Source organism: Streptomyces sp. NPDC039423, from assembly GCF_055598725.1.
This window is the reverse complement of the sequence record NZ_JBVKAH010000003.1, coordinates 618405-676075: the sequence shown is the minus strand read 5'-3', so window position 1 is coordinate 676075 and position 57671 is coordinate 618405. Positions and strand designations below refer to the sequence as shown.

At 75.1% G+C, this 57671-nt stretch carries 40 protein-coding genes (2 of these 40 cut by a window edge); 27 read left to right on the top strand and 13 right to left on the bottom strand.

The genetic code is table 11. The features are described 5' to 3' along the window. From ACZ7LK_RS13660 to ACZ7LK_RS13645, 4 genes are all read right to left on the bottom strand, one after another. A protein-coding gene (locus ACZ7LK_RS13660; RefSeq protein WP_469461883.1) for a TetR/AcrR family transcriptional regulator crosses the window boundary here: on the bottom strand, positions 1-466 show its 5' portion. Its footprint begins 128 nt before the window's first position; the window shows 466 of its 594 coding nt (coding positions 1-466); it begins with the start codon at positions 464-466; its stop codon lies beyond the left edge, outside the window. A gap of 74 nt (positions 467-540) precedes the next feature. Continuing rightward, complete coding sequence (locus ACZ7LK_RS13655; RefSeq protein WP_471140463.1) at positions 541-2163, bottom strand: DHA2 family efflux MFS transporter permease subunit; 1623 nt, start codon at positions 2161-2163, stop codon at positions 541-543. 148 nt (positions 2164-2311) lie between these two features. Further along, positions 2312-3655 carry a salicylate synthase gene (locus ACZ7LK_RS13650; protein ID WP_392272701.1) on the bottom strand — a complete coding sequence of 448 codons (1344 nt, stop codon included), beginning with the start codon at positions 3653-3655 and terminating at the stop codon, positions 2312-2314. 67 nt (positions 3656-3722) lie between these two features. Continuing rightward, positions 3723-5354 carry a (2,3-dihydroxybenzoyl)adenylate synthase gene (locus tag ACZ7LK_RS13645; protein ID WP_471140460.1) on the bottom strand — a complete coding sequence of 544 codons (1632 nt, stop codon included), beginning with the start codon at positions 5352-5354 and terminating at the stop codon, positions 3723-3725. Positions 5355-5733: 379 nt separating this feature from the next. Between ACZ7LK_RS13645 and ACZ7LK_RS13640 the strand changes: the two genes are divergently transcribed. From ACZ7LK_RS13640 to ACZ7LK_RS13570, 15 genes are all read left to right on the top strand, one after another. After that, the gene (locus ACZ7LK_RS13640) at positions 5734-6525 is read left to right on the top strand and encodes a thioesterase II family protein (RefSeq protein WP_469461889.1); all 792 of its coding nucleotides are present in this window, start codon (positions 5734-5736) and stop codon (positions 6523-6525) included. Positions 6526-6555: 30 nt separating this feature from the next. Beyond that, positions 6556-7437 (top strand): hypothetical protein, encoded by an 882-nt coding sequence (locus tag ACZ7LK_RS13635; protein WP_471140457.1) that lies wholly within the window; start codon positions 6556-6558, stop codon positions 7435-7437. Beyond that, positions 7434-7943, top strand: coding sequence for a hypothetical protein (locus ACZ7LK_RS13630; RefSeq protein WP_392272705.1), 510 nt, complete (start codon positions 7434-7436; stop codon positions 7941-7943). The genes ACZ7LK_RS13635 and ACZ7LK_RS13630 overlap by 4 nt, the downstream gene beginning before the upstream one ends. Then, positions 7940-9493 carry an amidophosphoribosyltransferase gene (purF, locus tag ACZ7LK_RS13625; protein ID WP_471140454.1) on the top strand — a complete coding sequence of 518 codons (1554 nt, stop codon included), beginning with the start codon at positions 7940-7942 and terminating at the stop codon, positions 9491-9493. Before ACZ7LK_RS13630 ends, purF begins: the two co-directional genes overlap by 4 nt. Continuing rightward, complete coding sequence (locus ACZ7LK_RS13620; RefSeq protein ID WP_392272707.1) at positions 9490-10176, top strand: class I SAM-dependent methyltransferase; 687 nt, start codon at positions 9490-9492, stop codon at positions 10174-10176. The genes purF and ACZ7LK_RS13620 overlap by 4 nt, the downstream gene beginning before the upstream one ends. Then, a complete protein-coding gene (locus ACZ7LK_RS13615; protein WP_471140451.1) occupies positions 10173-11930 on the top strand; it encodes a fatty acyl-AMP ligase in 1758 nt (585 codons plus the stop codon). The genes ACZ7LK_RS13620 and ACZ7LK_RS13615 overlap by 4 nt, the downstream gene beginning before the upstream one ends. Then, a complete protein-coding gene (locus ACZ7LK_RS13610; protein WP_471140449.1) occupies positions 11927-13639 on the top strand; it encodes a type I polyketide synthase in 1713 nt (570 codons plus the stop codon). Before ACZ7LK_RS13615 ends, ACZ7LK_RS13610 begins: the two co-directional genes overlap by 4 nt. Before the next feature lie 30 nt (positions 13640-13669). Next, on the top strand, positions 13670-17758 hold the full coding sequence (locus ACZ7LK_RS13605; protein WP_471140446.1) for an SDR family NAD(P)-dependent oxidoreductase: 4089 nt from the start codon (positions 13670-13672) through the stop codon (positions 17756-17758). Beyond that, complete coding sequence (locus tag ACZ7LK_RS13600) at positions 17755-20814, top strand: type I polyketide synthase (RefSeq protein ID WP_471140443.1); 3060 nt, start codon at positions 17755-17757, stop codon at positions 20812-20814. Before ACZ7LK_RS13605 ends, ACZ7LK_RS13600 begins: the two co-directional genes overlap by 4 nt. Positions 20815-20888: 74 nt before the next feature. Beyond that, on the top strand, positions 20889-22511 hold the full coding sequence (locus ACZ7LK_RS13595) for an MFS transporter (RefSeq protein WP_392272712.1): 1623 nt from the start codon (positions 20889-20891) through the stop codon (positions 22509-22511). Positions 22512-22802: 291 nt separating this feature from the next. Further along, complete coding sequence (locus ACZ7LK_RS13590; protein WP_392272713.1) at positions 22803-23399, top strand: helix-turn-helix transcriptional regulator; 597 nt, start codon at positions 22803-22805, stop codon at positions 23397-23399. 185 nt (positions 23400-23584) lie between these two features. Then, positions 23585-27187, top strand: a complete 3603-nt coding sequence (locus ACZ7LK_RS13585) for an amino acid adenylation domain-containing protein (RefSeq protein ID WP_471140439.1) — start codon at positions 23585-23587, stop codon at positions 27185-27187. Continuing rightward, positions 27184-31323 carry a non-ribosomal peptide synthetase gene (locus tag ACZ7LK_RS13580; protein ID WP_471140437.1) on the top strand — a complete coding sequence of 1380 codons (4140 nt, stop codon included), beginning with the start codon at positions 27184-27186 and terminating at the stop codon, positions 31321-31323. The genes ACZ7LK_RS13585 and ACZ7LK_RS13580 overlap by 4 nt, the downstream gene beginning before the upstream one ends. Beyond that, positions 31316-32977, top strand: a complete 1662-nt coding sequence (locus ACZ7LK_RS13575) for a condensation domain-containing protein (RefSeq protein ID WP_471140434.1) — start codon at positions 31316-31318, stop codon at positions 32975-32977. The genes ACZ7LK_RS13580 and ACZ7LK_RS13575 overlap by 8 nt, the downstream gene beginning before the upstream one ends. Next, the gene (locus ACZ7LK_RS13570; protein ID WP_471140431.1) at positions 32974-33759 is read left to right on the top strand and encodes a thioesterase II family protein; all 786 of its coding nucleotides are present in this window, start codon (positions 32974-32976) and stop codon (positions 33757-33759) included. Before ACZ7LK_RS13575 ends, ACZ7LK_RS13570 begins: the two co-directional genes overlap by 4 nt. Before the next feature lie 34 nt (positions 33760-33793). Here the strand turns inward: ACZ7LK_RS13570 and ACZ7LK_RS13565 are convergent, their stop codons facing one another. Next, the gene (locus tag ACZ7LK_RS13565) at positions 33794-34039 is read right to left on the bottom strand and encodes a hypothetical protein (RefSeq protein WP_392272718.1); all 246 of its coding nucleotides are present in this window, start codon (positions 34037-34039) and stop codon (positions 33794-33796) included. Between the two features lie 265 nt (positions 34040-34304). Between ACZ7LK_RS13565 and ACZ7LK_RS13560 the strand changes: the two genes are divergently transcribed. Next, positions 34305-34982, top strand: a complete 678-nt coding sequence (locus tag ACZ7LK_RS13560; protein ID WP_392272719.1) for a response regulator transcription factor — start codon at positions 34305-34307, stop codon at positions 34980-34982. A 10-nt stretch (positions 34983-34992) separates the two neighbouring features. Beyond that, positions 34993-36387 carry a sensor histidine kinase gene (locus ACZ7LK_RS13555; RefSeq protein ID WP_392272720.1) on the top strand — a complete coding sequence of 465 codons (1395 nt, stop codon included), beginning with the start codon at positions 34993-34995 and terminating at the stop codon, positions 36385-36387. A gap of 18 nt (positions 36388-36405) precedes the next feature. Here ACZ7LK_RS13555 and ACZ7LK_RS13550 read toward each other — a convergent pair whose 3' ends face one another. The 3 genes from ACZ7LK_RS13550 to ACZ7LK_RS13540 all read right to left on the bottom strand — a co-directional run bounded on the left by ACZ7LK_RS13550 (position 36406) and on the right by ACZ7LK_RS13540 (position 39768). Beyond that, positions 36406-38463 (bottom strand): phosphocholine-specific phospholipase C, encoded by a 2058-nt coding sequence (locus tag ACZ7LK_RS13550; RefSeq protein ID WP_469461916.1) that lies wholly within the window; start codon positions 38461-38463, stop codon positions 36406-36408. 163 nt (positions 38464-38626) lie between these two features. Next, positions 38627-39187: a quercetin 2,3-dioxygenase gene (locus ACZ7LK_RS13545; RefSeq protein WP_392272722.1), complete on the bottom strand. Its 561-nt coding sequence runs from the start codon at positions 39185-39187 to the stop codon at positions 38627-38629. A 134-nt stretch (positions 39188-39321) separates the two neighbouring features. Next, positions 39322-39768 (bottom strand): MarR family winged helix-turn-helix transcriptional regulator, encoded by a 447-nt coding sequence (locus ACZ7LK_RS13540; protein ID WP_392272723.1) that lies wholly within the window; start codon positions 39766-39768, stop codon positions 39322-39324. Positions 39769-40026: 258 nt separating this feature from the next. Here ACZ7LK_RS13540 and ACZ7LK_RS13535 point away from each other — a divergent pair, with 258 nt between their 5' ends. The 3 genes from ACZ7LK_RS13535 to ACZ7LK_RS13525 all read left to right on the top strand — a co-directional run bounded on the left by ACZ7LK_RS13535 (position 40027) and on the right by ACZ7LK_RS13525 (position 43346). Then, positions 40027-41592, top strand: a complete 1566-nt coding sequence (locus tag ACZ7LK_RS13535) for an SDR family oxidoreductase (RefSeq protein ID WP_392272724.1) — start codon at positions 40027-40029, stop codon at positions 41590-41592. A 176-nt stretch (positions 41593-41768) separates the two neighbouring features. Further along, the gene (locus ACZ7LK_RS13530; protein ID WP_471140425.1) at positions 41769-43142 is read left to right on the top strand and encodes a cryptochrome/photolyase family protein; all 1374 of its coding nucleotides are present in this window, start codon (positions 41769-41771) and stop codon (positions 43140-43142) included. A gap of 60 nt (positions 43143-43202) precedes the next feature. After that, entirely contained in the window at positions 43203-43346 is a 144-nt protein-coding gene (locus tag ACZ7LK_RS13525; protein WP_392272726.1) for a hypothetical protein, read from the top strand. Positions 43347-43391: 45 nt separating this feature from the next. Here the strand turns inward: ACZ7LK_RS13525 and ACZ7LK_RS13520 are convergent, their stop codons facing one another. After that, a complete protein-coding gene (locus tag ACZ7LK_RS13520; RefSeq protein WP_392272727.1) occupies positions 43392-44351 on the bottom strand; it encodes a GlxA family transcriptional regulator in 960 nt (319 codons plus the stop codon). 115 nt (positions 44352-44466) lie between these two features. On the opposite strand from ACZ7LK_RS13520, the gene ACZ7LK_RS13515 reads away from it, so the two are divergent. The 4 genes from ACZ7LK_RS13515 to ACZ7LK_RS13500 all read left to right on the top strand — a co-directional run bounded on the left by ACZ7LK_RS13515 (position 44467) and on the right by ACZ7LK_RS13500 (position 51330). After that, on the top strand, positions 44467-45525 hold the full coding sequence (locus tag ACZ7LK_RS13515; RefSeq protein ID WP_392272728.1) for a saccharopine dehydrogenase NADP-binding domain-containing protein: 1059 nt from the start codon (positions 44467-44469) through the stop codon (positions 45523-45525). 59 nt (positions 45526-45584) lie between these two features. Continuing rightward, positions 45585-46511 carry an NAD-dependent epimerase/dehydratase family protein gene (locus tag ACZ7LK_RS13510; protein WP_392272729.1) on the top strand — a complete coding sequence of 309 codons (927 nt, stop codon included), beginning with the start codon at positions 45585-45587 and terminating at the stop codon, positions 46509-46511. Positions 46512-46859: 348 nt separating this feature from the next. Further along, entirely contained in the window at positions 46860-50087 is a 3228-nt protein-coding gene (locus ACZ7LK_RS13505) for a non-ribosomal peptide synthetase (RefSeq protein ID WP_471140419.1), read from the top strand. A gap of 10 nt (positions 50088-50097) precedes the next feature. Continuing rightward, entirely contained in the window at positions 50098-51330 is a 1233-nt protein-coding gene (locus ACZ7LK_RS13500; protein WP_392272731.1) for a cytochrome P450, read from the top strand. Here ACZ7LK_RS13500 and ACZ7LK_RS13495 read toward each other — a convergent pair. From ACZ7LK_RS13495 to ACZ7LK_RS13485, 3 genes are all read right to left on the bottom strand, one after another. Beyond that, the gene (locus tag ACZ7LK_RS13495) at positions 51294-51731 is read right to left on the bottom strand and encodes a hypothetical protein (protein WP_392272732.1); all 438 of its coding nucleotides are present in this window, start codon (positions 51729-51731) and stop codon (positions 51294-51296) included. The two genes, ACZ7LK_RS13500 and ACZ7LK_RS13495, sit on opposite strands and share 37 nt — an antisense overlap. Positions 51732-51944: 213 nt before the next feature. Continuing rightward, the gene (locus ACZ7LK_RS13490) at positions 51945-52433 is read right to left on the bottom strand and encodes a hypothetical protein (protein WP_392272733.1); all 489 of its coding nucleotides are present in this window, start codon (positions 52431-52433) and stop codon (positions 51945-51947) included. A gap of 2 nt (positions 52434-52435) precedes the next feature. Continuing rightward, complete coding sequence (locus ACZ7LK_RS13485; RefSeq protein WP_469461932.1) at positions 52436-53089, bottom strand: ABATE domain-containing protein; 654 nt, start codon at positions 53087-53089, stop codon at positions 52436-52438. A gap of 88 nt (positions 53090-53177) precedes the next feature. On the opposite strand from ACZ7LK_RS13485, the gene ACZ7LK_RS13480 reads away from it, so the two are divergent. From ACZ7LK_RS13480 to ACZ7LK_RS13470, 3 genes are all read left to right on the top strand, one after another. Next, positions 53178-53966 (top strand): MBL fold metallo-hydrolase, encoded by a 789-nt coding sequence (locus ACZ7LK_RS13480; protein WP_469461933.1) that lies wholly within the window; start codon positions 53178-53180, stop codon positions 53964-53966. A 142-nt stretch (positions 53967-54108) separates the two neighbouring features. Further along, positions 54109-55023, top strand: a complete 915-nt coding sequence (locus tag ACZ7LK_RS13475) for an AurF N-oxygenase family protein (RefSeq protein ID WP_471140413.1) — start codon at positions 54109-54111, stop codon at positions 55021-55023. Positions 55024-55047: 24 nt separating this feature from the next. After that, a complete protein-coding gene (locus ACZ7LK_RS13470) occupies positions 55048-56697 on the top strand; it encodes an FAD-dependent oxidoreductase (protein WP_471140410.1) in 1650 nt (549 codons plus the stop codon). Between the two features lie 13 nt (positions 56698-56710). On the opposite strand, the gene ACZ7LK_RS13465 is transcribed toward ACZ7LK_RS13470, so the two are convergent. Then, on the bottom strand, positions 56711-57671 hold the 3' portion of the coding sequence (locus ACZ7LK_RS13465) for a peroxidase family protein (RefSeq protein ID WP_471140407.1). The gene runs 632 nt beyond the window's last position; the window shows 961 of its 1593 coding nt (coding positions 633-1593); its start codon lies off the right edge, out of view; it ends in the stop codon at positions 56711-56713.

Below are 57671 nucleotides of genomic sequence, written 5' to 3'. Positions count from 1 at the left end.
TGGTGACGAGCCAGGTCATGGGGAGGTCGGTGCGGAAGGTTCCTTCGTGCTGGCCTCGGGTGAGGATGCGTTCGACGCGGCCGAGGACTTTTCGGTGGTGGGTGCGGCGGCGGGCGGGGGCGATGACGCCTTCGGATGCGGCGAGGAGGAAGGCGTGGCGTTCGAGGATGCGCCAGCTTGAGTGGATGAGGCGGGAGAAGGCCTGGTCGGCGGGGAGGTCGTCGAGGTTCTGTTGGTGCAGGAGGGTGTCGGCCTGTTCGACGGAGTGGGCGAGGACGGCGTCGAGGAGGGCTTCGCGGGAGGGGAAGTGGGCGTAGAGGGTGACGCGGCTGACGCCCGCGGCGGTGGCGACCTTGGTCATGCTGACGTGGGGGTCGCGGACGAAGCAGTCCAGGGCGGCGGCCACGATGGTCGCGATGCTGCGCTCCGCGTCCGCACGGCGGACCTTCCGGGGTGGCGTGGGCATGGGGAAGCGTAGGTCACCTCCTTCACGCGGTGCCACGACGGCGAGAGCCGGGTGGCACCGCGCATTCCGTCAGGTCAGCGGGGGGTTCGGGCGCCGGAGGGCTGGGTCGGGATGCCGTCGAGCCGCGCGTCGGCGGCGGGCCCGTCGCTCCCCTTGCCCTTGGGGAAGAGGAACAGCGCGACGAGGATGCCGGCGGCGGCGACACCGGCGCCCGTCAGCATCGAGGGCGCCATGCCCGCGACGTACGCGGAGCGCGCCGCCTCGGCGAGGGCCTGGCCGGCCTGCGCGGGAAGGTGCTCGGCGACCGCCAGCGCGGCTCCGACCGAGTCGCCGGCGGTGTCCATCGCCCCGTCCGGCAGCGCGGCGCCGGGCGCGCTCGCCGCGAGGTCGTCCCGGTACGTGCCCGACAGCAGGCTGCCGAGGACCGCGACGCCGAGCGCCGAACCGAGCTGCACGGCCGCGCTGTTGGTGGCGGAGCCGACACCCAGGTCGTCCTCAGGGAGCGAGCCCACGATGGCGTCGCTGGTCGGGCCGATGATGAAGCCGGCGCCGAAGCCCAGGAAGAGCATCGCCGCCAGGACCCGCCCGTAGCCGTCACCGCTGTCGGTGGTGGCGAGGAGCAGCAGGGACACCACGGCGAAGGCGAGGCCGGCGGCGGCCAGCCACCGGGTGCCGACGTGCTGTCCCAGGAACGAGGCCAGCGGGGCGGCGATCAGGATGATGAGCGCGGTGGGCGCGATGCGCATACCGGTCTCGCCGGCGTCGTACCCCAGCACGAACTGGAGGTACTGCACGAGGACGAACAGCGCCCCCAGGAGCGACAGCAGGCCGAGGAAGACCAGGATGTTGCCGACGGCCAGGCGCCGGTGCGCGAAGATGCCGAGCGGCAGCATCGGCTCGCGGGCGGTGCGCTCCCGCACCAGGAAGCCGGCGAGCAGGACCGCCGCGACGGCGAAGCCGGCGAGGACGGGGGCGCTGCTCCAGCCCTCGACCGGGCCCTCGATGATCGCCCACAGCAGGGTGCCGGTGCCCAGCACGGAGAGCGCGGCCCCCGCGAGGTCGAGACGCCGGGCCACGGCGGCACGGGAGTTGGGCACGATCTTCAGCGCCACCAGCAGGGCCAGGATCCCGATGGGGACGTTGATGAGGAAGACGGAGCCCCACCAGAAGCGGCCGAGGAGCCAGCCGCCGACCAGCGGCCCCATGGCGAGACCGACACCGATCATGGCGGACCACAGGCCGATGGCCTTCATGCGCTCGGCCGGGTCGGTGAAGACGGTGCCGATGATCGACAGGGTGGCGGGCATGATCAGTGCCTCGCCGACGCCCATGACACCGCGGGCCGTCATCAGCGAGGCGGTGCTGTCGGAGAAGGCGGCGACGGCGGAGGCGCCGGTGAACAGCACCAGCCCGGCGAGGAAGACGGGCTTGCGGCCGAACCGGTCGGCGAGGCTGCCGGCGAAGAGCATCAGGCCGGCGGCCATCAGGCTGTAGATGTCCACCAGCCACTGCAACTCGCTGGTGGAGGCGCCCAGTTCGGCGACGAGCGTGGGCAGGGCCACGTTCAGGACGGTGACGTCGAGCCCCACGATCAGCAGGCTCAGGCACAGGACCGCCAGGATCGGCCAGCGCAGCGGGTGGCCTTGCGCGCCGGCTCTGGCGGCGGCGGTGGGGGAGGGGGGCGGGACGGAGGGCACGGACGTACTCCTTAAGTTGAACACTGCTGTTCGGGTTCAGGGTAGTGCCGGGCCCCGTGCAAGTCGAACAGTGCTGTAAAGAAAACGGCGTCCGCCGGCCGGTGGGAGCGCCGGACCGCGGCCCGGTCGCCGGCCCGGCCGGCTCCCGTCAGCCCTTCGCCACCGGGACCAGCGTGCGGGAGATGCTGCGCAGCTTCTCGCAGGTCTCCTCCAGCTCCCGCTCCGGGCTGGACTGTCCGACGATCCCGGCACCCGCCCGCAGCCAGGTCCGCCCGCCCTGCCGGAAGACCGTGCGCAGCACCAGCGCGGCGTCCAGGAATCCGTCGCTGCCGACGGTCAGCACGGCGCCGCTGTAGAGCCCGCGCGGTTCGGCCTCCAGGTCCCGGATGGTCCGGTAGGCGGCGTCCTTGGGCACCCCGGAGGCGGTGACCGCCGGGAACACGGCGGCGAGCGCCGGCCACGGCCCGCGTCCGGTGACGCGCAGCTCCCCGGTCACGCGGGAGGCGATGTGCTGGACGCTGCCGCGCTCCTTGACCGTCATGAACTCCTCGGCCCGCACCGAACCCGCCCGGCAGACCGTCGTCATCTCGTCCCACGCGACCTGCACGGATATCGCGTGCTCGTAGATCTCCTTGGCGTCCCTGAGCAACTCCGCCCGGCGGGAGGCGTCCTCCTCCCGGTCCCCGCTGAGCGCCCGGGTGCCCGCCAGCGGCTGGGTGGACACCCGGCCGCCGGGGGAGACCTCCACGACGGTCTCCGGGCTGAAGCCCACCGCCTCGACGCCGCCGAGGTCCAGCAGGAAGGAACGGGCCGGGGAGTTCGCCGACCGGCCGGCGAGGTAGGTCGCCGGGAGGTCCAGCTCCGTCTCCACCGGCACGGTGCGCGAGAGGATCACCTTCTGGAGGTCCCCGCGCCCGATGGCCGCCACCGCGCGGGCCACCGACTCGCCGTACGCCCCCTCGGTCCGCTCGCGCAGATCGACCCGCAGCACCTCCGGCCGGTCCCCTCCGGAGTGCGCGGGCGCGGCCGCCAGCAGGGCCGTGACCGCGTCCTCGTCCCGCTGCCGCCCGCACCGGACCTGAGCGCCGTCCGCCGTCAGACGCACCTCCGTCTCCGGGACGACCAGGTGGACCAGCGGCTCCTCGCCCAGGTCCGCCGCGTCCCCGGCGAGCGCGTACGACAGCTCGAACGTGGCCCAGCCGTAGGCCCGCCAGTCCGCGAACGGCAGGGAGGCCAGCGCCTGGTGGACCGTCTCCAGCGGCTCGCCGTGCCACGCGGTGCGGGTACGGGTGCCCCCGTGCTCCAGGGTCACGTGGGACCGGTCGACGACCACGGTGGCCCGGGCGCCGCCGGCGTACCACCAGGAGCCGTCCCGTTCGTACACCACGTACTGCTCGTGCGGTCCGTCGCCGGCCAGGCGCGCCGCGGCCTCGGCCGGGCTGCCGGTGAACGGGACGAGGCTGGTCCCGGGCGACACGGTGGTGGTGGACATTCTGCGGTCTCCTTGACGTACGGATGCGGTGTGCGGCGGGGTGGGGCGGGTCGGCGGTCGTGGCCGGTCAGCGGCCGTTGCCGGCGGGCTCGGCCGCGAGCCGCGCGAGGGCGCGCTTGTCGGCCTTCCCGACCCCGGTGACGGGCAGCGCGTCGATGAAGCGGACGAGGTCCGGCTTCTTGTACGGGGCGAGGCCCCGCTCGTCGAGGAAGGCGTCCAGGCCGGGCTCGCCGAGGTCCGTGTGCCCCTCGCGCAGCACCACCCAGGCGCAGGTGCGCTCGCCGAGGTACTCGTCGGGCACGGGCACCACGGCCGCGTCCAGGACCGCCGGGTGCGCCCGCAGATGGCCCTCCAGCTCGTCGGACGAGACCTTGTCGCCGCCCCGGTTGACCAGGTCCTTCTTCCGGCCCTCGATGACGATGTCGCCATCGGGCAGGACCCGGACGAGGTCGCCGGTGCGGTAGAAGCCGTCCTCGGTGAAGGCGGTCCGGTTGTACTCCTCGGCCCGGTAGTAGCCGCGCAGCGTGTACGGCCCCCTGGTGAGCAGTTCGCCGACGGTGCCGGGCGGCACGTCCGCGCCGTCGGCGTCCACCACCCGGACCTCGTCGTCCGGGCTCAGCGGCCGGCCCTGGGTGGTGGCCGTGCGCTCCGGGTCGTCACCGGGCCTCGTCATGCTGAGCAGCCCCTCCGCCATCCCGAAGACCTGCTGGAGCTCGCAGTCGAGGGCGGAGCGCACCTGGCGGGCGGCCTCCGGGCCGAGCCGGGCGCCGCCGACCTGGAGCAGGGCCAGGCTGCCGAGGTCCTCGGGGGCCCATTCGGCGGCCTGCGACCACAGGGCGGCCAGCGGCGGCACCACGGCGGTGAGGGTCACCCGGTGACGCTCGATCAGGGGGAAGGCGGTGTCCGGGTCGGGGGAGGGGCTCAGCACCACCGTGCCCCCGGCGTGCAGGGTGCCGAGCACCCCCGGGCAGGCGAGCGCGAAGTTGTGGGCGACGGGCAGCGCGGCCAGGTAGACGGTGTCACGGTCCAGGCCGCACAGCTCCGCGCTGGCGCGGATGTTGTAGGCGTAGTCGTCGTGGGTGCGCGGGATCAGCTTCGGCAGCCCCGTCGTACCGCCGGAGACCAGCAGCACCGCCGGGTCCTGGGGGTCCGGCGCGGGGAACGCCACGGGTCCCGGCCGGTCGCGTCCGGCCTCCTCCACACCGGCGAGCGAGGTGTACGGCCCGGCGTCGCCGGCCACCAGGACGTGACGCAGCCCCGGCGACCGCTCCGCCACCTCCCGGGCGAGCTCCCGGTAGTCGAAGCCGGACGACGGGTCGGTGTCCGGCACCACGTAGGCCACCGCCCCGCTATGGCCGCAGAGGTGCACCGCCTCGCTGCGGCGGTACGCGGGCAGGCCCAGCACCGGGACCGCGCCGGCGCGGAGGGCGCCGAAGAGCAGGACGAAGAAGTCCACGGTGTTGGGGAGCTGGACGACGATCCGGTCGCCGGGCGCCACCCCGAGGTCCACGAGTCCCGCCGCGAGGTGCCCGGCGCGCCGGTCCAGCTCGGCGTACGTGACACGCCGGTCGCCCGACACGAGGGCGGTGGCCGTGCCGGACGCCCCGGCGTGCCCGGTGAGGAAGTCCCCCAGCGGGCGGCCCCGCCAGTACCCCGCCCTCCGGTACCGCTCCACGGCCTCGGCCGGCCATCGAACCATGTCCACGTGAATCCCCGCTCCCGTCCCGAATGAACTCGTGGGAAGTATTTGTGACACACCCACAGCCTTAACGCCGCCGTAAAGACTTCCTTGTTCGAAATGGCGAAGGCAATCCGGATTAGATCACCGTTTCGCAAAATCGGGAGCCCGGATGGCGCAAATCCACGGGAGGATAACGGGACATGTGCGCCTACATCACCCATGACCCGGGCGGGTATTGCCCCTTCGGGTACCCACCTTCCGGGCGCCGCGTTTTTCCCGTACGTTCGAATGCGTCGCCGCTGGATAACCGAACTCGGCACAGCGGCCCACGTGCTGGACCAGCACACGGAATTTCTCATTCGCTCGACTCCGGGCACACTGTGGAAGGGCGACCCCCTTGGTCAGGTACGGGCTGACGTCGCGGGACCGGACGACCGATCCGGCACGGTCCTGGTTGCGCGTCCCGCTGCCGCGCCACCGTCCCGCCCTGCGGCTGGTGTGCTTCCCGCCCGCCGGCACCACGGCGGACTTCTACCGGGCCTGGCCTGACGGCCTGGCCGACCACGTCGAACTGGCCGCCGTGCAGTACCCCGCACGGGGCGACCGCCGCGGCGAGGCGATGCCCGACCACCTCGAAGGGCTGGCCCGCCCGGTCGCCGAGGCCCTCGCCGCCGCCGCGGACGCCCCACCGGTGCTCTTCGGCCACGGCATGGGCGCCGCCGTCGCCTTCGAGACCGCCCGCCTGCTGGCCCGCGACCCGGGCTCGGCGCCACGTGCCCTCTTCGTGTCGGCCCACCCCGCGCCGATGGAGGACCGGCCCCGTGAACCGGCGCCCCACACCGACGAACCCGTCGTCGCGCCCCGTCACATGAACGGCACCCGTCCGGAGGACCTGCCCCCGGCCACCGTCCACGCCGACCTCCGGCTCGCGGACCGCTACCGCTACCGCCCCGGGCCGCCCCTGGACTGCCCCCTCACCGCGATCGTCGGCACCCGCGACACCCGCGTCACCGCCCGGCACGCCGCCGGCTGGCGCCACTGCACCACCGGCCCGTTCACCCTGCGGGCCATGCCGGGCGACCACTTCTACCTCGTACCGCGCCGCACCGCGCTCGTGGCCTTCCTGCTCACGAGCCTGGGCGCCCGGGGAGGACCGGCGGCCCGCCCGGCCGGGCGCACCGCCCACTGACCGTACCGACCCCTGCTAGGAGACTCCTCCATGGCGGCTCCCGCCCCCACCCGCCCGGACACCCGGGTGCTCCAGGACGTCCACACCCAGGTCCTCACCCAGGTCCCGTACAACAGCGCCGCCCAGTACCACCTGCACTACGGGACGGGGAGCTCACCCGAGCGGTTCGGCACGGCCTGCGCGTGGCAGACCTTCACCGCCGGCGAGCGGGTCGCCCGGCGCACCGGGGCCGTGGCCGAGTACCGGGTCGGCGGCCGCCACGTCTGCGCGCTGTACGGCGACGGCGACACGCTCACCGTCCTCGACCCCTACCTGATGCACCGGGCACCCCTCCGCCTCTCCCGCGCGGACGCGGTCGACGGCACCGTCCGCGCCGAGGCGGAGGCCTACCCGCTGCGCCGCCGCCCGGACGGCTCGCCCGCGCCGTCCTCCCTGCGCGCCGCGTGGAACCCCGGCGACGGCGTGCTGCGGCTGCGCTACCTCCGCTACAGCCCCCGCCTCGACGACACCGTCACCCACCGCGCCTACACCATGCGCCCCGGGGACACCGTCCGTGAACTGCCCGTCCCCGCACCGCTCGTACGGGAACTGCTGCTGCACCCCGAACAGAACAACCTGTCGCTGCGGGCCGTCCACCCCGGCGACGACGGACTGACGGAGATCGCCCTGCCCTTCTCCGGCCGCCCCCGCGGCGCCCTCGCCGACCCCCGCGCCCTCATCGGCCGCGACAACCAGGGCGCCGTGAGCACCTGGGGGACCGCCGCCTTCGCCCGCGAACTGGAGCGCGTCGCCGAGGCCGTGCGCGCCGGCACCGACGAGGTGGTCGACCACCTCCTCGAAGCCGCCGCCCTGTACGACAAGGCCGCCCCCGCCGCCCTCACCGTCCCCGCCTACTCCCTGGAGGACGCGTGACCACCCCCCGCCCCCGCAGCTACTTCCTGGCCGGCCTCATGCAGGGCGCCCGCCCCGGAGCCCACCTCGCCGACCAGGGCTACCGTGACCGGCTCCGCCGCAGCATCCTCGAACGCCACCCCGACGCCGTGGTGCACGACCCGCACGCGCTGATGCGCGACTGGATCGGTGACCGGGAGGAGGCCGTCAGACGGGGCCACGCCGCCCTGGCCGACGCACCCGAGGTGCGCCGTAGCGCCCACGACCCCGCCGTCACGGCGCTCATCGACACCTTCCACCGGCTGACCCGCGTCGCGGCCGCGAGCGACGTATGCGTCGCCTGGCTGCCGGACCACGAACCCAGCATGGGCACCGCCGCCGAGATGCTCAGCGCCCACCGCGCCGGCACCACCGTCGTCGCCATCACGGAGATGCGGCAGAACCTGGCCGTGCTGGCCTGCTCCGACGTCATCCTGCCCGACGTCCCGGCGTTCGAGCGCTGGCTGAAGGAGGAGGACGGCGCTTGAGCGGGACCAGCGACGAGGCGGCCAAGCCCCGCGAGGCGTGCGGCGTCGCCGGGGTCTGGGGCACGTCCGGGGACGCCGCGCCGCTGGTGCGCGCCATGCTGACCGCGCTCCAGCACCGGGGACGGCAGAGCGCCGGCATCGTCGCGTGCCGGGACGGCCGGATGACCCGCCGGGCCGGCGCCGGCCGGGTCGCGGACGTGTTCCCCACGCCCGCCGGCCTGCCCCCGGGACCCGGCGCCGTGGGCCACGTCCGCTACGCCACCTCGGGCGGCGAACGGGGCACAGCCGGCCGGCCCGCGTCGCCCGACGCCCTCGCCCAGCCCGTCACGGCCGGGCCGCCCGGACGTCCCGCCCTGGCCGTGGCGCACAACGGCACCCTCGTCGACATCGCCTCCCTGGCCGCCGCCCACGGCGTGGAGCCGGACCCGGCGGACTCCGACACCGCCGTCCTCACCCGGCTGCTGCACACCGTGCGGGAGCGGCACGGCGCCGACGTGCCCACCGCGCTGCACGACCTGCTGCCGGCGGTCACCGGCGCGTACGCCCTCGTCCTCACCGACGGCGAGCGCATGTACGGCGTCCGCGACCCGCACGCCTTCCGCCCCCTGTGCCTGGGGCGGCTCGGCGACGCCTGGCTCCTCGCCTCCGAGACGGCGGCACTCGACGCCGTCGGCGCCCGGCTGGTGCGGGAGCTGGAACCCGGCGAGGTCCTGGAGGCCGGCCCCGCCGGGATCCGCAGCAGCCGGCTGACGGCACCCGGGGCGCGCCGCGCGAGCTGCCTGTTCGAGTACGTGTACTTCGCCCGGCCCGACTCGCTCGTGGGCGCCCGGAGCGTCTACCGCACCCGGTACGCGGCCGGAACGGCCCTCGCCGACCACGCCCCGCCGCCGCCCGGCACGGTGGACCCCGTCGTCGTCGCCGTCCCGGAGACCGCCCGCGTCGCGGCCGACGGCTACGCCTGGCGCGCCGGACTGCCCACCGTCCAGGGGCTGCTGCGCCACGACGGGGCGGGCCGGTCCTTCATCGCCGGCACACCGGGCGAACGCGCGGCCGCCGTGCGCGCCAAACTCACCGCCGTACCCGAGGCGGTGGCGGGCCGGTCGGTCCTGCTGGTGGACGACTCGCTGGTGCGCGGCACCACGATGGCGGCGGTCACCGCCCTGCTGCGGGACGCCGGCGCACGCGACGTCCACCTCCGCGTCGCCTCCCCGCCCCACCGCTGGCCCTGCTTCTACGGCATCGACACCGCCCACGGCGGCCCGCTGTACGCCGCCGGCCGGACCGACGAGCCGCTCGCCCGGGGACTGGGCTGCGACACGGCGGGGTTCCTCCCGCTGGACGCGCTCCTCGGCGCCGTCGGCAAGGACGCCGGCGACCTCTGCACCGCCTGCCTCGACGGCCGCTATCCCACCGCCGTACCCCTCGGCACCCCCACCGCACGGAAGCCCGCACCGGCCCCGGCACCGGGCAACGCACCGGACAACGCACCGGATCGCGCGCCCGGCCGCGGACCGGACCACGCACCGAACCACAGGAGAAGCCTGCCTTGACGACGACCGTGGACAACAACCCGCAACTGGAGAGCCGCAGCGGCAGGTTCTTCGCCCGCTACTACGACCGCATGACCCAGCGGGCGGAGGAGAAGTGGGGACGCCCCCTGCGCACCCTCATGTTCGGCGAACTCACCGGCCGCGTCGTGGAGATCGGCGCCGGCTCCGGCGCCAACCTGCCCTACTACGCCAAGGCCGACTCGCTGGTCGCCGTCGAGCCGGCGAGCGAGATGCGCAAGAAGCTCGCCCGGCGCGCCGGGGAGGCGCCGTGCGAGGTCGAGGTGGTGGACGCCTGGGCGGAGCGGCTCCCGTTGCCCGACGACACCTTCGACACGGCCGTGTGCACCCTCGTCCTGTGCACCGTCGTCGACCTGCCGGCCGCCCTCGACGAGATCCGGCGCGTGCTCAAGCCGAACGGACAACTGGTGTTCTTCGAACACGTCAGGTCGCCCGGCGTCGTCGGTCTGCTCCAGGACGTCCTGGCGCCGCTGTGGCGGCGGGCGGCCGGCGGGTGCAACGCCAACCGGCGCCTGCTCACCGCCCTCCGGGACGCCGGCTACCAGGTGCGGGTCCACGAGGTCGTACGCCCCTGGCCCCGCTACCCCACCAACACCCCGTACGTGCGCGCCACCGCCGTGCCCCTGCCCCGGCCGACCACCCGCGACCGATCGGAAGCACCGTGACCGTCACCCCCCTGCCCGGCACCCCCGGGCTCGCCGCCGCGGTCCGGGACGCCGCACGCCGGCACCCGGGCCGTACGGCCATGACCTTCGTCGACTACACGGCCGACCGCGCCGGAACCCCGCGCGACCTCACCTACGGCCATCTGCACGGCAAGGCCCAGGCCGTGGCCGCCGAGCTCAGCCGCGTCACGGTCCCCGGCGACCGGGTGGCGATCCTCTGCCCGCACACCGCCGACTACGTGGCCGCGCTGGTCGGCTGCCTCTACACCGGCGTCCTCGCCGTGCCGCTGTACGCCCCGGAGGCGTTCCGCACCGACGAACGGCTCCGCCTGGCCATGGCCGACTGCTCGCCGGGCGTCATCCTCACCACCACCCCCTTCGAACGTCCGGTACGCCAACTCCTCGCCGACGCACCGGAACTGGGCGAACCCGCCGTCGTATGCGTCGACGCGGTCGACCCGTCGCTGGGCCGCCGGGTCGTGCTGCCCGTCGCGGAACGCCCCGACGACATCGCCTACCTCCAGTACACCTCCGGCTCCACCAGATCCCCGGCGGGCGTCGAAGTCACCCACCGCAACCTCGCGGTGGGCGCGGACCAACTGCGCGAGGCGCTCGACGTGGGCCCGGACGCGCGCATCGCCGGATGGCTGCCCTTCTTCCACGACATGGGCCTGCTGATGATGATCGCCCTGCCCCTCGTCACCGGCACGCCCGCCGTCCTGATGGCACCCTTCTCCTTCATCCAGCAGCCGGTGCGCTGGCTCCGGACGATCGGCGAACACCGCGTCACCCATTCCGTGTCGCCCAACTTCGGTCTCGACCTGTGCGCCGACCGCGTCCCCGAGCGCGCCCGCGACGGCCTCGACCTGTCGTCGCTGCGCGTGCTCGTCAACGGCTCGGAACCGGTCCGCGCCGCCACCCTCGACCGCTTCACCGCCGAGTTCGCCCCCTACGGCTTCCGCCACCGGGCGCACCGCCCCGGCTACGGCCTGGCCGAGGCGACGCTCGCCGTCACCCTCACCGGGCCCGGGGCCCCGCGCGTCCTCACCCTGGACCGCGCGGAGCTCGCCGGCGACCGGGTACGGCCGCTGCCCGACGGGTCCGCGGACGGCTACCGGGTGGTGAGCTGCGGCACCCCGGCCGGACAGGAGGTCCGCGTCGTCGACCCGCACACCGCCCGCGACGTGTCCGCGGACCGCACCGGCGAGGTGTGGGTGCGCGGCGCGAACGTGTGCGCCGGCTACTGGAACCGCCCCGAGCGCACCGCCGAGGTCTTCGGCGCCCGCCCGGCCGGCCCGGCGGAGGACGGGACCTGGCTGCGCACCGGCGACCTGGGCTTCCTCCGGGACGGCGAGCTGTACCTCACCGGCCGGCTCAAGGACCTCATCGTCGTCGACGGCCGCAACCACTACGCCGCCGACCTCGAACTGACCGTGCAGGAGGCCGACCCCGCCGTCCGGCACGGCCATGTCGCGGCCTTCCCCGTGGGACTGCTCGACGGGGCGGGCGAACGCGCCGTCGTCGTCGCCGAACTCGACCGCCGCTACGAGGCGCCGCGACTGGAGGCCGTCCGCACCGCGATCCGCACCTCGGTCCTCACCCGGCACTCGCTCGACGTGCACGACGTCGTCCTCATCCGGCGCGGAGCCATGCCCAAGACCACCAGCGGCAAGATCCGGCGTGCCGCCTGTCGCGACCTCCACCTCGCCGGGGAACTCGCCGTCGTCCGCACCGATCCGGTGGGGGCGGTGTGACCGGGGAACTGCACGCCCTGCTCGTCCGCCGCGCCGCCGCCCGCGCCGGGATCCCCGAGGACCGGGTGGACCCGGACCTGCCCTTCCAGGCGTACGGCTTCACCTCCCGGGACGCCGTCGCGCTCTCGGGCGAACTGGAGGAGCTCCTCGACCGGCCGCTCGCCCCCACCACCCTGTGGGAGCACCCCACCATCCGGCAGCTCACCGCCCACCTCACCGCCGGATCGCCGGAGCCGACGGGGGCGTCGGAGCCGACACGGCCGCCGGAGCCGGCCGGGCCGTCGGGCCCGCCCGGGCCGGTGCGGCCCGTGGGGCCGGCGGACGCGGCGGCCGGCGGTACGGCCCCGGCGGGCGGCGGCGCCGTACCGGTGACCGGAGGGGCGGTCCCGGTGGCCGCCGGCGCCACCGCGCCCGACGACATCGCCGTCGTGGGCATCGGCTGCCGGCTGCCCGGCGGAACGCATTCGCCGGACGCGTTCTGGGACCTGTTGCTCTCCGGCGGCGACGCCGTGGGCACCGTCCCCGACGACCGCTGGGACGCCCACCGGCACACCTCCCCGGCCCACGCCGCCGCCGTCGACCGGGCCTGCCGGCACGGCGGCTTCCTCGACGACATCGACGGGTTCGACGCCGACTTCTTCGGCATCTCCCCGGCCGAGGCCGCCGAGATGGACCCCCAGCAGCGGATCCTGCTGGAGGTCGCCTGGGAGGCGCTGGAGCACGCCGGGCTGCCGGCCGACCGCCTCGCCACCACGCGGACGGGCGTGTACGTGGGTGCCTGCGCCGACGACCACGGCCGCGCCGCCCTGGAGGACCTGCCGTCGATCGGTCCGCGCACCGGCACCGGCGCGGCCATGAGCATCCTCGCCAACCGCCTGTCGTACGCCCTCGACCTGCGCGGTCCCAGCATGACCGTGGACACCGCCTGTTCCTCCTCCCTGGTCGCGCTGCACCTGGCCCGCCGGGGGCTCGTGGCGGGGGAGTGCGACACCGCGCTGGTCGGCGGGGTGAACCTGCTGCTCTCGCCCGGCGTGACCCTCAACTTCGGCGAGAGCGGGGTGCTGTCCCCCGACGGCCGGTGCAAACCCTTCGCGGCCGCCGCCAACGGCTACGTCCGCAGCGAGGGCTGTCTGGTCGTGGTCCTGCGCCGGCTCGCCGACGCGCGGCGCGACGGCGACCGGATCCTCGCCCTGGTACGCGCCACCGGCACCAACCAGGACGGCCGCTCCAACGGCCTGATGGCACCCAACCCGGCGGCCCAGGAAGCCCTGGTCCGCGAGGTCTGGGACGCCTCGGGACTCGACCCCGCCGAAGCGGGCTACCTGGAGGCCCACGGCACCGGCACCCCCCTGGGCGACCCCATCGAGGCCTCCGCCCTCGGCGCCGCCCTGGGCCGCCGGCGCCGCCCCGGTTCCCCGCTGCGCATCGGGTCGGTCAAGTCCAACCTGGGCCACCTGGAGGGCGCGGCCGGCCTGGCCGGCCTGGTCAAGTGCGCCCTGGCCCTGCACCACGGCCGCATCCCGGCGACCCTCCACCACACCGGCCCCAACCCTCGCATCCCCTTCGCGGAGCTGGGGCTCGCCGTGGCCGACCGGCCCCTCGCCTGGCCGCGCGGGCACCGGCCCCGCACCGCCGGGGTCAGCTCCATCGGGTTCGGCGGCACCAACGCCCACGCCGTGCTCGTCGAAGCCCCGCCCACGCACCCGTGACCCACACCGACCGAGAGTGGACGACCGCACATGAAGCACGGAGAAATGCCCTTCGCGCTCTCCGCCCGCACACCCGCGGCCCTGCGTGAGAACGCCGGCCGGCTGGCCCGCTGGCTCACCGAGGAAGGCGCCGGCACCCCGCCGGCCGACGTGGCGCACACCCTCGCCCGCCGCCGCGCCCACCTCACCGAGCGCCTCGTGGTGCGCGCCGCCGACCGCGACACGCTGACCCGGCTGCTCGCCACCGTCGCCGAGGGCGGTGAGCCGGGCCCGCTCGCCGTGCGCGGCAGCGTGCCGGACACCAGGGGCACCCGGCCGGTCTTCGTCTTCTCCGGGCACGGATCGCAGTGGGACGGCATGGGGACCCGGCTGCTCGCCGAGGAACCGGCGTTCGCGGCGGTCATCGACACGCTGGAGCCCGTCGTCCGGCAGGAGACCGGCCTGTCCCTGCGCGCGCTCATCACCGAGGACGGCCTGGCCGCCTCCGGGATGGACCGTGTGCAGCCCGCCGTCCACGCCGTCCAGGTCGGACTGGCCGCCGTGTGGCGCGCCCGCGGGATCCACGCCGGCGCCGTCATCGGCCACTCCCTGGGCGAAGTGGCCGCCGCCGTGGTCGCGGGCGCCCTCTCGCCCGAGGACGGGGCGCGCGTCGTGTGCCGCCGCTCGCGGCTGATGGAGGAACGGCTCGCCGGCAGCGGCGCCACCGCGCTGGTCGGACTGAACGCCACCGAGGTGCGCGGGCGCCTGGCCGGCCGGCCGGGGGTGTCCGTCGCCGTCCACTCCTCGCCCCGCGCGTGCGTCGTGGCGGGCGTGCCCGAGGCCGTGGCGGAGTTCGTCGCCGAGTGCCGCGAACAGGAGCTGCTGGCCCGGCTGGTGCCCGGGGTGCGCATCGGCGCGCACAGCCCGCTGGTCGACCCGCTGCTCGACGAGGTCCGTGCCGCGCTCGCCGGCATCACCCCCGGCCGGCCGGACGTCCCGTACTACGGCTGCACCCTGGACGACCCGCGCGAACGCCCGGCACTCGACGCCGCGTACTGGGCGGCCAGCCTGCGCCGCCCCGTCCGGCTCACCGAGGCGGTGGAGGCCGCCGTCCGGGACGGACGCCACGTGTTCCTGGAGGTCTCGCCGCACCCCGTCGTCGCCCAGTCGGTCCTGGAGACCCTCCTGGAGGCGGACGGCACACGGCGCGGCCGCGGCACGGTGCTCGGCACCCTCGCCCGGGGCGCGGACTGCGGCGACGCGCTGGCGGACACCCTGGCGGCCCTGCACTGCGCCGGGGTCACCCTGCCGCGCGAGGCGGTGCCCGAGGGCCGGCCGGTCGCGCTGCCCACGTACGCCTGGCAGCACCAGAGCTTCCCCCGGCCCCGGCGCACCCCCGTCGAGGCCCCCGGCCACCCGCTGCTCGGCCACCGGGTCACGCTGCCCGGCACACCCGTGCGGCACGTCTGGCAGAACCGGGTGGACACCGCCCGGCTGCCGTGGCTCACGGACCACCGCGTCCACGGCACCGCGGTCCTGCCCGGGACGGCGTACGCGGAACTCGTCCTGGCCGCGGCCTGCGAGGCGTTCGGCGCGGCACCCGGCGCGGTGGCGGTCTCCGGGCTGGTCCTCGCCCGGCTGCTGCCGCTGACGGCGGGCGTGACCCTCACCACGACGCTGGAGGAGGGCGCGGACGGCACCGGCGGCACGGTCACCGTCGTCACGGGCGCGGCCGGCACCAGTACGACCCTCGCCACGGCCCGGGTGACCGCCAGCCCCGCCCCCGCCGGCCACCCGGCCGACCACGAAGGTGCGGCCGGTCACGGCCTCCTGGCCGCCGCCGGCGTCCCGGCCGACGACGGCCTCCCGCCCACCGGCCGGGAAGGCACCGCGTACGAACCGGCCGACGTCTACGCCGCGCTGCGCGCGCTCGGGCAGGAACACGGGCCGGCGTTCGCGTCCCTCACCGAGGTGCGGGTGGCGGACGGCATCGCGACCAGCCGGGTGACCCGCCCCGCCGCGCTGCCGCCGGACGGCCGCTTCCACCTCGAACCCGCCCTCCTGGACGCCTGCCTGCACGGGCTGGGCGCCCTGGTTCCCGCCGGTACGGAGGGGACGTACCTGCCGACCGGTGTGGCGGAACTGCGCTTCTCGGGGCACCGGCCGGCGACGGCTTTGCTCTGCCGGGCCCGGCTGCGCCCCGGCGCACCCGGCGTCCTCGGCGCCGCTCCCGGTGGTCCCGGCGCGGAACTGTGGGCGGACGTACGGATCACCGACGAGTCCGGGGCCCCGGTCGCCGAACTGACCGGCGTACGACTCGGCCGCGTCGGTGAGGAGGCGCTGCCCGTGGACGTCGCGCCCCTGCTGCACGGGCTGCGCTGGGACGCCGTCGAGCCGCCCCCGCCCCGGCGGGCCGACGGGCAGCGGCTGCTGGTGGCGGGCGGCCGCCCCGGCGACCCCGCGCGTGCCGCGCTGCTGGACGCCCTCACCGCCGCGGGCGCCTCCTGCCGCACCGTCGACCGGGACGACGCCTGGGACGGCGCCTGGGACGTCCACCCGCTGCCCGCGGGCGTGGTCCTGACGGCCTGGGAGGGGCCGGTCGAGCCCGTGGACGTGGCGGAGTGCGCCGAGCGGAGGGTACGCGCGGTCCTCCGGGCCGTCTCCGGGATACTCCGCGCCTGCGACGAGGCGGGGACACCGCCTCCGCCGCTGACCGTCCTGACCGACCGGGGACAGCGCACCCGGGACGCCGAGGCACCCGATCCCGCGCAGACCGCGCTGCGCGGGGTGGTCCGGACTCTGCGCCTGGAGCGCCCCGGACTGCGCGCCCGCATCATCGACCTCGACGGGTCCGGCGCTCTGCCGGCCGACGAGATCCTGGCCACCGACGGCCCCGACGAGGTGGCCTGGCGGGACGGGGTCCGCCTCGCGGCCACGCTCGTCGCCGAGGCGCCCCCCGCCCCCGCGCCCGGCCGCGAACGCGTGGTCGTACGCCCGGGCGGCGGCTACCTCGTCACCGGCGGCACCCGCGGCCTGGGCCTCGCCACCGCGCGCTGGCTCGCCGAGAACGGCGCGGGAGCCGTCGTGCTGGGCGGACGCGGCGCACCCGCCCCGGACGCCGCCGAGGAACTGGCGCGCATCCGGGCGATGGGCACCCGCGTCGAGCTGGTGCCCGGCGACATCGCCGAACCCGGCACCGCCGAACGGATGCTCGGCGTGCTGGCCGCCACCGGGGCGGCGCCGCGCGGGGTGGTGCACACGGCCGCGGTCATCGAGGACGCGGTGGTGACCGACCCCGACCCGGGACGGCTCCACCGGATCTGGGCACCGAAGGCGGCGGGCGCCTGGCGGCTGCACGAGGCCACCAAGGACGCCGCGCTCGACTGGTGGGTCGGCTTCTCCTCGCTGGCCTCGCTGACGGGCTCCCCGGGCCAGAGCGCGTACGCGGCCGCCAACGCGTTCCTCGACGGGGTGGTGGCGCTGCGGCGCTCGGCGGGACTCCCCGCTCTCACCGTCAACTGGGGCCCCTGGGGCGAGGTGGGGGCCGTGCGCGACCGCACCGTCCCCGGACTCGGCATGCTCACCGTACGGGAGGGGTTCGCGGCCCTGGAGACGCTGCTGGCGCGCGGGACCGGGCAGGCCGGGGTCGCCCGCCTGGTGCCCGGCGACTTCCTCGCCGCCCACCCGGCGGCCCGGCACTCGTCCTTCTTCTCCGCGCTCACCGGCGCCGAGGGGCCGGACGACACCTTCGACCGGGCGGCGCTCGCCGCCATGACGAGCCAGGCGCGGAGCGAAGCCGTGCGCTCCCGCACCCTGCTCAGCGTCGGCCGGGTCCTCGGCTTCACCGACCCGGCGGGCGTCGCCGACCGTCCGCTGGTGCACCTGGGCCTCGACTCCCTGGCCGCCGTACGGATCAAGAGCGCCCTGTACGACGACTTCGCGGTCGACGTCCCGGTGGCCAGGCTGCTCCAGGGCGCCAGCGCCACCGACCTGGCGGACCAGGTGACGCGGGCGCTGGCCGACGGCGAGGGGCCGGACCGGGGAGCGGCGGACGCCGTACGCGACGCGGCACGCCGGGCCGGGGCCCGCACCCGCACCGCACGACCGCGCCGCCGCGGCGCCCAGGGGAGGAACGCATGACCGACGCACCGCACCCGGACGGCGCTGCGGAGGCGGTGGCGGTCGTGGGACTCGCCGGCCGGTTCCCCAAGGCCCGTGACGTCACCGAGTTCTGGGCCAACCTCAGCGCCGGCCGCGACTGCCTCGACGACCTCGACGACGACGAACTCCTGGCCGCGGGCGTCCCCGCGCCGGTGCTGGAGCACCCCGGCTACGTCCGCCGGGCCGCCGTCCTCGACGGGCACCAGGAGTTCGACGCCGACTTCTTCTCCCTGCCGCCGGCGACCGCGGCGGCCATGGACCCGCAGCAGCGGCTGTTCCTCCAGAGCTGCTGGCACGCCCTGGAGGACGCCGGGCACGTCCCCTCCCGCCACGACGCCGCGGTCGGCGTGTTCGGCGCGCCGTCGTTCAGCGGGTACTTCGGGTACAACCTGCTGTCCCACCGGGACCCCGCCGAGTTCCTCGGTGCCGGTACGTCGACCGCGCTGATCCACGCCCTCACCCTGACCGACCCCAACTTCTTCGCCACCCGCGTCGCCCACGCCCTGGACCTGCGCGGACCGGCCCTGACCGTGCAGACGGCCTGCTCCGGCTCCCTGGTGGCGGTGCACCTCGCCTGCCAGAGCCTGCTGTGCGGCGAGAGCGACCTGGCCCTCGCCGGGGGCATGACCGTCAAGGTGCCGCACCGCGTCGGCTACCTCCACGAGCCCCAGTCGATGATGTCCGCCGACGGGTTCTGCCGGCCGTTCGACGCGGGCGCCAACGGCACCGTCTTCGGCAGCGGCGGGGGAGTGGTCGCGCTCAAGCGCCTGTCCGACGCGCTCGCCGACGGCGACCGGATCCGCGCCGTGCTGCGCGGCACCGCCGTCAACAACGACGGCTCCCTGAAGATGGGCTTCACCGCCCCCAGCGTCGCGATGCAGGCCGCCGTCGTCGCCGAGGCCCTGGCCGTGGCGGGCCTCCACCCCCACGACATCGGCTACGTCGAGGCGCACGGCACCGGCACCGCCCTGGGCGACCCGGTGGAGACGGCCGCCCTCAGGCAGGCCCTGGACCCCGAGGGGGACCGTACGGCGCCCTGCCTCATCGGCTCGGCCAAGGGGAACGTCGGGCACCTGGAAGCCGCGTCCGGGGTGGTGGGCCTGATCAAGACGGTGCTCGCGCTGGAGCACCGGACCCTGCCCGGGACCGCCCACTACAAGGAGCCCAACCGCGAACTGCGCCTCGACGGCACCCCCTTCGAGGTGGTCGGGGGCACCCGGGCGTGGCCCGGCGGCGGACCGCTGGCCGCCGGGGTCAGCTCGCTGGGAGTCGGCGGCACCAACGCCCATGTCGTGGTTACCGAGGCACCGCCGGCGGCCCCCCGCGAGGGCACCCCCGGTCCCGGAGCCGCGGCGCCGGTCCTGCTCGTCAGCGCCCGCACGGCCGACGCCCTGCGGGAGGCGCGCCGGCGGCTGGCGGACGCCCTGGAACCCGGCACCGACCTCGGGGACGTGGCCCACTCGCTGGAGCGGGGGCGCGCGTCCTTCCCGTATCGCACGGCGGTCACCGCCCGGGACCCGCGGCGGGCGGCCGAACTGCTGCGGTCGGACCGCGCGCCCGCCGAGGCCCCCGCGACCGCTCCCGGGATCGCGCTGCTCATGCCGGGCCAGGGCGCGCAGTACCCCGGCATGGGGAAGGGCCTGTACGCCGCCGGGGGCACCTTCCGCCGCGAACTCGACCGGTGCGCCGCTCTGTTCGCGGCCGAGACGGGCACCGACGTCCGCGAGGCGCTGTTCGGGGCGGGCGGGGACGACGGGGCCGCGCTGCTGCGCACCGACGTCGCCCAGGCCGCCCTCTTCGCCGTGGAGTACGCCCTGGCGGGCACGCTCGCGGAGTTCGGGGTGCGCCCTTCGGCGCTCGGCGGGCACAGCGTCGGGGAGTTCGCCGCGGCCTGCCTGGCCGGGGTGATGGAACTCGGCGACGCCGTCCGGCTGGTGGCGGCCCGGGGCCGGCTGATGGGCCGCGCGCCCGCCGGGACGATGCTCCAGGTGCGGCTGACGGAGGACCGGGTGCGCGAGGACCTCCCCGGCAGCGGCCTGGAAGTGGCCGCGGTGAACGAGCCGGAGGCGTGCGTGGTGGCCGGGCCGCCCGCCGCGGCCGCGGAGTTCGCCGGGCGGATGGAGGCACGGGGCGTGGAGGTGACCGTGCTGCGCACCGCGCACGCCTTCCACACCACGGCCATGGACGAGGCGGCGGCACGGTTCGCCGACGTGGTGGCCACCGTCCCGCTGTCCGCGCCGGCCGTGCCGCTGGTGTCCAACGTGACCGGCGGGTGGATGACGGCCGCCGAGGCCACCGACCCGGCGCGCTGGGCGGCGCAGATGCGCGGCACCGTGCGGTGGGCGGAGTGCGTACGGACCCTGCTGCGCGGCTCCGCGCGGGTGCTGGTGGAGGCGGGACCGGGCCGGTCCCTCGGCTCGGCCGCCCGCCGGGGCGACGCGTGGGGGCCGGGGCACCGGGCGGTGAGCGCCATGCGGCACGCCCGGGAGGCGCTGGACGACGGCGAGGCGCTGTCCCGGGCGCTGGGGGCGCTCTGGGAGGCGGGCGCCGACCTCGACTGGTCGGCGGCGCGGCACGGGGGCGAGCGGCCGGTGACGCTGCCGGGCTACCCCTTCCGGCGGGCGCGGCACTGGACGGATCCGGCGTACCCGCCGCGGGTGCCGGGCTCGGCGGGGCCGGCCGGGCCACTGTCGTCGGAGTCGGAGTCGGAGTCGGAGTCGGAGTCGGAGTCGGAGTCGGGGTCGGGGTCGGGGTCGGGGTCGGAATCGCCGTCGCCGGTGGTGCCGCCGTCGCCGGCCGGCGAGGCGGACGTGGTGGCGGTGCTGGCGGAGGTCTGGTCCGAGGTGCTGGGCGTGGTGCCGGTGCGGCCCGACGACGACTTCTTCGACCTGGGCGGGGACTCGATGCTGGCGTCGCGGGTGGCGGCACGGGGCCGGGAGCGGGGCCTGGAGTTCGAACCGAAGGACGTCTTCGAGCTCCCGACGGTGGCGCGACTGGCGGCCAGGGTCCGGCCCCGCTCCTGTCCAACAACATGAACAACGCTGTTCAAATTACGGGCCGGGTGCCCTATGGTGAACCTTGACAGTGTTGTTCAAGTTAAGGAGTTCGGGTGAGCTCGGAGAGTCACACCCACGCGGATCCGGCCGGGGCGGGGCACCAGCCCGCGACCGCTTCCCCCGGCGGTGCGCACGGCCATGGGGACGCCGCCGGCCATGGGCACGGACCCGGGCATGGCCACGGACCCGGGCATGGCCACGGGCACGGCCACCACGGTGACGGCCCCGCCGGTCCGCCCGACCCGCGCCGCTGGCTGATCCTGACGCTGCTGTGCATGGCCCAGTTCATGCTCATCGTCGACGTGACCGTGGTGAACGTGGCACTGCCCACGATCGGTGACGAACTCTCCCTCGGCGCCGGGTCCCTGACCTGGGTCGTGACCGCGTACACCCTGTTCTTCGGCAGCCTGCTGCTGCTCGGCGGGCGGGTCAGCGACCTGCTCGGCCGGCGGCGCGTGTTCCTGGCCGGTCTGGCCCTGTTCACCGCCGCCTCGCTGGTGTCCGGACTCGCGGAGAGCGGTGGGGTACTGATCACCGCCCGTGCCGCCCAGGGCGTGGCTGCCGCGATCATGTCCCCGGCGGCGATGGCCCTGGTGATGTCGGTCTTCCATGGCCCGGAGCGCAATCGCGCGCTCGGGGTGTGGGCCGCGATCGGCGGCACCGGTGCCGCCTTGGGCGTGCTGCTCGGCGGGGTGCTCACCTCCGGCCCGGGCTGGGAGTGGGTCTTCTACATCAACGTCCCGATCGGCGTCCTGGTCCTGATCGCCGTCCCGGCCATGCTCAAGGAGCAGCCGGCCGGACAGGAGCACGGGCACGGCCACGGCCACGGTCCGGGCGGTGCGCCCGGGGTGGACGTCCCCGGGGCGCTCACCATGACCGCCACCCCCGCGCTGCTCATCTACGGCCTGGTCCAGGCCCGCGACCACGGGTTCGGTGACACGTCCGCCTGGCTGCCCCTGGTCGGGGCGCTGGTGGGGGCCGTCCTGTTCGTGGTGGCCGAACGCTCCGTGTCCGCGCCGCTGGTGCGGCTGCCCTTCCTGGCGCGCCGCTCCCTGCTGGGCGGGTGCCTGGTGATGCTTGCCGCGTCGGGTGTCCTGATCTCGGCGTTCTTCCTGTGCTCGTTCTACCTCCAGCACGTGCGCGGCTTCTCCGCGCTCACGACGGGTCTGGTGTTCCTGCCGGTCGCCGTGGTCACCACGATGGGCGCCCACCTGGGCGGGCAGGCCGTCGCCCGGCTCGGCTGGCGGGTGACCGCCGGGGGCGGGCTCGGCATCGCCGCCGCGGGCGCCCTCCTGCTGACCGGGCTCGACCGCGAGGGCAACGCCTGGGCCGAGGTCCTGCCCGGCTTCCTGCTGCTCGCCTTCGGCCTGGGCGCCGGCTTCGTGTGCGCCATCACCAGCGCCATGCACGGGGTGGAGCACGCCGACGCGGGCCTCGGCTCGGGACTGGTCAACACCGGTCACGAACTGGGCGCCGCCCTCGGTATCGCGGTCGTGGCGGCCATCGCCGGGGCGAGCCTCGAGGGCGGTGGGGGAGCGGGCGTGCCGTCGGTCGACGGTTTCGGGGCCGCGTTCCTCACCTGCGCGGTCATCTCCGCCGTCGTTGCCGTGGCAAGCCTGGCCCTGCTCCCGCAGGGGCGCCCGGACCCCTCGGCGGGTCCGGTGTTCGCCCACTGACCACCGGCCGCCCGTGCGCCGGGTCGGAGCGCTCCGGCGGGAGGATTTCCCGCCGGGGCGCGCCACCACACCGCATAATGTTCCCCATGGCAAATTTGGGCAAATACTTTACATAAAATGAAGCTTGACTCCCCTGCTCCTATGGTCAATAGTGGGCGCGGTTCTTGGCTGAAATTTGCCGACCCAGGGGGAGGAAACGTGCAAGGTGAACGCCAAGGTGCGGAAGAAGACTGTAGTAACGTTCTGATAGTTGATCCCGATCCGGTGTCCCGGGCCTTGGTCCGGAAATTCGTGGAAAACGGCGGACAGGCCGGCCGGCTGATGTCGGCGGCGTCCGCGGCCGACATCCCGCTCGACCGGGCCCGCGGGCCGCTCAGCCTCTTTCTCTCGTCCGACGCCGGAGTGCGGGACCTCTCGCTGCTCGGCCCGCTGCTGTCCGCCCCGTCCACCCATGTGGTGCTCATCGTGCGGTCGCTCGTGCAGGGCCAGCTCGACACGGCCCAGTGGGTCCTCGCCGACGTCGTCCTCCGCCTGGAGGACCTCCCGCGCTCCAGCCTGCGGGAAGTGCTGAGCCGGCAGCGACGCGGAACGGTGGCCGTCTCGCCCGAGGCGCTGCGCCAGGTGGTGCAGCTCGCCTCCACCGCCGCCGAGGGCACGCCCCGGCGGCCCCGGCTCACCGAGCGGGAGACCGAGACCCTGTGGGGCGTCGCCCAGGGGCTGAGCAACCGTCAGATCGCCCGCGGCATGGGCATCACCGAGCACGGGGTCAAGCGCCACCTCGCCAATGCCATGGGCAAGCTGAACTGCCAGAACAGGGCCTCGGCGGTCGCCGTCGCCCTGCGCAGCGGCCTGCTCCAGCTGAGCGACGTCGCGACCGGCGTGTCCTGACGCCGGCACACGACCGGACCGGGTCGCTCGACCGTCCGGAAAGCACTCTCCGCCGCGGTGTGAAAATCCGCCGCCGCGTGAGGAAAAGTAGGGGACAGGTTCCGTAAATGGCACCGAATCATTCTTTTGCAAGAGGTGGCGAAGCCATGCAGTTGCTGCTGACAGACCTCCCGTCCGCTCCGGAAATGCCGACGGTGGCACGCACGGACACCGTTGACGACGGCGGAACCATGCAATACGGGCAGTTGGTCGAGCGGCCGGACTGGGATTCCTTCACGCAAATATCGACCGGCCGGAACATAGCCCCGGCGGTCGCCGCGGCGGCCGCCGCCGCCGATGTGCTGCGCCTGTGGTCGAAGCGTCCCGACTTCTCGCTCGACCTGGTCGTGCCCGACGGGAGCGGGACCCGCACCCTCACCTTCGAGGCGCCCGGGAGCGGCGACTCCTTCGCCGTACGGGCCGGCCGGGTCGGCCGGCAGCTCGACGACGGTCCGGTGGCCGGCACGGCACCGGACGCACCGGCCGGGACGCCCGCCGGCCCGCCGCTGCTGAGCTGCCGTCTCACCGAGGAGGACGGCGGCCTCGCGGTGACCTGGGAGACCCGCCGGGGGGCGTTCCCCGACGGCCTGCCCGAGGACATCACGGCGGTCTGCACCGACCTGCTGACCCGGCTCGCCGGCGACCCCGGTCTGTGGGACGCCCCCGGCAGGACCGCCTCCCTGCCCAGGTGGCAGCGGGAGGAGCGCGACGCCGTCAACGACACGGCCGCCGACATCCCCGCCACGACGCTCTGCGGCCTGGTCGAGGCCCGGGCCACCGCCACCCCGGACGCCGTCGCCGTCCTCGCCGAGGACGGCCGGCTGACCTACCGCGAGGTCGTGGAAGGCGCCCGGAGACTCGCCCGCCGCCTCACCGCCCTCGACGCCGCCCCCGGCGAACTCGTCGCCGTCGTCGTCGACAAGGGCCTCGCGCAGGTCCCCGCCGTCCTGGGCGTCACCCTCGCGCGCGCCGCCTACCTGCCCATCGACGCGCAGTGGCCCGCCGCCCGGCGGGCCCAGCTCATCGAGCAGGGCGGCGTCCGCACCGTCGTCACCACACCCGTACTGCGCGACCGGCTCGAATGGCCCGCCGGCGTACGGCTGGTGACCCTGGAGGACCCCGAGGTGCGGGAGGCGGACGCCGGACCGCTGGACGTCGCGCCCACCCCCGACGACCTGGCCTACGTGATCTTCACCTCCGGTTCCACGGGTCAGCCCAAGGGCGTCGTCATCGACCACCGTGGCGCCGCCAACACCGTCCAGGACATCAACCGGCGCTTCGGCGTCGGCCCGGCCGACCGGGTGCTCGCCCTGTCGTCCCTCAGCTTCGACCTCTCCGTCTACGACGTGTTCGGCACGCTCGCCGCCGGAGCGGCCGTCGTCATGCCGGCCACCGGCCGCGTCCACGACCCGCTGCACTGGTCGGACCTGGTCGAACGGCACGGCGTGACGATCTGGAACTCCGTCCCCGCGCTCATGCGGGTCTGGCTGGAGGCCCCCGTCCCGCCCCCCGCCGCCGCGCCGCTGCGACTGGTGCTGCTGAGCGGCGACTGGATCCCGGTCTCCCTGCCGGACGCGATCCGCGCCCCGTACCCCGGCGCCCGCGTCATCAGCCTGGGCGGGGCGACCGAGGCGTCCATCTGGTCGGTGCACTTCCCGGTCGGGGAGGTGCCGCCCGAGTGGAGCCGCATCCCGTACGGCACGCCGCTCGCCAACCAGACGCTGCACGTCCTCGACCACGCCCTCGACCCCTGCCCCGTGTGGACCACCGGCGAGATCCTCATCGGCGGCACCGGAGTCGCCCAGGGCTACTGGGCCGACCCGGTCCGGACGGCCGAGCGGTTCATCGTCCACCCGAGGACCGGTGAGACGCTCTACCGCACCGGCGACCTCGGCCGCTACCTCCCCGGCGGCGACATCGAGTTCCTCGGCCGGGAGGACACCCAGGTCAAGGTCAACGGCTACCGCATCGAGCTCGACGAGATCGCCGCCGTCCTCCGCCGCCAGTCCGGCGTCGGCGAGGCCCTCGTCACCGTCGACACCAACCCCGCCACCGGCCGTGGCCAGCTCGTGGCCTACGTCCTCCCCGAGGACGGCTCGGCCGCCGCGACCGGCACCGCGACCGGCACGGACACCGCCGGCGACGTCCACGCCGGTCCCGGCACGGGCACCGACACCACGGTCACCTGGCCCACGGTGCTCGACGCGGCCCGCGACGAACTGCGGCGGGCCACCGCCGAACTGGCGCCCGCCATCGGCACCTTCCGCGACCTGTGGCACCGTCTGGAGGCCCTCGCCCCCACGGTTATGGCCCGCAACCTCGCCCGGCTCGGCGTCCTCACCAGCGACGGCGGGACGGCCACCGCCGACGACGTCGTCGAGCGCCGCGGCGTCAAGCCCCTGTACCGCGGACTCGTCGCCCAGTGGATGGCGGTCCTCGCCGACCGGGGGGACCTGCGCGCCACCGGCCGGCCCGGCGAGTACCGCGCCGAACGGGCCCTGGACGCGGACGCCCTGGACCGGGAGATCACCGCCGTGCTCGCGGACCTGAGCGCCGACGGCTCCGACGGGGTGCTCCTGGAGTACTTCACCTCGTGCGTCGAGCGCCAGCTCCCCCTCCTCCGGGGCGAGGTACGCCCCCTCCAGCTCCTCCTGCCCGACGGCGACTGGCGCGTCACCGAGGCCCTGTACGCCGCCAACCCGGCCGCCCGCCTCCAGAACCGGATCGCCGCCCGCGCCGTCCGCAGCTTCGTCGAAGGCCTCCCCGGCGACCGCACGGCACGGATCCTGGAGGTGGGCGCCGGCACCGGTTCCACCGCCGACGCCGTCCTCGCCGAACTGCCCGCCGGACGCGCCGAGTACCACTTCACCGACCTGTCCACCGCGTTCACCGAGACGGCCAGGAAGCGCTACGAGGACACGTACCCCTTCGTCACCTACGGGCTGTTCGACATCGACGCCGACCCCGGCACCCAGGGCCTCGCCCCCGGTGGCGCCGACGTCGTCGTCGCGGCGAACGTCCTCCACGACGCCAAGGACCTGACCCGCACCCTGGCCGCCCTCCGCGGGCTGCTCGCCCCCGGCGGGATCGCCGTCCTGATCGAGGGGACGTTCAACTCCCCCCTCAACATGATCAGTTTCGCGTTCCTCGAAGGCTTCGGGAACTACCAGGACCAGCGCGAGGCCACACTCCTCACCGTCCCCCAGTGGCAGGAGCACCTGACGGCGGCGGGCTTCGCCCGGGTCGTCCCGGTGCCCGACGGCGCCCCCGCCGTCGACGCCCTCGTCCAGCACGTCCTGATCGCGGGCACCGGCTCCGAAGGGACCTCACTCGACCTCACGGCGCTGAACAAGGTCCTCGGCGACCTGCTCCCCGAGTACATGGTCCCCCACCACTACCTGCTCATCGACGAACTGCCGCTCAGCGCCAACGGCAAGGTCGACCGCTCCGCGCTGCCCACCCCGTGGAAGGAGTCGGCGCCCGACCGGCGGACCGGACCGCGCACCGACCTCGAACGGCGGCTGTTCGAGATCTGGCGCGACGCACTGGGCCACGACGAGTTCGGCGTCGAGGACAACTTCTTCGACCTGGGCGGCGACTCGCTCCACGCGGTGCGCATGGCCGGCCGCTTCCGGACCGACCTCGGCGTCGAGCGGACCGGCGACGAGGCCATCGACATGCTGTTCGACGCACCGACGATCAGGGAGCTCGCCGTGATCCTGTCCCGCGACGCGAAGGCCGACGGATGACCGACCACGCACCCTTCCCGCTGACGCCCCTCCAGGAGGCGTACGTCGTCGGCATGTCGCGCATGGTCGAACTGGGCGGCTTCCGCCCGGGCTACTACGTCGAGCTCGACATGGTGAACCTCGACCCGGCCCGCGCCGAACGGGCCGTCGACCGGCTGCTGCGCCGCCACGGCCACCTGCGGACCGTCGTCGACGGCAGCGGCACCCAACGGGTCCTCGGCGAAGGGGAGACCCTGCCGTACCGGCTCGTGGTGGAGGACCTCACCGGCCTCGGCGGCCCCGAGCGCGAGGACCGGCTCACCGCCACCCGCCGGCGCATGTGCGACGAGGGCGTCGACCCGGCGCACTGGCCGCTGTTCGACCTCGTCGTCCACCGCGTGCGCCCCCGGCGGTTCCGCGTCCACCTCGCGATGAGCCTGCTGCTCCTCGACGGCCGCGGCATCCGCCAGGTGATCGACGAGTGGCGCACCTTCTACCACGACCCCACCGCCGAGCTGCCGCCGCCCGGGCTCACCTACCGCGAGTGCCGGCTCAGGCTCGCCGAGCAGGAGGACACACCGGAGTACCACCGGCAGTGGCGGTACTGGGAGGAGCGGCTGGACACCCTCCCGGACGCCCCCCGGCTCCCGCTGGCCACCCAGCCCTCCGCCATCGGCACGGTACGGTTCACCCGGCGCACCCACCGGCTGAGCGGCGCCCAGTGGCAGCGGCTGTGCACCGCGTTCCGCCGGCACCGGATCCTCCCCACCACCGCGCTGCTGCACGTGTTCGCCGAGGTGCTCGGCGCCTGGGCCGACACCCCCCGCTTCAGCCTGAACATGCTGCACCAGAACTGGGCCACCAGCCGCCCCGAGATGGCCGGGGTGATGGGGCAGTTCGGCGCCACCCTGCCCCTCGAAGTGGACCTCGCCCGGCCCGGCGACTTCTGGGAACGGGCCAGGGGCCTCCAGAAGCAGGTGCTGCGCGACCTCCAGAACGCCGACGTCTCCGGCGTACGCATCACCCGCGAACTGGCCGCCCGGCGCGGCTGGTCCTCGCGGGCCGCCCTGCCCTACGTCTTCACCAGCATGCTCAAGGCCGCGTCCCCGGCCGGACGGCGGGAGCCGGCGGCGCCGGCCGGTGAACGGCTGGCGTGCCGGGAGGTCACCAGCGACCTGCGCACCCCGCAGGTGCTGGTCGACAACCAGTTGCACGACGGGACCGGCGGCGGCGTGGACTGCGTCTGGGACGTCGTCGACGAGGCCTTCCCACCGGGCCTCCCGGACATGATGTTCGAGGCGTACGGGCGGATGCTCGACGCCCTCGCCGGTCCCGACGGGGCGGCGGGCGAACCGGATCCGGTGCCCGCCGGCCACCGGGCCGTGGTCGCCGCCCTCAACGAGGCGGCCGGGCCCGCCCCGGCGGAACGGCTGGAGGACGGCTTCCTCCGCCGGGCGGCGGCGCGGCCGGACGACCCCGCCGTCGTCTCCGCCGCCCGCACCCTCACCTACGGCGAGACGGAACTCCTCTCCAGAGCCGTGGCCGCCTGGCTGTCGGCCCGGGGCGTGGGCCGCGGCGACGTCGTCCCCGTGGTGATGGCCAAGGGCTGGGAACAGGTCGTCGCCGTCCTCGGCGTGCTGCGCTCCGGTGCCGCGTACTGCCCCGTCGACGCCGCCCTCCCGGCCGACCGGGTGCGGCACCTGGTGGAGTCCTGCGCCGCCCCGGCGGTGCTGGCGCAGTCCCACACCGGCCTCGGCGACGAGCGGTTCGGCACCCGGCCCGTGCTGTCCGTGGACCTGGTACGGCCGGGCGGGGAGCCGCTGCCCGCCCCCGCGGGCGCACCGGACGACCTCGCCTACGTCATCCACACCTCCGGCTCGACGGGCCTGCCCAAGGGCGTCATGATCGAGCACCGAGCGGCGGTCAACACCGTCGCCGACATCAACCAGCGGCTCGCCCTGGGGCCGGAGGACCGGGTCTTCGGCATCTCCTCCCTGAGCTTCGACCTGTCGGTGTGGGACGTCTTCGGCGCCCTCGCCGCCGGCGCGGCCCTCGTGCTGCCCGCCGCCTCCTCCCGGCCCGACCCCACGGGCTGGGCGCGGACGGCGGCCACCTACGGGGCGACCGTCTGGAACTCCGTCCCGGCACTCGCCCAGATGCTCGCCGAGGTGGTGGAGAAGCGGCCCGCGGACGCACCGCCCGTGCGCGCCTTCCTGATGAGCGGCGACTGGATCCCGCTCGCCCTGCCCGACCGGCTGCGGGCCCTGTGGCCGGACGTCCGGCTCATCGCCATGGGCGGGGCCACCGAAGCGTCCATATGGTCGAACATCCACGAGATCGGGAAGACCGACCCCGACTGGCAGAGCGTCCCCTACGGCGTTCCGCTGCGGAACCAGACCATGAAGGTCCTCGACCACCGGATGGGCCTCCGGCCGCCCTGGGCCGCCGGCCGCATCCACATCGGCGGCGTGGGGCTCGGTGCCGGCTACTGGCGGGACGAACAGCGCACCGCCGAGCGGTTCGTACGCCACCCGGACACCGGTGAACGGCTCTACTGGACCGGCGACCTCGGCCGCTACCGGCCGGACGGCACCATCGAGTTCCTCGGCCGCGAGGACCGGCAGCTCAAGATCCAGGGCTTCCGGGTGGAGCCGGGCGAGGTCGAGGCGGCCGCCCGCGAGCACCCCGCCGTGCGCGAGTGCGTGGTCAGCGGGGTGCAGGGGTCCGGCGGACAGCGGCGCCTGGTGGCGCTGGTCGTCCCCGGCGAGGGCGAGCGGCTCGACGACCGGCAGGTGCGCGCCCATCTCGCCTCCCTGCTGCCCCACTACCTGGTTCCCGGTCGGATCCATGTGCTGGACCGGCTGCCACTGACACCGAACGGCAAGGTCGACGTGGCCGCCGCGCTGGCCGCCGCCGACCGGGCCCGCACGGCACCGGACCCGGCCACCGCCGGGGACGGCACGGCCGGCGGCGAGCTCGTCGCCCGGCTGGCCGCGCTGTGGGCGGAACTGCTGGACCTGCCGGCGGTCGAACCCGACGGCGACTTCTTCGCCCTCGGCGGCAACTCGCTGCTCGCGCTGCGGATGATCGACCGGATCGACACCGAGCTCGGCGTCGAACTCCGCTTCGGCGAGGTCTTCGAGGCCCCGACCGTACGGGCGCTCGCCGGGCGGATCGAGGAACGCGACCGGGTCGCCTCCTGCCGGGTGCTGCTGGCCGGCGGCCCCGGCACCGGCGCGGGCCCCGACGGGGGAGCGGCTCCCGGCACCGCAGCGGACCCGGGCACCGCAGCCGACCCCGGCACCGCAGCGGCCCCCGGCGCCGCAGCCGACCCCGGCGGCGAACTGTTCCTCTTCCACCCGGTCGGCGGTTCCGTCACCAGCTACACGCCGCTGGCGCGCGTCTGGCCGGGGCGCGTCCACGCCTTCCAGAGCAGGGCCCTCGCCGAGGGATCGGCCACGGCACTCGCACCCGACCTGCCCGCCATGGCCGCCGCCTACCGCGAGGAACTCCAGCGCGTCCGGCCCGAAGGCCCATACCTGCTGGGAGGCTGGTCCATGGGCGGGGTGCTGGCCCACGAGGTCGCCCGGCAGCTCACCGCCCAGGGCCACCGGGCCGCCGTCGTGATGCTCGACAGCGACGTGTCGGAGGTGCGGGCACCCGCCACCGAGGCCGAGCGGCACCTGGAGTTCCTCGCGGACCTCGCCGGCGGGCGGTTGCCCGGCGCGGTGCGGACCGCGATAGAACAGGCGCCGCCCGGCAGCCTCGCGGACACCGGGGCGCGGCTCGCGGCCGAGCACGGCTGGCTGCCCCCCGAGGCCGCCGCACGCCGGTACGAGCTGCTGGTGCGCGTGCACTCCCACAACCTGGCCGTGCTGGCCGCCCACCGGGTGGCCGCCTCGACCGTGCCCACCCTGCTGCTGGTGGCCGGCGAGGTGGACCGGCCCGACCCGGTGCCCGCGTGGCGCGCCGTCTGCCCCGGCCTGGAGGCGGAGGTCTGGCCGTACGACCACTACTCGATCGTGGACCCCGGAGTGCTGCCGTCCGTCGCGGCCCGGATCACCGCGTGGCTCGGCCGGACCCCGGCACTCCGGGCGCCCCGGCAGCGCACTCCCGAAGGCCTCCCTCACACACTGGCAAGGACCGCCCATGAATGACCTGTCCAAGGACGACGTCCGGCGCGCGGCCGCCGACGTCCTCGGTGTGGAGCCCGGCTCGATCCCCGACGAGGCGAACCTGATCGGGCACGGCATGGACTCCATCCGGATGATGAAGCTCGCCGGAGGATGGCGGCGCGCCGGGGCCTCCGTCACCTTCCGCGAGCTGGCCGAACAGCCCACCGTGGCGCACTGGCACGCCTTGCTCACGGCCACGGCCGCCACCCCCGGCCCCCCGGCGGCAGCCCCCGCGGCGCCGCTTCCCGCCGTCGACGGCTCGGCCGCCTTCGACCTCACCCCCGTGCAGCGCGCCTACTGGATCGGGCGCCGCGAGGGCATGACCCTCGGGGGCGTCGGCTGCCACGCCTACCTGGAGCTCGACGGGGCCGGCGTCGCACCGGACCGGCTGGAGACCGCCGTACGGCAGGTCCTGGCCCGCCACGGCATGCTGCGCGCCCGGTTCCTGGACGACGGCCGCCAGGTCGTCCTCGACGAGAGCCCCTGGACCGGCCTCACCGTGCACGACCTCGGCCGCTCCGGGGCGGAGGACGCCGAGCGGGCCCTCGCCGGGCTGCGGTCGCGGCTGTCCCACCGGCTGCTGGACGTTTCCCGCGGCGAGGTGTTCGACGTCCAGCTCTCCCTGCTCCCCGGCGGCCGTACCCGCATCCACGTCAACATCGACCTGCTCGTCGCCGACGTGGCCAGCATCGAGATCGTCCTCGCCGACCTGGCGACCGCCTACCGGGACCCCGGGAAGCTCCCCGCGGCGCCCGCCTACGGCTTCGCCCAGTACCTCCGGGACCGCCGCGCCTGGTGCGGCTCCGCCACCGCACCGGGCAGCCCGCTGGCCACCGCCCGCGCCTACTGGCGCGAGCGGATCGCCGGGCTGCCCGTGTCCGGGCCGCGCCTGCCCCTCGCCGTGCCCCCCGAGCGGATCACCCGGCCGGTGTTCTCCCGGCGCTCCTTCCGGGTCGGCGCACCGGCCTGGGACCGCATCACCGCCGCCGCCCGCCGGCACGGACTGACCCCTGCCATGGTCCTCGCGACCGCCTACGCCGAAGTGCTGGGGGCGTGGAGCGAGGAGCGGCACTTCCTGCTCAACGTGCCCCTGTTCGACCGGCAGCCCCTGGACCCGGCCGTCAACGACATGGTCGCCGACTTCACCAACCTGGTGCTCCTGGCGGTCGACCTGCGGCGGCCCGCACCCTTCGCCGAACGGGTGCGGGACCTCCAGCGGCAGATCCAGGAGAACGTCTCCCACGCCCAGTACTCCACCCTGAACGTCCTCCAGGACCTGCGCCGGGCCAACGGCGGCCGGCGCGTCGGCGCGCCCGTCGTGTTCGCGTGCAACCTGGGCTCGGCGTTCGTCCGCCCCGAGGTCCGCGGCGAGCTGGGGGAGTGGACCTGGATGCTCTCGCAGACCCCCCAGGTATGGCTGGACCACCAGGTCTACAAGGTCGACGACGAGGTGCTGCTGGCCTGGGACGCGGTGGACGAACTGTTCCCTGCCGGGCTGATGGAGGACATGCTCCGCGCCTACGAGGACCTGCTCGGCCGGCTGGCGGCCGACGACGACGCCTGGTCGCTGCCCGCCGGGGTGACGGCGGGGACGTCGGCCGGGGCGTCCGGTCGTACCGGGGAGGAAGCGCCGTGAGCACGCCCGTACCGACCGACACCCGCTGGCTGCGGCGCTTCCACCCCGCGCCCGGGGCACCCCTCCGGCTGGTGTGCTTCCCGCACGCGGGGGGCGCGGCGGGGTCCTTCCACTCCTTCTCCAAGGGGCTGTCCCCGGTCGTGGAGGTCCTCGCGGTGCAGTACCCCGGCCGCCAGGACCGCCGGTCGGAGCCGGCCCTGGACGACATCGGCGGGCTGGCCGACGGCATCACCGAAGCCCTCCGGCTCGTCCTCGACGAACGGCCCCTCGCGCTGTTCGGGCACAGCATGGGCGCGGTGCTGGCCTACGAGACGGCCAGACGGCTCGAACACCGGCTGGGCGCCCCGCCCGTCCAGCTTTTCGCGTCCGGCCGCCGCGCCCCCTCCCGCCACCGCGACGAGCGCGCCCATCTCCTGGACGACGCCGGGCTGGTGGACGAGCTGCGCTCGCTGGGCGGCACCGACACGGAGGTCCTCGACGACCTCGACGTCCTGCGGCTGGTCCTGCCCGCCGTACGCGTCGACTACCGGGCCATCGAGACCTACCGCCACCACCCGGCCCCCGAGCCGAGCTGTCCGGTCGCCGTCCTGCTGGGCGAGGACGACCCCAGGGTGACCCGCGACGAGGGGGAGGACTGGCACCGCCACACGACGGGCCCCTGCACCCTGCACACCTTCCCCGGGGGGCACTTCTTCCTCCGGGACGCCGAGGACGCCGTCGTCCGTCTCGTCCGCGACCGGCTCCGTCCCCTGCTGCCGGCCGGAGCGGGTGTGCACATCTGAACTGCCGTCGTGTCCTTCCCAGGTCGTGTCCCTCCTAGGAGCGGTGCGCTCCGGAGAGCGGCGTGTCGCGGGAGCTGGCGCACTGCGCCCGCTCGCCCGGCGGCCGTTCACCCGGCGCCCGTTCGCCCGCGCAGCCCTTGGTGTCCTGCCGGGGCGAGAGGTAGAAGCCCAGCAGCAGCCAGCCCGCCAGCAGGAGCAGCAGGAGGGCGGGAGTGAGCAGGAGCCAGCCCGGAGCCGATCGGCTGCTTCTGCTGCTGCGAGTGGGTAGTGGCCAAGGCACCGTGGCCTGCCTCCCGTGATGCGGACTGCGGATCATTGCCCACATTAAGCCGTAGCGGTACGGGAAGGTGCCGAGCGGTGAAAACGGACGTCACCGCCCCGCGCGCGCCTCCCCGCGCCGCACCTTCCGAGGCCCGTCCTCCCGCCTGCCGTCCGTCACGACCGGTATGCGCCTCACGGACGCACGGTCACGTCCGGCGATTTCTCATCTAAGATCCACGGAGGGGGCCGGGGGTAGCCTCCGGAAGAGGACTCGGTGGACGTTCGTGCGCATACTTCTGGTTGAGGACGACGAGCGCGTGGCTGACGCACTGTCGGAGATCCTCGGGCAGCACGGTCACGCCGTCACATGGGTGCCGACCGGCGCGCGTGCGGTGGACATGGCGGGGGCGACGGAGTTCGTCCTCCTGGACTTAAACCTTCCGGATCTCGACGGCTACGAGGTCTGCCGCCGGATCCGCGCCTTCTCGCCGGTCCCCATCATCGCGGTGACCGCGCGCTCGGAGGAACTCGACCGCGTCCTGCTGCTCAAGGCCGGAGCCGACGACTACGTGGTCAAGCCCTACGGCATCCGCGAACTCCTGGCCCGGATAGAGGCGGTCACCCGGCGCAGCGGACTCCGCCCGGCCGCCGAGGCCGCACCCCGGCCACTCCTCGACGTGGGCCCGCTGTCCGTCGACGTCCGGGCCCGCCAGGTGACCCTCGCCGGCCGCTCCCTGTCGCTGACCGCCAAGGAGTTCGACCTGCTCGCCATGCTGGCCGAGGAGAGCGGCGCCGTACGGACCCGGGACGCCATCATCGAGCGTGTGTGGGAGGACAACGGGTACGGCTCCAGTCGCACCCTGGACGTCCACGTCTCGGCCCTGCGCGCCAAGCTCGGGGACAAGCGGTGGATCGAGACCGTCCGCGGGGTGGGCTTCCGTCTCGTCGAGCCCGACCAGTGAGGCCGGTGGCGTGCAGATACGGCTGATGTTCACGTACCTGTCGCTCACCGCGCTGATCCTGCTCGTCCTGGGGGTGCCCCTGGCGCTCAGCTACTCCATGAACGAGTACCACCACCTCGAAATGGTGCGCCACCAGGCGGTGGAGGACTTCGCCAAGGACGCGGCGACCGTCCTCACCGGTGAGTCGCCGGACGACCTCGAGGACCGCATCCGGGCCTACGACCGCCGCTACGACACCGCCATCGTGGTCGTCGACCACAAGGGCCGGACCGTCCTGACGTCCCGGGCGCCCGCCGGCGAGGTGACCGGGGCACTGGGCCCGCGCCTGCCGAGGGCGGTGCGCGGGATCCCCACCGGGATCTCCAACGACCGCCGGACCACGCTGCGTCCCGACCCCGTGCTCTACGCCGAGCCCGCCTACCGGGGGGAGATGGTCGTCGGCGCGGTCGGTGCCGTCGTCTCCACGACCTCCCTGCGCGACGACATCGTCCACCGCCTGTTGCTCCTGCTGGCCGTGGGGGCGCTGGCGCTCACCGCCGTGGCGCTCGCGGGCATCCCGCTGAGCCGCTGGCTGCTCCGCCCGATCGAACGGCTCGACAGGACGGCCCAGGCCATCGCCGACGGCGCGTACGACATCCGGGCCCGCTGCACCCAGGGCCCGCCGGAGATCCGGCGCCTCTTCCAGGCGTTCGACCGGATGGCGGACCGGCTGATCACGCTGCTGAACGCCCAGCGGGCGTTCGCCGCCGACGCGTCCCACCAGATGCGCAACCCGCTGACCGCGCTGCGGCTGCGTGTGGAGGCGCTCGAACCGTGGATCAGGCCCGAGGGCGCCCGGCAGCTCGAACAGGCCGTCGCCGAGGCCGAGCGGCTGTCCGCCATCCTCGACCAGATGCTGCGCCTGGCGCGGGCGCAGGGCCCCGACCAGCCCAAGGAGCGGACCGACGTGGCGACGGTGGTGGCGGAACGGATCACGGCCTGGAGCGAGGCGGCTGCCCGCAAGGGAGTGGAACTGGTGGCCTCCGGGGACGGCCCCGCCGTCTGCGCGTCCGTCCCCGGGCACCTGGAGCAGATCCTCGACGTCCTGATCGACAACGCCCTCCACGTGTCCGAGGAGGGGCAGCGCGTTCTGGTCCGCTACGGCACCGGCGGCGGCTCCGTCCGGATCCGGGTCAGGGACGAGGGCCCCGGCATGACCCCGGACGAGTGCCGGCGCGCCCTCGACCGCTTCTGGCGCGGCAGCAACTCCGCCGACCGGGAGGGGTCCGGCCTCGGCCTGGCGATCGCCAACGCCCTGACCGAGGCCAACCGCGGCTCCCTGCGCCTGGTGCCGGCCGCGCCGCCGGCCCGGGGCGTGGACGCCCGGGTCACCCTGCCGCCGTGGAGCCGGCGGGAACCGGCCTGACGCGCCCGCCCCGCCCGGTCAGGTGGTGAGGATGCCCGGGTCGCTGATACCGGGGGCGCCGGTCTCCACATGGCCGGCGAACCGGCGTACGAAGTCGGCGGTGGCGGCGGTGACCGTCACGTCGTACCAGTGGCCGCCGGCGCCGAGGTCCACGGTGTGCCGCACGGTCGCCCCCCGGGGGACGGTGACGGTGTGCGCCCCGCCGCCGTAGGCGTTGGTCACGGTGAGACGGGCCTCGCCCGTGCCGGCGTGGGTGAACGTCAGGTCGAGGTTGCCGGTGGTGCCGTTGTGGCGGGCGGTGACCTCCGGGCCGGCCGCCTTCCCGGGGTTGCGGAAGCGGCGCAGGAAGCCGTTCGGCCCGTGGACGGTCAGGTCCGTGACCCCCTTGGAGTACCGCGTGTTCCACGTGTCCGTCAGGGACTTGCCCGCCTCGGTGGTGTAGGTCCAGGGGGCGTCGGTGCGGTTGGCGGACGTCACGTGGAAGTGCGCGCCGGCCGCCGGGCCGCCGCTGAAGGTGAGCCGGTAGGTGCCGGCGGCGGTGTCGGCGGCACCGTCGACGTACGGGGCGTAGGCCAGCGGACGGGTGGGCCGGCTGCCCGGCTCCTGGCGGGGCATGGTGCCGACGGCCGGGGCGGTCGGCCTGAAGTCGGGGTGGCGCTCGCGGTCCGGCGGGTAGTAGCCGGCGGTCGGCGGCAGCGCGGCCGGGGTCGTCCGTGTCCGCGCGAAGTCGAAGGCGGAGGTCAGATCACCGCACACGGCGCGCCGCCAGGGCGAGATGTTGGGCTCGCGCACCCCGAAGCGGCGCTCCATGAACCGGATGACCGAGGTGTGGTCGAAGGTCTCGGAGCAGCTGTACCCCCCGGTGCTCCAGGGCGAGACCACCAGCATCGGCACGCGCGGGCCCAGCCCGTACGGCCCGGCGACGAACCCGGTCCCGCCGGGGAACCGGTCGAGCGCGGTCGGCGTCGTCGACAGGCCCTCGGCGGGGCCGGACGGCGCGTACGGCGGTACGACGTGGTCGAAGAAGCCGTCGTTCTCGTCGTACGTGATGAACAGCGCGGTACGCGCCCACACGTCCGGGTTCGACGTCAGCGCGTCCAGCACCTGGGCGATGTACCAGGCGCCGTAGTTGGACGGCCAGTTGGAGTGCTCGGAGAACGCCTCCGGGGCGGCGATCCAGGACACCTGGGGCAGGCGTCCGGCCCCGACGTCGGCGCGCAGCCGGTCGAACAGGCCGTCGCCCGCCTTGGCGTCCGTCCCGGTGCGAGCCTTGTCGTACAGCGGGTCGCCGGGCCGGGCGTCGCGGTAGGAGGTGAAGTACAGCAGGGAGTTGTCGCCGTAGTTGCCGCGGTAGGCGTCCCCGATCCAGCCCCAGTGGCCGGTGGCGTCGAGACCGTCCCCGATGTCCTGGTAGACCTTCCAGGACACCCCGGCCGCCTCCAGGCGCTCGGGGTAGGTCGTCCAGCCGTAGCCGGCCTCGGCGTTGTCGAGCACCGGACCGCCGCCCGAGCCGTCGTTGCCGGTGTGCCCCGTCCACAGGTAGTAGCGGTTGGGGTCGGTGGAGCCGATGAAGGAGCAGTGGTACGCGTCGCAGACGGTGAACGCGTCGGCCAGGGCGTAGTGGAAGGGGATGTCGTCCCGCGTCAGGTACGCCATGGTGGTGGCCGTCTTCGCCGGCACCCACTGGTCGTACCTGCCCTTGTTGAACGCCTTCTGGCCGCCCGCCCAGTCGTGGTTGAGGCCCTGGAGGAACTCCATGCCGAGGTCGTCGCCGGCCGGCCGGAACGGCAGGGTGACCTTGCCGGCGGCATCGGCCTGGTGCCAGACGGACCTGCCGCCGGGCAGGGTGACGGGGCGCGGGTCGCCGAAGCCCCGGACGCCCCGCAGCGCTCCGAAGTAGTGATCGAAGGAACGGTTCTCCTGCATCAGGACGACGATGTGCTCCACGTCCTGGAGCGTGCCGGTGCCGCCCTGGGCGGGGATGGCGGCGGCCCGGGCGATGCTGTCCGACAGCATGGTGAGGGCGGCGGTGCCCCCGGCGAGTTGGAGGAAGCGGCGGCGGTTGAGATCTGCCATGGGTGCGTTGACCTCTGCGGGTGAGGGGGCGGCGGCGAGGGGCGCCCCAAGGACAACGTGCGTGGGGTACCGCACGGCGGACGCTCCATGACTGCCCGCCGTACGGCGGGCGAACGCCCCGTGCGGCACCCCTCCGAGCCGTGGCGACGCGCCGGCCGACCGGTCACTCGCCGGTGCGCCACCGGTGGTCGGGCAGGTGGCGCACGTCGAACTTCTCCTCCGCGGCGCGCCACTTCTCGGGACCGGGGAAGCGCGGCTGGTGGGGGAGGGTGACCTCCTCGGTGGGCGCGCCGAGGTTCTCGAAGAACCGCTCGAAGGTGGTTCCCGCGCCGGCGGCCACGCCGACGACCCGGCTGTGGTGGCGCTCGATGCGGTAGGCGTGCGGACAGTTCTTCGGCACGAAGCCGAAGTCGCCGCTGGTCAGCAGCTTTTCATGCTGCTCGCCCCGAAGGTCCTCGGCGAACAGGCGCACCGCGCCGTCGGTGACGTAGAACACCTCGTAGGTGTCCGCGTGGACGTGGGTGGGGATGAGGTCGCCCTTGGGGCCTTCGACGGTGAAGAAATTGAAACCGTTCTCGGTCTGCTCGCCGCCGGCGTAGACGGTGACCAGGTCGCCGATCAGGTGGGCGCGGTCGCCCATGCCCTTCTCGAGGAAATAGGGGACGCCCGGCTCGGTGGGAATGTGCGAGCGGGAGCGGTGCCGGGTGGCGAACTCCATGGTCATGGGAGACCTCCGAAAAAGGGGAAGAGATTGTCAGGCTACCTGACAGTCTCTTCCCCCTGAGGTCGGGGCAGGCCCCGGCCGGTGGGACGGCCACCCCCGCCCCTCGTGTGCGCCGTTCCGGCGGACGACCGCGGCTACCGGGGCACCTCGACAATCGGCGGCTCTCCCCGAGCCGCGCCCAGCCCCTCCCGCAACGCGGTGACCGTGGCGGCGCCGATCCGGTCGGCCAGGACGTCCTCGATGACGGCGATCGCGGCCAGGGCACGCCGATGCACCCGGCTGCCTTCGGCGGTGGGGCGGACCAGGCTGCTACGGCCGGAAGCCGGGTCGTGCACCTGCTCCAGCAGCCCCATGGCGACCAAGCTGCGCACGGCCTGGTGCGCGGTCTGCCGAGTGACCCCGATCCTGCGGGCCAGCTCGGAGATCGAAGTTCCCTCATCGGCGAGAACGGCGAACACCCCGGCCTGCGCCGCGGTCACCGATTGCTCGCCGGCGGCCCGCATGCTGGCCAGCAGCGCCTCTTCGAACCAGCGCTTGGCCTCGGCGAGCAGTTGGGGCAGGTTCGGTGCGGGCTCGCTCATGGCTCCTCTAAAGACAGGGGATTGCGAGCATAACCGCCGCTCGACGCCGCCCCTCGGCATCGCCGGGCCGGCCGGGCGGAGCGCGGATTCCGGCGGCCGGCGCGGGCCGCGCGCGGCGCGGAGCCGGCACCCGGGCCCGTGCATCCGGCCGGGCGTCCCGGGGGGAAGTCGTACGGGGCCACGACAGGCACCGAAGCGGCGTTGCGGTGATGATCGGCCGGAGGGGCACCATGCCGGACGACCGGGAAGGAGCGGACCGTGGAGACGGGACGGGTTGAGCACGGCGAGGGGCTGCACTGCCTGGTGACCGGTGCGACGGGCTACATCGGCGGACGGCTGGTACCGCCGCTGCTGGCCGCCGGACACCGGGTCCGCTGCCTGGCCCGTACCCCCGCCAAGCTCCGCGACCACCCCTGGGCGCACGACGTCGAGACCGTCCGGGGCGACGTCACCGACCCGGCGTCCGTCGCCGGGGCGATGCGCGGTGTCGACGTGGCCTACTACCTGGTGCACGCGCTCGGCACCGGGGCGGGCTTCGAGGAGACGGACCGCACGGCGGCGCGCGTCTTCGCCGAGCAGGCGCACGCGGCGGGCGTGCGCCGGATCGTGTACCTGGGCGGACTGACACCCGAGGGCGTGCCCGAACACGAGCTGTCCCCGCACCTGCGCTCCCGCGCCGAGGTCGGGCGGATCTTCCTCGACGGGCCCGTGCCCGCCGCCGTGCTGCGGGCCGCGGTGATCATCGGCTCGGGTTCGGCCTCCTTCGAGATGCTGCGCTACCTGACCGAGCGCCTCCCGGTGATGGTCACCCCGAGCTGGGTGCACACCCGCATCCAGCCCATCGGGGTACGGGACGTGCTGCGCTACCTCGTCGGCTCGGCCCGGATGCCCTCCGACGTGAACCGCGCCTTCGACGTCGGCGGGCCGGACATCATCACCTACCGGGACATGATGCTCCGCTACGCCGCCGTCGCCGGACTGCGCCACCGTCTGATCCTTCCCGTACCGCTGCTCACCCCCCGCCTGTCGAGCCACTGGATCGGCCTGGTGACGCCGGTTCCCGCGTCCATCGCCCGCCCGCTGACCGAGTCGCTGCGCCACGAGGTGGTCTGCCACGAGCACGACATCGCGCGGTACGTGCCCGACGGCCCCGGCCGGCCGCTGCCCTTCGACGAGGCGCTGAAGCTCGCGCTGACCAGGGTGCGGGACGCGAAGGTCGCCACCCGCTGGTCCTCGGCCTCGGTGCCCGGGGCGCCGAGCGACCCCCTGCCCACCGACCCCGACTGGGCGGGCGGCAGCCTCTACCAGGACGAGCGGCACCTCTCCGTGGACGCGTCCCGCGAGGCCCTGTGGAGGGTGGTTGAGGGCATCGGCGGGGACAACGGCTGGTACTCCTTCCCGCTGGCCTGGGCCGTCCGGGGCTGGCTGGACCGCTTCGTCGGCGGCGTCGGCCTGCGGCGCGGACGCCGGGACGCCGAGCGGCTGCGGGTGGGCGACTCGCTCGACTTCTGGCGGGTGGAGGAGATCGAGCCGGGGCGCCTGCTGCGGCTGCGCGCCGAGATGCGGCTGCCGGGCCTCGCCTGGCTGGAGATGTACGCCGAGACCGACGGAGACGGCCGCACCCGCTACCGCCAGCGGGCGCTGTTCCACCCGCGCGGCCTGTCCGGGCACCTGTACTGGTGGAGCGTGTCGCCCTTCCACGCCGTGGTCTTCGGGGGGATGGCCCGGAACATCACCCAGGCGGCGGCGAAGGGCATGGCGGCCCGCGCCGGCACCCGCCCCCCGGGACGGCGTGTCCGGAGGAGGCACACCGCCCGGAGGTGACGGGAGCCGCCCGGCACCCCGTACGGCCGCCGCCCCCGCCCCGCCCCGCACCCCGTACGGCCGCCGCCCCTGCCCCGCACCCCGCCTCCGCCCCGTGCGCCCCGGTGCTCTCCGTCCGCGGCCCGTTCGCCCGTTCACCCGTTCACCGTTCACCCCGTGCCCCCAGGAGTGGCGCCATGACCGTCGCGGTCGTCCTGTTCACCTCGGACCTGCGCCTGCACGACCACCCACCGCTGCGGGCGGCGCTGCGCGCCGCCGACGAGGTCGTGCCGCTCTTCGTGCTCGACCCCGGCATCCGTGCGGCGGGCTTCGACGCCCCCAACCGGCGGGCCTTCCTCGCCGACTGCCTCACCGACCTCGACGCCGGTCTGCGCCGGCGCGGCGGGCGGCTCGTGGTGCGCTCGGGACCCGTGGTGCGGGAGGTGACCGCCGTCGTCGCCGAGTGCGGGGCCACCGAGGTCCACCTCGCGGCCGGCGTCACCCGTTACGCCCACCGGAGGGAGGAGGCGCTCGCCAGGGAACTGGAGGCGCGGGGCGTCGCCCTCCACGTGCACGACGCGGTGATCACGGCCGTGGCCCCCGGTGTGCTGACCCCCGCGGGCTCGGACCACTTCGCCGTCTTCACCCCGTTCTTCCGCCGCTGGTCCCAGGCCGCCCTGCGGGACCCCTACGACCCGCCGCGTGCGGTCCGCGTCCCCGCAGCCGTACGGGGGGAGGACCCGCCGTCCCGCCACGACGTCACCGGCGTCTCGCCGGGCCTCGGGCCGGGCGGGGAGACCGCGGGCCGGGACCGGTTCGCCCGCTGGCCGCGCTCCGGGCTCGCCGCGTACGCCGACCGGCAGGACGACCTGGCCGGGGACGCCACCTCCCGCCTGTCGCCCTACCTCCACTTCGGCGCGCTGTCCCCCGTGGAGCTCGCGCGCCGGGCGTCGGCGCACGGGGGGCCGGGCGGCGAGGCCTTCCTACGGCAGCTCTGCTGGCGCGACTTCCACTACCAGGTCCTCGCCGCCCGTCCCGCCGCGTCCGTCCGTGACTACCGGACGCGCCAGGACCGCTGGCGCACCCCCGAGGAGGCGGCGGAGGAGATCACCGCGTGGCGGGATGGCCGCACCGGCTACCCCGTGGTCGACGCCGCCATGCGCCAGCTTCGCCACGAGGGCTGGATGCACAACCGCGCCCGCCTGCTCACGGCGAGCTTCCTCACCAAGACGCTGTACGTCGACTGGCGCATCGGCGCCCGGCACTTCCTGGACCTCCTGGTGGACGGCGACGTCGCCAACAACCAGCTCAACTGGCAGTGGATCGCCGGCACGGGCACCGACACCCGGCCGCACCGGGTGCTCAACCCCGTGATCCAGGGCAAGCGGTTCGACCCGGAAGGGGAGTACGTACGGCGCTGGGTGCCCGAACTGCGGTCCGTCGACCCGCGGCGCGTCCACGAGCCCTGGCGGCTGCCCGAGGCCGAGCGCGCCGCGCTGGACTACCCCCCGCCCCTGATCGACCTCGGCGCAGGCCTCGCGCGTTTCCGGCAGGCACGGGGCCGGTCCTGACGCCCCGCCGCCGCCCGCGGCGGTTGCACGGCCCCGGGCCGTCTCGGCAAGGTGGCGGGCATGGACGTCCTCTTCGGGCCGCAGGGGGAGCGGGCCCACCAGCGCGCCCGTCCGGCCCGGAAGGCGGCCGGCACCGGGGACGCGGCCGGTACCGGTGACGGGACCGGCGACGACGGGACCCGCTTGCCCCCGGGTGCCGGCTGAGCGGAACCGGCGTGTGCGCGTACGCCCCGGCGTGCTCCCGGCGGGTCAGCCGGAACCGCCGGGGCGGGCGCTGCGGAAGGTGCGCCGGTAGGTGTCCGGGGGCACGCCCACGCTGCGGTGGAAGTGCCGGCGCAGGGTCGTGGCGGTGCCCAGGCCGGTGGCCGCGGCGATCGACTCGACGGTGTCGTCGGTGGTCTCCAGGAGCTCCTGCGCCCGGTGGACGCGCTGCGTCAGCAGCCACCGCAGCGGAGTGGTGCCGGTGACCGCCGTGAAGTGGCGGGCCAGGTTGCGGGAGCTCATGTTCGCCCGGCGGGCCAACTGCTCCACCGTGAGCGGCTGGTCCAGGCGCCGCATCGCCCAGGACAGCAGGTCGGCGAGGGACCGGTCGCGCGGCTCCGGCAGCGGCGTCGCGACGAACTGCGCCTGGCCGCCCGCCCGGTGCGGCGGCACCACCAGGCGGCGGGCCACCTGGTTGGCGACGGCCGCCCCGTGGTCCAGGCGCACCAGGTGCAGGCACAGGTCCATGGCGGCCGCCTTGCCGGCGGAGGTGAGCACCCGGCCGTCGTCCACGTAGAGCACGTCCGGGTCGACCCGGACGCGCGGGTACCGGGCGGCCAGCGCCGGGGCGTGCATCCAGTGGGTGGTGGCCCGCCGTCCGTCCAGCAGCCCGGCGGCGGCCAGCACGAAGGCGCCCGTGCACAGCGACGCCACCCGGGCCCCGGCGTCGTACGCGGCCCGTACGGCGTCCACCAGCTCGGTGGGCGGGTCCTCGTCCGGGTCGGCGCACGCCGGGACGATCACCGTGTCCGCGTGGACGAGCCGGTCGAGGCCCGCGTCCGGCTCCAGGCGGAACCGCTCGCCGACCCGTGCCCCGGCCGGGCCGCAGAGGGTGAACGTGTACCAGGGGTCGGCCAGGTCGGAGCGGTCGACGCCGAACACGTCGCACGCGGCGGCGAGTTCGAAGTGCGGGACTCCGGCGGAAACGGCCAGCGCGACGGTCCTCATGTCCGAAAGTGTACGGGTGCGGGCATTGCCGCCACTCCCGGCCGGCGCCCCGGCCGCAGCAGGATGGCACCAGTGATCGATGCGTGTGGTCGGAACGGAAAAGGGGAGACATCCGATGGGAACGACTCAGACGGTCGCGGTCTACGGCGCCTACGGGCACACCGGCCGATTCGTGGTGGCGGAGCTGGTGGAGCGGGGACTGAACCCGGTCCTGTCCGGACGGGATCCGGACGGGCTCCGCGCGCTCGCGGAGTCGTTCCCCGGCCTGGAGGTCAGACAGGCGTCCGTGGACGACGCCGCCGCCCTCGACGCCGCGCTGTCCGGCGCCGCGGCGGTGATCAACTGCGCGGGACCGTTCGCCGCGACGACCGCGCCCGTGATCGAGGCGGCCCTGCGCGCACGGATCCCCTACGTCGACGTGGCGGCCGAAGTGGAGGCGGTGGCCGACACGTTCGCGCGGTTCGACGGGCCCGCCCGGGACGCCGGCGTCCTCGTCGTACCGGCGATGGCCTTCTACGGCGGCCTCGGCGACCTGCTCGCCACCGCCGCGGCGGGCACCTGGGCACAGGTGGACGAGGTCCACCTGGCGTACGCGCTCAGTAGCTGGCACCCCACGTCCGGCACCCGCAAGTCCTCCCGGGTCTCCCGGAGCCGGCGCGAAGGGCGGCGCCTGGTGTTCGCGGACGGCCGGCTGCACCTGCGGACCGACCGGGCGCCCACCGGGCGGTGGACCTACCCCGCACCGGTCGGCCAACGGGACGTGGTGGGGGAGTTCACCACCGCGGACAGCGTCACCATCCCCCGCCACGTCACCACCCGGGCGGTGCACACGGTCATGACGGCCGAAGCGGTACGGGACGTGCTCGACCCGGACGCCACGGCGCCGGTGCCGGCCGACGAGCGCGGGCGCTCCGACCAGACGTTCCTCGTCGACGTCGTCGTGCGCTCCGGCGGCGACCGGCGCCGCGCGGTGGCCCGTGGCCGGGACATCTACGCCGTCACCGCGCCCCTCGCCGTGGAGGCCACCCTGCGCGTCCTCGCCGGAGAGGTCACGAGGACCGGTGCCGCCACCGCGGGGGAGGCCTTCGACGCTCCGGGCTTCCTCCGCGCGCTGTCCCCGCACCTGTCGTTCGAGCTGGGTCCGGTCGAGTCCGGCGAGCCCGCCCGCACATGAGCCCCGGGCGACCGGGGACCACCCGAGGCCGTGCGCGGCACGCGCGTTAGTGTGCGCGGATGAGTCTTCATGTCGTCATCGGGTTCGGGCCCGCCGGGGCGGCCACCGCCCGGCTGCTGGCCCGTCAGGGCCATACCGTACGTGTCGTCACCCGGTCGGGGAGGGCCCCGGAGCCGGGCATCGAGCACCTCGCGCTGGACGCGAGGGACGGCGAGCGGCTGAGCGACGCCGCACGGGGCGCGGCCGCCATCCACGGCTGCGCCGCGCCGCCCTACCACCGCTGGGCGGCGCAGTGGCCGCCGCTGGTCGCCTCGCTCTGCTCGGCGGCCGAGGCGACCGGGGCCGTCCTGGTCCTGCTGGGCAACCTCTACGGCTACGGGCCGGTGGACGGCCCCCTCACCGAGGACCTGCCCCTCGCCGCGACCGGCACCAAGGGGCGGGTGCGCGCCGCCGGATGGGAGCGGGCCGCAGAACTGCACGAGCGGGGCCGCATACGGGCGGTCGAGGTCCGGGCGTCGGACTTCTTCGGGCCGGGCGTGACCGACGGCGGCCACCTCGCCGCGCGGGTCGTGCCGCGGCTGCTGCGCGGCAAGCCCGTCACCACGCTCGGTGACCCGGACGCCCCCCATAGCTGGACCTACGTCCCCGACGTGGCCAGGGCCCTGGTGGAGGTCGCGGGCCAGGAGCGGGCCTGGGGGCGTGCCTGGCACGTGCCGACCGCACCCGCCCTGTCGGTGAGGGAGATGGCCGCCCGGCTGGCCGCCGAGGCGGGCACCGGGCCGGTCGCGGTGCGCCGTCTGCCGCCGGCCGTCCTCACGGCCGGGGCGATCGTCTCCCCGCTGCTGCGTGAACTCAAGGAGATTCGTTACCAGTTCGACCGGCCCTTCGTCCTGGACGCCCGTGCCTACGAGGCCGCGTTCACGGTCCGGGCCACCCCCCTGGACGAACAGGTCGAGGCCACGGTGGCCTGGTGGCGCGGCCGGTGAGCCGAAGGGGCGCCGTTCGAGAGCACCCCGGAGGCGGACCGGGCACGGGAGGGAGGACGCCCGACCTGCGAGAGTCCGCACAACACGCCGGTGTTTTCCCGGCGTCGCCCGCCGTCCCCCTGTGATGCCGTGCCGCACCGCCGAAGCGCCCCCCACCGGGCCCTGCGGCCGCGCCGGGGCCGTGGCGGCACGGACGCCCGTCCTCCCGCGCGGCCGTGCCGCCCGGTGATCCCGCCCCGCGCGCCCGCCGCGCGGCCGCCCCGCGACCGTACGATCCCGTCGGCCGCACGGGCGGCGCGATCATGACGGCGGCAGACCGGCGGAGGCGGCCGGGAGGGGAGCGGTCCGATGACCACCGACGGCGCGACACGAGCGGCGGACACGTACACCGGCACCCGCCCGCCCGCGACCCCCGGCCCCTACGAGCGGTCACTGGCGGACCTGTTCGCCGACGTGGCGCGCGCCCACCCGCGGCGGTGCGCGGTGGCCGGGCGCGAGGTGAGCCACACGTACGCCGAACTGGCCGCGCTCGCCGAGCGGTTCGCGCGGGGGCTCATGGCGTACGGGGTGGGGCCGGGGTCCGTCGTCGGCGTCATGGGCCGGCGCGGACCGGAGTCCTGCGTGGCGATCCTGGGTGCCGCGTACGCCGGCGCCCCGTACCTGCCCCTGGACGCGTCGCTCCCGGCCGACCGGCTGGACGCCATGCTGGAGGACGCCGGCGCGGCGGTGGTGGTCCGGCTGCCGGGGACGGACCGGGCCGGGACCGGCCGGGTGCCGGTGCTGGACCACCAGGACGTCCTGGACGCCGGCGGCTCCCGTGCGGCGGCGGCGTCCGGCCCGCCCGCCCCGCCCCGCGCGGCGGCGACGACGCCCGCGTACGTGATGTTCACCTCGGGCACCACGGGGCGCCCCAAGGCGGTCGCGGTGCCCCAGCGCGGGGTGGCGAGGCTCGCGCTCGGCAACGGCTTCCTGGACGTCCGCCCCGAGGACCGGGTGATGCACGCGGCGGCCCTGTCGTTCGACGCCTCGGTGCTGGAGACGTGGCCGGCCCTGCTGAACGGTGCCTGCCTGGTGCCGGTGGCCTCGGAGGTGCTGCTGGCGCCGCACGCGCTGCACCGGTTCGTCGTGCACGAGGGCATCACCGTGCTGTTCCTGACCACCGGCCTCTTCCACCTGGTGGCCCGGGAGCGGCCGGAGACGTTCGCGGGGCTGCGCTACGTGGTGACGGGCGGTGAGGCGCTGCGGCCCGACGCCGCCCGCCGCGTCCTCGCACGGGGCAGGCCCCGGCACCTGGTCAACGCGTACGGGCCCACCGAGGCGGCCTGTGTGGCGCTCGCCCACGAGGTCACCCGGGTGGCCGCCGACGCGACGTGCGTCCCGGTCGGCCGCCCGATCGCCGACACCGTCTGCCATGTCCTCGGCGAGGACGGGAAGCCCGCCGCGACGGGCGAGGTGGGCGAGCTGTGCATCGGCGGGGGCGGCGTCGCCCACGGGTACCTCAACGATCCGGACGGGACCGCCCGCCGGTTCGTCACCCTGGACCCGGCGTCCGCGTCGGACCCCGTCACCGGACCCGGCGTACCCCCGGGCGGCGGACCGCGACGGGTGTACCGCACCGGTGACTTCGTGCGCCGCCGCGCCGACGGGGTGATCGAGTTCTGCGAGCGCCGGGACGACCAGGTCAAGGTCAGGGGCTTCCGCGTCGAACCGGAGGAGGTCCGCACCGCCCTGACCCGGCATCCCCAGGTGGGGGACGCGGTCGTGGTGGCCCGCGAGGACGGCACCAGCCGCGCCCTGCACGCCTACGTCACCCCCGCCGGGCCCGGACGGCCCCCCGCCGCACCGGAGTTGCGGACGTTCCTCACCGAGGCGCTGCCGGCGTTCATGGTCCCGGCCACCTTCACCGTGCTCGACCGGCTGCCCCTCGCCCCGAGCGGCAAGGTGGACCGTGCCGCCCTCCCGGCACCCGCGGCCCCCGCCCCCGCCCGCGTCGCCGGCACCGGCGCCGCCGGCCCGGACCCGGAGGCTCCCGGCGGGCACGGCGCCGGGCCGGGTTCCGTGGCCGCCGCGGTCGCGGCGGCCTGGGCGGACCTCCTGCCACTGGGCCGGGCCGAACCGGACGACGACTTCTTCGCGTGCGGCGGCAGTTCGCTCCTGGCGGTCCGGCTCGTGGCCCGCGTGCGCAAGGCCCTGGGCATCGACCAGCGGCACGGCTACGAGCTGGTCACCCGGCTGCTGGACGAGCCGACCGTACGGGCCTTCACCGCCGCCGTCGAAGCCGTCGCCGGCGACACCCGGGATCCCGGTGACACCGGGGTTCCCGGCGACCCGGGTGATCCCGGGGCGCGTGGACCGCGGACCGCGCCCGTGGACCGCTGGCGCCCCGACCTCCACTGGGACATGCCGCCGGTCACCGGCGCCGCCCCCCGCCCGCGGTGGCGGGCCCCCCGGCACGTGTTCCTCACCGGAGCCACCGGGTTCGTCGGCGCCTATCTGCTGCGTGAACTGCTGGACCGTACGGACGCCGACGTCCACGCCCTGGTCCGTGCCCGGGACTCCGCGCACGCCCTGGACCGCCTCGTCCGGGCCCAGGCGCGCTACGGCATCACCCGGCCGCTGCCCGCGCACCGGGTGCGCCCGCTCGTCGGGGACCTCACCCTGCCCCGCCTGGGCCTGGGCGAACGGGACTGGGAGGAGCAGGCCGCCCGCGCCGACGTGGTCCACCACTGCGGGGCCGAGGTCAACTTCCTGTACCCGTACGAGAAGCTGCGCGCCGCCAACGTGTACGGCACCCGCGAGGTCATCGCCCTGGCGGCCCGCCGCGCGGTCCCGCTGCACCACGTGTCCACCGTGGCGGTGGTCCACGGCATGGGCGCCGCGGGCCTGCGGACGGTCACCGAGCGGACGCCGCTCGACCACGTCGAGCTGCTGTCCATGGGGTACACCGAGAGCAAGTGGGTCGGCGAGGAACTCGTCCGGGGCGCGGGCCGCGCCGGTCTGCCCGTCACCGTCCACCGGCCGTACGAGGTGTCGGGCGACACCACCGGCCACACCTGGAACAGCGGCGCGGCACTGTGCGAGTTCTTCCGCGTCATCACCGAGACCGGTCTGGCCCCGGATCTCGACCTCCCGCTGAACCTGGTGCCGGCCGACTTCGTCGCCGGAGCCGTCGTCCACCTCGCCACGCACCGGCGGGCGGTGGGCCGGACCTACCACCTGACCAACCCGCGGCCCGCCGTGCTCGGCACCATGGTGGACCGGCTGCGCGCCCACGGGCACCGGATCCGCACCGTCGGCTACCGGGAATGGGTGGACGCCATGACCGCCGAGCTGGCGCGGCGGCCGTCGCACCCCTTCAGCCCGTTCGCCGAACTGTTCACCACCGGGACCACCGCCGGCGGCACCACGGTCACGGTGCAGGAGCTGTCCACCGCCGGCCACGCGCCGCTGCTGGACCGTACCGGCCTGGAGACCGACCTGGCGGGGAGCGGCCTGACCTGCCCACCGGTCGACGCCCGCCTCCTGGACGCCTACATCCGCCGGTTCCACGCCTCCGGCTTCATCCCCGCCCCGTGAGAGGACGACCGTGACCGTTCTCCCCCCGCCCGTCCCGGACCTGACCGATCCCCGCACCTTCCTGCCCGAGCCGCCGCACGAGCTGTGGGCAGCGCTGCGCCGCCGCGACGGTCTGCACCACCAGGAGCGGGACGGCGCGCCCGGGTTCCACTCGGTGACCCGCCACGCCGACGTCGACGCGGTCCTGCGGGACTCGGCCACGTACAGCTCCGAATGGGGCATGACACTGGACACCGCGCTCGGCGAACGGGACGCGGCGGCCGGCCGGATGATCGAGCTCACCGATCCGCCGCGCCACCGGCGGCTGCGCCGGCTGGTCAGCGGCGGGCTGACCCGCTCGGCCGCGCACACGATGGACGGGGTGCTGCGCCGGTACGTCGACCGGTGGGTCGAGGACGCGGTGCGGGCCGGGCGGACCGACTTCGTGGCGGCCGTCAGCGCCCGCGTACCGGCGGCGGCGACGGGGCTGCTGCTCGGCCTGCCCGAGCCGGAGTGGCGGCCCCTGTCCGAGCACGCGAGCCGCGCGGTGTGCGGCTCCCTCGCCGCGCACGACCCGGCCGCCGGTGACCTGACGGCCCGGCGCCGGTCGACGGCCACCGCCAACGGGCAGCTCCTCGCGCACCTGGCCGGTCTGATCGAGGACGAGGACCTCCTGGCCGCCGACGGGCTGGTGCGCCGGCTGCTGGAAGGGGAGATCGACGGCGACCGTCTCACCCGCGAGGAAGTGCTGCTGAACTGCCTCAACCTCGCCATCGGGGGCAACGAGACCACCAAGAACGCCACGGCGGCGGGAGTGGCCGCGTTCGCCCGGCACCCCGAGCAGTGGCAGTGGCTGCGGGACCACCCCGAGCACCTGGACCGGGCCGTCGAGGAGGTCCTGCGCCACACCACCCCGCCCCTGCACCTGGTGCGGACGGTGACGTCCCCGGCCGTGCTGGGCGGTACCCGCCTGGAGCCGGGCGACCTGCTGTGCCTGTGGCTGCCGTCGGCCAACCGCGACGAGGACGTCTTCCCCGACGCCGACGACTTCCGGGTCGACCGCGCCGACAACCCGCACCTGGCGTTCACCAGCGGCCGGCACTTCTGCATGGGCGCGGCCCTGGCCCGCACCCAGATGCGCCTGGTCTTCGGGGCACTGCTGGAGCGGGTCGCCCGCATCCGCCCGGCGGGCGCCCCGGCCCGCCGGGCGTCGAACTTCGTCGCCGCCTACGACAGTCTGCCGGTCACCCTCGTCGCCGGCTGACCCCGGCGCACGTCCCGCGCCCGGCCGGCGCGGGCCACGGCCGTACCGAGGAGGGCGGCGGCGGTGAGCAGCCCGATCCGGTAGGCGTCGGTCAGGCCCTGCCACGCCAGCTCGCCCTGCTGGTGGACGACGAAGCCGTCGTAGAAGAGCCAGCACACCGCGGTGCAGAGGGGGACCGCCCGGGGGTGGGCCCGCAGCCCCAGGGTGGCCGAAAGCGCGCAGTACGCGACCAGCGCGACCGCCGGGTGCCGCAGCCCGCCCACCGCCCCCAGTACGGGCAGCAGGTAACCGGACCCGACGAACGCGGCCGCGCACACGGCGGCGGTGGAGTACGTCCACGGTGCGGAATCCTCACCGGGGCGGACGACAGTGCCCAGGGTGCGCCGCAGAACGCCGACCATGGCCTCTCCTCGGTTCCAGCCGTACGCGTGTCCCGCCGTGCCGGGCGCCGGCGGTACGCCCACCGGTGCCGTCCACCACTGTGGGACCGCGGCACGGCCGGGACAAAGACGTCGACCGGCCATGTCCGCCGCCCGGGGGGACCCGCGCCCGCCCGGAGGGGTGTGACGGGGCGCGTGCCGGACCCGGTGCGCCGGGGGGCGCCGGGCGCCGGGTCAGGCGCCGTCGCGGAGGACGACCACGTACCGGTCGTCGTAGGGGGCGCCCTCGTCCTCCGGCAGCAACCGCAGCTCCAGGGGCGCGCGTTCACCGGGGAAGCGGACCTCCACGTACGCCTCCTTCCCGCCCGGGGAGAACGCGGCCGTGCCCGGGCGCCGTGCGGCGTCGTGCCAGCGGGCGACCCAGCGCTCGGCGTCGTCCTCCGTGCCGCCCCCGTCCCCGGCGAGTTCGGCCAGGCCGGCGGCGTCCCCGTCCTTCAGACGGGCCAGCACGTGCTCGGTGGTGGCGAGGCTGCCGGGGGTGGGGCGCCCGGTGACCGTGAGGTCGAGGGCGGCGGTGCCGTCCTTGACACGGCCGGGCGTTTTGTCGGTGACCAGGGCGTCGCAGCCGCCGAGCAGCGGTACGAGCAGGACGAGTCCCAGGGCCGCGGCCCAGGTGCCGCCCGCCCGTCCCGTCCCGGCGCCGGGCCGGGTGCCGCGTGCCACGTTCACTCCTCCCCGGAGCCCGGGCCGGAGCCGGAGTCGGCGCCCGGGCCGGAGCCGGCGCCCGAGCCGGTGCCGGTGCGGCGGGCGTAGGCGCGGGCGGCGCGGGCGCGGTCGCCGCACCGGGTGGAGCACCAGTGGCGGCGTCCGTGGCGGATCAGGAACCGGTTGCAGGGCGGTGAGCCGCAGGCGGTGAGGCGCTCGGCGTCGGGGCCGGTGAGCAGGTCGGCGGCGTCGGCTGCCAGGGTCGCCACCGCGTGGTCCACGATCTGGGTGGTGGGGTGCGGGGCCACCCGGTAGGGGCCCTTCCTGTCGTCCCACTGCAACAGCGGGGCCGTGGGCACCCGGTTCATGGCGTCGTTGAGGGCGCCGACGGCGGCGGGGAGCGCGGGCACCGCGGCGACCCGGGACGCGAGCAGCGATCTGACCTGCTCCCGGAGCGAGCGGAGCTGCGACGCGCACATCTCCCGCATCCCGGCGTCGGCCGGGGCCAGCCCGCGGTCGAGGAGCCACCGGTTGGCCGCCGCCGGGGTGCCCAGCAGGTCGGTGAACTGCCCGCCGGGCAGTGCGACGGCGCTGTTGGCCAGGGCGAGGGAGAGGTGCCGCTCCTCGCCCGGCGCGGGCGGCGGGGCGGGCTCGGCCGTCGGGATTCCACTCATGGGTCTCATGGTACGCCTTGTCGTCATCCGTGAGAAACGTCTACTGTCCTCTCATGGATAGAGTTGATTTCAACCGTGAGGAACTGTCATGCCCTCTTCTGCTGCGACCGTTGAAGCGCGTTTTCCCGTCCGGGTGTTCGGGGGCCCGACCGCCCTCTTCGAGTACGGCGGCCTGCGCTTCCTGACCGACCCGACCTTCGACGCCCCCGGTGACTACGGGACGCCGGGCCGCCCCGTGCTGACCAAGACCGCCGCACCCGCCGCCGCTCCGGCCGGCCTCGGCCCGGTCGACGTGGTCCTGCTGTCCCACGACGAGCACGCCGACAACCTCGACACCTCCGGCCGGGCGCTGCTGGCCGACGTGCCCCTCGTCCTCACCACTCCGGGCGGCGGCCGGCGCCTCGGCGCCCGGGGGCTGGCCGACTGGGAGTCCGTCGAGCTGGACCGCCCCGGCGGTGGCACGCTCACCGTGACCGGCGTCCCCGCCGTCCACGGGCCCGGCTCCCGCGAGGAGGTCGAGAGCGTCACCGGGCAGGTCGTCGGCTTCGTCCTCACCGGGGAGGGGCTCCCCACGGTCTACGTCAGCGGCGACAACGCCTCGCTCGAAGCGGTCCGGTCGATAGCCGACCGCTTCGGCCCCGTGGACACCGCCGTGCTCTTCGCCGGGGCGCCCCGCTTCCCGGTCCTCTACGACGGCGGGCTGCTGGTGCTGGACAGCGTCCAGGCCGCCGAGGCCGCCCGCGTCCTCGGGGCGCGCCGGGTCGTCCCCGTGCACTACGACGGCTGGGCGCACTTCACCGAGGGGCGTGACGCGCTGCTGGCCGCGTTCACCGCTGCCGGGCTGGCCGACCGCCTCGACTGGGGCCACCGGGGCTGACCCGGGGGCGGCGCGGCGGCCTCGTGGAGATTTCTACCGGGGGGTAGGCCGGGGCGGCCCTCCTGCTGTACGGTCCGTGCGACGGCTTGCTTACATCTTGTCTAACAAGCGGGGGATCCCGCTCGATTCGAGGAGCACCAGCATGGCCAGCAGCACCGTCCGGCCGGAGAACCGGAACGGACCCCACGCACCCGAGGTCGCCCGCCGCCTGCTCGACTCGGCGGCGACGCTGTCGTACGACCCGGCCACCGAGGTGGACTGGGACACGCCGCTGGACAAGGACTTCCACGGCGCCAGCCCCGAGTGGAGCACCCTCTACGGCACCGCCTACTGGCGGGAGATGACCGAGGCGCAACGCAAGGAACTGACGCGCCAGGAAGCCGCCTCGGTGGCCAGCACCGGCATCTGGTTCGAGATGATCCTCCAGCAGATGGTGCTCCGCGACATCTACGCCAAGGACCCGACCGACCCCCGCTTCCAGTGGGCGCTCACCGAGATCGCCGACGAGTGCCGGCACTCCATCATGTTCGCGCGCGGCGCGCAGAAGCTGGGGGCACCCGCCTACCGCCCGCACCGTGTCGCGGTCGAACTCGGCAGGGTCTTCAAGACCCTCGCCTTCGGAGAGGCCGCGTACGCCGCCATCCTCGTCGCCGAGGAGGTGCTCGACGTCATGCAGCGCGACTGGATGCGCGACGAGCGGGTCGTGCCCTTCGTCCGCACCATCAACAACATCCATGTCGTCGAGGAGTCACGGCACATGAAGTTCGCCCGCGACGAGACGCGCAAGCGCCTCGCCCGCGCCGGACGGCTGCGCCGCCGCGTCCACGCGGTCCTCGTCGCGATCGCCTCCTACATCATCGTCACCAGCATGGTGAACAAGGACGTGTACGCCCGGACCGGACTCGACCGGAAGCGCGCCGTCCGCGAAGCCGCGGCCAACGAGCACCACAAGGCCCTGATGCGGTCGAGTTGCGCCGGCCTCATGGAGTTCCTCGCCTCGGCCGGGCTGCTCACCAAACCGGCCCTGGTGTTCTACAAGCGCGCCCACCTGATCTGACCGCGGCCGGACCGAGCGGACGACATGACCTACGCCATCACCCAGACCTGCTGCGCCGACGCCACCTGCGTCGCCGTCTGCCCCGTGAACTGCATCCACCCGACCCCGGACGAACCGGAGTTCGGCACCACCGAGATGCTCTACGTCGACCCGCGGTCCTGCATCGACTGCGGCGCCTGCGCCGACGCCTGCCCGGTCGACGCGGTGTTCCCGGCCGACGCCCTGCCCGCACCGCAAGCGGACTTCGCGGCCGTCAACGCGGCGTACTACCAGGACCGCCCGCCGCCCCTGCCCGCCACCGGACCCACCCTCCACCCCTGGGGCGGACCGGACTTCGCACGCGGCCTCCCCGCCGACTTCGCCCCCATCCGCGTCGCCGTCGTCGGCACCGGCCCGGCCGGCATGTACGCCGCCGAGGACCTGCTCCTGCACACCAACGCCGAAGTGACCCTGATCGACCGGCTGCCCGTCGCCGGCGGGCTCGTACGGTACGGCGTCGCCCCCGACCACCCGGGGACCAAGCGGATCGGCGACGCCTTCGCCCGCTTCCGCTCCCACCCCCGCGCCCGGACGCACCTGGGCGTCGACGTGGGCCGGGACGTCACGGCGGAGGAACTCGCCGCGCACCACCACGCCGTCGTCTACGCCGTGGGGGCCCCGGCCGACCGCGGCCTCGGGATCCCGGGGGAGGACCTGACCGGCAGCCACTCCGCCACCACGTTCGTCTCCTGGTACAACGCCCACCCCGACGTCCCGGCCGACACGGTCCGGCCGGCCGGCGAACGCGTCGTCGTGGTCGGCAACGGCAACGTCGCCCTCGACATCGCCCGGATCCTGGTGTCCGCCCCCGACACGCTCGCCCGTACCGACATCGCCGACCACGCGCTGACCGCCCTGCGCGCGGCCCGGGCCCGCGAGGTCGTGCTCCTCGGGCGCCGGGGCCCCGAGGACGCCGCGTACACCGCCTCCGAGCTGCGGGCCCTGACGCACCTGGACGGCGTGCGGCTGGTCGTCGACGACCATGACCCGCGCGTCGCCCGGGCCGTCGACGGCGCCCGGCCCGGCGAGAAGGCCGCGCTCCTCCGGGACGTCCCCCGCGAACCGGTCGACTGGACGCGCCCCCCGCCGCCCGGACGCCGCATCGTGTTCCGCTTCCACTCCGCGCCCGTGGCGGTCCTCGGCGACGGCGCCGTCGCCGCCGTACGGGTCACGGGCCCCGCCGCCCCGGCGGACGTTCCGGCGGGCATGGTGCTGCGGGCGGTCGGGTACCGCGGGGTACCGGTGCCGGGGCTGCCCTTCGACGACGCCACCGGGACCGTGCCGCACCGGGCGGGGCGCGTACCGGGCCCGCCGGGCACCTACGTCGTCGGCTGGGTCAAGCGCGGCCCCTCGGGCGGCATCGGGACCAACCGCACCTGCGCCGCCGAGACCGTCGGGACCCTGCTCGCCGACGCCGTCGCCGGGGCGCTGCCCGAACCGGCCCGTACCGCGAAGGACTTCCGCCGGCTGCTGCGCGGCCGTGTCGGCGACGTCGTCGACGCCCGGGGGATGGCCGCCATCGACCGGGCCGAGCTCGCCGCGGGCGAGCGCGAGGGCCGGACCCGGGTGAAGATCGCCACGGTCGGGGAACTGCGGGCGACCGCGCGACGCGGCCGCCGGTGGGTGCGCCCCTGAGCGAACGCCCCGCCTACCGCGCGTGCTTCACCCCGAGCGACACCAGGTGGCGCCCGTCGTCCTCCGGCAGGTTGCGGTGGACGACGTCGGACAGCGAACGCGTCCGGCGCAGGATCTCCATCCCCTCCGGCGAGAACGTGGCCGGGGTGAAGAGCCGAGGGGAGAGCAACGGATTTGTGAGGGCCTCGGAGAACGCGTCGATCCCGATGATCCGCCCGAGCAGGTTGCCGAAGAGGCTGCCGTGCCGGGCGTCCTCGGCGAAGAGGCCCACGTACAGGTCCAGCTCGTCGACGCCGCCGTACAGGTCGTGCAGCGCCTCCCGCACCACCGGGTCCCCGGACACCTGGCGCAGGTCGGTCGCCCGGGGGAAGCCGAAGTGCTCCCGGTAGTCGTTGTACGAGGCCACCTCCAGCTCCCGGCCGACCTCGACGCTCCGGGCCTCGACGGGCAGCAGCAGGGGGTCGGTGTTGAACAGTCCCATCCGGCCGGCGGGCTGGCGCGACAGGTCGTCGAAGAGCGGCCCCATGCCGCGCTCCTCGATGACGCGGCCGTTGGCGAGGGTGTGCATCAGGGGCACGTCCTCGCCCGCGATCCGGTACGACGACGGGATCAGGCTGTGCCAGCGGTACACCAGGCTGAACTCGATCGTCGACCAGTTCTCCCGGTGCCAGCTCGACTTCACCGTGCGCCGCGGATCGAGCCGGAACCGGAAGTGGAACGGCGTCAGGTGGTTGATGTACTCCTCCAGCACCAGCCGGATCGTCATCACCACCAGGATGTTGCGGGTGGTCTGGAAGACGCGTTCGTCGTCCCACGACGGGTGCGCGCGCTCCAGCAGGCCCGCGATCCGGTTGTGCTCCCGCAGGAAGAGCACGTTGACGAGCATGGGCCCGAGGTGGGCGTGCGCCCGGTCGCCGCCCGACGCGAAGACCGTGTCGCGCAGTGGCTCCGGCACGTCCTCCCACCGCGCCGGC

Bases quoted from the DNA above. Each gene is read 5' to 3' on its own strand.
- ACZ7LK_RS13650 (WP_392272701.1), bottom strand. From the start codon at position 3,655: ATGTCCACCACCACCGTGTCGCCCGGGACCAGCCTCGTCCCGTTCACC.
- ACZ7LK_RS13645 (WP_471140460.1), bottom strand. From the start codon at position 5,354: ATGGTTCGATGGCCGGCCGAGGCCGTGGAGCGGTACCGGAGGGCGGGG.
- ACZ7LK_RS13635 (WP_471140457.1), top strand. From the start codon at position 6,556: ATGGCGGCTCCCGCCCCCACCCGCCCGGACACCCGGGTGCTCCAGGAC.
- ACZ7LK_RS13605 (WP_471140446.1), top strand. From the start codon at position 13,670: ATGAAGCACGGAGAAATGCCCTTCGCGCTCTCCGCCCGCACACCCGCG.
- ACZ7LK_RS13600 (WP_471140443.1), top strand. From the start codon at position 17,755: ATGACCGACGCACCGCACCCGGACGGCGCTGCGGAGGCGGTGGCGGTC.
- ACZ7LK_RS13585 (WP_471140439.1), top strand. From the start codon at position 23,585: ATGCCGACGGTGGCACGCACGGACACCGTTGACGACGGCGGAACCATG.
- ACZ7LK_RS13580 (WP_471140437.1), top strand. From the start codon at position 27,184: ATGACCGACCACGCACCCTTCCCGCTGACGCCCCTCCAGGAGGCGTAC.
- ACZ7LK_RS13575 (WP_471140434.1), top strand. From the start codon at position 31,316: ATGAATGACCTGTCCAAGGACGACGTCCGGCGCGCGGCCGCCGACGTC.
- ACZ7LK_RS13550 (WP_469461916.1), bottom strand. From the start codon at position 38,463: ATGGCAGATCTCAACCGCCGCCGCTTCCTCCAACTCGCCGGGGGCACC.
- ACZ7LK_RS13545 (WP_392272722.1), bottom strand. From the start codon at position 39,187: ATGACCATGGAGTTCGCCACCCGGCACCGCTCCCGCTCGCACATTCCC.
- ACZ7LK_RS13540 (WP_392272723.1), bottom strand. From the start codon at position 39,768: ATGAGCGAGCCCGCACCGAACCTGCCCCAACTGCTCGCCGAGGCCAAG.
- ACZ7LK_RS13530 (WP_471140425.1), top strand. From the start codon at position 41,769: ATGACCGTCGCGGTCGTCCTGTTCACCTCGGACCTGCGCCTGCACGAC.
- ACZ7LK_RS13525 (WP_392272726.1), top strand. From the start codon at position 43,203: ATGGACGTCCTCTTCGGGCCGCAGGGGGAGCGGGCCCACCAGCGCGCC.
- ACZ7LK_RS13520 (WP_392272727.1), bottom strand. From the start codon at position 44,351: ATGAGGACCGTCGCGCTGGCCGTTTCCGCCGGAGTCCCGCACTTCGAA.
- ACZ7LK_RS13515 (WP_392272728.1), top strand. From the start codon at position 44,467: ATGGGAACGACTCAGACGGTCGCGGTCTACGGCGCCTACGGGCACACC.
- ACZ7LK_RS13510 (WP_392272729.1), top strand. From the start codon at position 45,585: ATGAGTCTTCATGTCGTCATCGGGTTCGGGCCCGCCGGGGCGGCCACC.
- ACZ7LK_RS13505 (WP_471140419.1), top strand. From the start codon at position 46,860: ATGACCACCGACGGCGCGACACGAGCGGCGGACACGTACACCGGCACC.
- ACZ7LK_RS13495 (WP_392272732.1), bottom strand. From the start codon at position 51,731: ATGGTCGGCGTTCTGCGGCGCACCCTGGGCACTGTCGTCCGCCCCGGT.
- ACZ7LK_RS13485 (WP_469461932.1), bottom strand. From the start codon at position 53,089: ATGAGTGGAATCCCGACGGCCGAGCCCGCCCCGCCGCCCGCGCCGGGC.
- ACZ7LK_RS13480 (WP_469461933.1), top strand. From the start codon at position 53,178: ATGCCCTCTTCTGCTGCGACCGTTGAAGCGCGTTTTCCCGTCCGGGTG.
- ACZ7LK_RS13475 (WP_471140413.1), top strand. From the start codon at position 54,109: ATGGCCAGCAGCACCGTCCGGCCGGAGAACCGGAACGGACCCCACGCA.
- ACZ7LK_RS13470 (WP_471140410.1), top strand. From the start codon at position 55,048: ATGACCTACGCCATCACCCAGACCTGCTGCGCCGACGCCACCTGCGTC.